The 54495-nt window shown below is 66.8% G+C and carries 58 protein-coding genes (2 of these 58 only partly in view); 15 read left to right on the forward strand and 43 right to left on the reverse strand.

What is annotated here, in order from left to right; translation table 11 throughout:
- Positions 1-442 carry the 3' portion of a monofunctional biosynthetic peptidoglycan transglycosylase gene (gene mtgA / locus ACSFA7_RS29505; protein ID WP_435502633.1) on the forward strand. The gene continues 302 nt to the left of window position 1, outside the view, so the window shows 442 of its 744 coding nt (coding positions 303-744); its start codon lies off the left edge, out of view; it ends in the stop codon at positions 440-442.
- Here mtgA and ACSFA7_RS29510 read toward each other — a convergent pair.
- Positions 408-830 (reverse strand): ribosomal maturation YjgA family protein, encoded by a 423-nt coding sequence (locus ACSFA7_RS29510; RefSeq protein ID WP_435502773.1) that lies wholly within the window; start codon positions 828-830, stop codon positions 408-410. The two genes, mtgA and ACSFA7_RS29510, sit on opposite strands and share 35 nt — an antisense overlap.
- A gap of 9 nt (positions 831-839) precedes the next feature.
- On the opposite strand from ACSFA7_RS29510, the gene ACSFA7_RS29515 reads away from it, so the two are divergent.
- Genes ACSFA7_RS29515 through ruvC form a run of 3 tightly spaced genes read left to right on the forward strand, consistent with a single transcriptional unit; the run spans position 840 to position 3251 of the window.
- A complete protein-coding gene (locus ACSFA7_RS29515; RefSeq protein ID WP_435502634.1) occupies positions 840-1703 on the forward strand; it encodes a lysophospholipid acyltransferase family protein in 864 nt (287 codons plus the stop codon).
- Positions 1704-1707: 4 nt separating this feature from the next.
- Entirely contained in the window at positions 1708-2697 is a 990-nt protein-coding gene (locus ACSFA7_RS29520; protein ID WP_435502635.1) for a phosphatidate cytidylyltransferase, read from the forward strand.
- Positions 2698-2702: 5 nt separating this feature from the next.
- Positions 2703-3251 (forward strand): crossover junction endodeoxyribonuclease RuvC, encoded by a 549-nt coding sequence (gene ruvC / locus ACSFA7_RS29525; protein ID WP_257862084.1) that lies wholly within the window; start codon positions 2703-2705, stop codon positions 3249-3251.
- Between the two features lie 4 nt (positions 3252-3255).
- Here the strand turns inward: ruvC and ACSFA7_RS29530 are convergent, their stop codons facing one another.
- From ACSFA7_RS29530 to dksA, 22 genes are all read right to left on the reverse strand, one after another.
- Positions 3256-3738 carry a hypothetical protein gene (locus tag ACSFA7_RS29530; RefSeq protein WP_435502636.1) on the reverse strand — a complete coding sequence of 161 codons (483 nt, stop codon included), beginning with the start codon at positions 3736-3738 and terminating at the stop codon, positions 3256-3258.
- Positions 3739-3807: 69 nt separating this feature from the next.
- Complete coding sequence (locus ACSFA7_RS29535) at positions 3808-3984, reverse strand: hypothetical protein (protein WP_172672175.1); 177 nt, start codon at positions 3982-3984, stop codon at positions 3808-3810.
- Between the two features lie 27 nt (positions 3985-4011).
- A complete protein-coding gene (gene lpxC / locus ACSFA7_RS29540) occupies positions 4012-4935 on the reverse strand; it encodes a UDP-3-O-acyl-N-acetylglucosamine deacetylase (protein ID WP_435502637.1) in 924 nt (307 codons plus the stop codon).
- Between the two features lie 201 nt (positions 4936-5136).
- On the reverse strand, positions 5137-6357 hold the full coding sequence (gene ftsZ, locus ACSFA7_RS29545; RefSeq protein WP_280809426.1) for a cell division protein FtsZ: 1221 nt from the start codon (positions 6355-6357) through the stop codon (positions 5137-5139).
- Between the two features lie 170 nt (positions 6358-6527).
- Positions 6528-7757, reverse strand: coding sequence for a cell division protein FtsA (ftsA, locus tag ACSFA7_RS29550; RefSeq protein WP_013539446.1), 1230 nt, complete (start codon positions 7755-7757; stop codon positions 6528-6530).
- A gap of 22 nt (positions 7758-7779) precedes the next feature.
- Positions 7780-8568 (reverse strand): cell division protein FtsQ/DivIB, encoded by a 789-nt coding sequence (locus tag ACSFA7_RS29555; RefSeq protein ID WP_206177277.1) that lies wholly within the window; start codon positions 8566-8568, stop codon positions 7780-7782.
- A gap of 2 nt (positions 8569-8570) precedes the next feature.
- Positions 8571-9542: a D-alanine--D-alanine ligase gene (locus ACSFA7_RS29560; protein ID WP_435502638.1), complete on the reverse strand. Its 972-nt coding sequence runs from the start codon at positions 9540-9542 to the stop codon at positions 8571-8573.
- Positions 9539-11011 carry a UDP-N-acetylmuramate--L-alanine ligase gene (gene murC, locus ACSFA7_RS29565; RefSeq protein ID WP_435502639.1) on the reverse strand — a complete coding sequence of 491 codons (1473 nt, stop codon included), beginning with the start codon at positions 11009-11011 and terminating at the stop codon, positions 9539-9541. The genes ACSFA7_RS29560 and murC overlap by 4 nt, the downstream gene beginning before the upstream one ends.
- Positions 11008-12072, reverse strand: coding sequence for an undecaprenyldiphospho-muramoylpentapeptide beta-N-acetylglucosaminyltransferase (gene murG, locus ACSFA7_RS29570; protein ID WP_435502640.1), 1065 nt, complete (start codon positions 12070-12072; stop codon positions 11008-11010). The genes murC and murG overlap by 4 nt, the downstream gene beginning before the upstream one ends.
- Entirely contained in the window at positions 12069-13370 is a 1302-nt protein-coding gene (gene ftsW / locus ACSFA7_RS29575; protein ID WP_435502641.1) for a putative lipid II flippase FtsW, read from the reverse strand. The genes murG and ftsW overlap by 4 nt, the downstream gene beginning before the upstream one ends.
- Positions 13367-15565, reverse strand: coding sequence for a UDP-N-acetylmuramoyl-L-alanine--D-glutamate ligase (murD, locus tag ACSFA7_RS29580; RefSeq protein ID WP_435502642.1), 2199 nt, complete (start codon positions 15563-15565; stop codon positions 13367-13369). The genes ftsW and murD overlap by 4 nt, the downstream gene beginning before the upstream one ends.
- A gap of 10 nt (positions 15566-15575) precedes the next feature.
- Entirely contained in the window at positions 15576-16754 is a 1179-nt protein-coding gene (gene mraY / locus ACSFA7_RS29585; protein WP_435502643.1) for a phospho-N-acetylmuramoyl-pentapeptide-transferase, read from the reverse strand.
- A gap of 22 nt (positions 16755-16776) precedes the next feature.
- On the reverse strand, positions 16777-18216 hold the full coding sequence (locus tag ACSFA7_RS29590; protein ID WP_435502644.1) for a UDP-N-acetylmuramoyl-tripeptide--D-alanyl-D-alanine ligase: 1440 nt from the start codon (positions 18214-18216) through the stop codon (positions 16777-16779).
- Positions 18213-19775 carry a UDP-N-acetylmuramoyl-L-alanyl-D-glutamate--2,6-diaminopimelate ligase gene (locus ACSFA7_RS29595; protein WP_435502645.1) on the reverse strand — a complete coding sequence of 521 codons (1563 nt, stop codon included), beginning with the start codon at positions 19773-19775 and terminating at the stop codon, positions 18213-18215. Before ACSFA7_RS29595 ends, ACSFA7_RS29590 begins: the two co-directional genes overlap by 4 nt.
- A 2-nt stretch (positions 19776-19777) precedes the next feature.
- On the reverse strand, positions 19778-21532 hold the full coding sequence (locus tag ACSFA7_RS29600) for a peptidoglycan D,D-transpeptidase FtsI family protein (RefSeq protein ID WP_435502646.1): 1755 nt from the start codon (positions 21530-21532) through the stop codon (positions 19778-19780).
- Positions 21529-21876 (reverse strand): cell division protein FtsL, encoded by a 348-nt coding sequence (ftsL, locus tag ACSFA7_RS29605; protein ID WP_093441368.1) that lies wholly within the window; start codon positions 21874-21876, stop codon positions 21529-21531. The genes ACSFA7_RS29600 and ftsL overlap by 4 nt, the downstream gene beginning before the upstream one ends.
- 94 nt (positions 21877-21970) lie before the next feature.
- Entirely contained in the window at positions 21971-22894 is a 924-nt protein-coding gene (gene rsmH, locus ACSFA7_RS29610; protein WP_435502647.1) for a 16S rRNA (cytosine(1402)-N(4))-methyltransferase RsmH, read from the reverse strand.
- Between the two features lie 8 nt (positions 22895-22902).
- Positions 22903-23331: a division/cell wall cluster transcriptional repressor MraZ gene (gene mraZ, locus ACSFA7_RS29615; protein WP_013539433.1), complete on the reverse strand. Its 429-nt coding sequence runs from the start codon at positions 23329-23331 to the stop codon at positions 22903-22905.
- A 271-nt stretch (positions 23332-23602) separates the two neighbouring features.
- The gene (gene hslU / locus ACSFA7_RS29620; RefSeq protein WP_435502648.1) at positions 23603-24931 is read right to left on the reverse strand and encodes an ATP-dependent protease ATPase subunit HslU; all 1329 of its coding nucleotides are present in this window, start codon (positions 24929-24931) and stop codon (positions 23603-23605) included.
- Between the two features lie 2 nt (positions 24932-24933).
- Positions 24934-25479, reverse strand: coding sequence for an ATP-dependent protease subunit HslV (hslV, locus tag ACSFA7_RS29625; RefSeq protein ID WP_042578379.1), 546 nt, complete (start codon positions 25477-25479; stop codon positions 24934-24936).
- A gap of 53 nt (positions 25480-25532) precedes the next feature.
- Positions 25533-27194 (reverse strand): STAS domain-containing protein, encoded by a 1662-nt coding sequence (locus ACSFA7_RS29630; protein ID WP_435502649.1) that lies wholly within the window; start codon positions 27192-27194, stop codon positions 25533-25535.
- Positions 27195-27242: 48 nt separating this feature from the next.
- Positions 27243-28220, reverse strand: a complete 978-nt coding sequence (gene dksA / locus ACSFA7_RS29635; protein ID WP_435502774.1) for an RNA polymerase-binding protein DksA — start codon at positions 28218-28220, stop codon at positions 27243-27245.
- Between the two features lie 380 nt (positions 28221-28600).
- On the opposite strand from dksA, the gene ACSFA7_RS29640 reads away from it, so the two are divergent.
- A complete protein-coding gene (locus tag ACSFA7_RS29640; RefSeq protein WP_435502650.1) occupies positions 28601-30097 on the forward strand; it encodes a YdgA family protein in 1497 nt (498 codons plus the stop codon).
- Positions 30098-30178: 81 nt separating this feature from the next.
- Here the strand turns inward: ACSFA7_RS29640 and ACSFA7_RS29645 are convergent, their stop codons facing one another.
- From ACSFA7_RS29645 to ACSFA7_RS29700, 12 genes are all read right to left on the reverse strand, one after another.
- Positions 30179-31231, reverse strand: coding sequence for a CobW family GTP-binding protein (locus ACSFA7_RS29645; protein WP_435502651.1), 1053 nt, complete (start codon positions 31229-31231; stop codon positions 30179-30181).
- Positions 31232-31314: 83 nt separating this feature from the next.
- Positions 31315-32535: a class I SAM-dependent rRNA methyltransferase gene (locus ACSFA7_RS29650; RefSeq protein WP_435502652.1), complete on the reverse strand. Its 1221-nt coding sequence runs from the start codon at positions 32533-32535 to the stop codon at positions 31315-31317.
- 11 nt (positions 32536-32546) lie between these two features.
- Positions 32547-33485, reverse strand: coding sequence for a tyrosine recombinase XerC (locus tag ACSFA7_RS29655; RefSeq protein ID WP_435502653.1), 939 nt, complete (start codon positions 33483-33485; stop codon positions 32547-32549).
- The gene (locus tag ACSFA7_RS29660) at positions 33469-34104 is read right to left on the reverse strand and encodes a YdcF family protein (RefSeq protein ID WP_435502654.1); all 636 of its coding nucleotides are present in this window, start codon (positions 34102-34104) and stop codon (positions 33469-33471) included. The genes ACSFA7_RS29655 and ACSFA7_RS29660 overlap by 17 nt, the downstream gene beginning before the upstream one ends.
- Positions 34101-34796 (reverse strand): DUF484 family protein, encoded by a 696-nt coding sequence (locus ACSFA7_RS29665; RefSeq protein WP_206177259.1) that lies wholly within the window; start codon positions 34794-34796, stop codon positions 34101-34103. The genes ACSFA7_RS29660 and ACSFA7_RS29665 overlap by 4 nt, the downstream gene beginning before the upstream one ends.
- Positions 34793-35677: a diaminopimelate epimerase gene (gene dapF / locus ACSFA7_RS29670; RefSeq protein ID WP_435502655.1), complete on the reverse strand. Its 885-nt coding sequence runs from the start codon at positions 35675-35677 to the stop codon at positions 34793-34795. Before dapF ends, ACSFA7_RS29665 begins: the two co-directional genes overlap by 4 nt.
- A gap of 76 nt (positions 35678-35753) precedes the next feature.
- Complete coding sequence (locus ACSFA7_RS29675; protein WP_435502656.1) at positions 35754-36575, reverse strand: alpha/beta fold hydrolase; 822 nt, start codon at positions 36573-36575, stop codon at positions 35754-35756.
- Between the two features lie 45 nt (positions 36576-36620).
- Positions 36621-38201: an MFS transporter gene (locus ACSFA7_RS29680; protein ID WP_435502657.1), complete on the reverse strand. Its 1581-nt coding sequence runs from the start codon at positions 38199-38201 to the stop codon at positions 36621-36623.
- On the reverse strand, positions 38194-38601 hold the full coding sequence (locus tag ACSFA7_RS29685; RefSeq protein WP_435502658.1) for a DoxX family protein: 408 nt from the start codon (positions 38599-38601) through the stop codon (positions 38194-38196). The genes ACSFA7_RS29680 and ACSFA7_RS29685 overlap by 8 nt, the downstream gene beginning before the upstream one ends.
- Positions 38601-40499, reverse strand: coding sequence for an amidohydrolase (locus ACSFA7_RS29690; RefSeq protein WP_435502775.1), 1899 nt, complete (start codon positions 40497-40499; stop codon positions 38601-38603). Before ACSFA7_RS29690 ends, ACSFA7_RS29685 begins: the two co-directional genes overlap by 1 nt.
- An 80-nt stretch (positions 40500-40579) precedes the next feature.
- Entirely contained in the window at positions 40580-40870 is a 291-nt protein-coding gene (locus ACSFA7_RS29695) for a DUF1427 family protein (protein WP_435502659.1), read from the reverse strand.
- Between the two features lie 35 nt (positions 40871-40905).
- Entirely contained in the window at positions 40906-41559 is a 654-nt protein-coding gene (locus ACSFA7_RS29700) for a hydrolase (protein ID WP_435502660.1), read from the reverse strand.
- Positions 41560-41731: 172 nt separating this feature from the next.
- Here ACSFA7_RS29700 and ACSFA7_RS29705 point away from each other — a divergent pair, with 172 nt between their 5' ends.
- Positions 41732-42643, forward strand: a complete 912-nt coding sequence (locus ACSFA7_RS29705; protein ID WP_435502661.1) for a LysR family transcriptional regulator — start codon at positions 41732-41734, stop codon at positions 42641-42643.
- 18 nt (positions 42644-42661) lie between these two features.
- On the opposite strand, the gene ACSFA7_RS29710 is transcribed toward ACSFA7_RS29705, so the two are convergent.
- Entirely contained in the window at positions 42662-43291 is a 630-nt protein-coding gene (locus tag ACSFA7_RS29710; RefSeq protein ID WP_435502662.1) for a 2-hydroxychromene-2-carboxylate isomerase, read from the reverse strand.
- An 88-nt stretch (positions 43292-43379) separates the two neighbouring features.
- Here ACSFA7_RS29710 and ACSFA7_RS29715 point away from each other — a divergent pair, with 88 nt between their 5' ends.
- Positions 43380-44582 carry an MFS transporter gene (locus ACSFA7_RS29715; protein ID WP_435502663.1) on the forward strand — a complete coding sequence of 401 codons (1203 nt, stop codon included), beginning with the start codon at positions 43380-43382 and terminating at the stop codon, positions 44580-44582.
- Here ACSFA7_RS29715 and ACSFA7_RS29720 read toward each other — a convergent pair.
- The 5 genes from ACSFA7_RS29720 to ACSFA7_RS29740 all read right to left on the reverse strand — a co-directional run bounded on the left by ACSFA7_RS29720 (position 44569) and on the right by ACSFA7_RS29740 (position 47477).
- The gene (locus ACSFA7_RS29720) at positions 44569-45306 is read right to left on the reverse strand and encodes an anti-sigma factor (protein ID WP_435502664.1); all 738 of its coding nucleotides are present in this window, start codon (positions 45304-45306) and stop codon (positions 44569-44571) included. The genes ACSFA7_RS29715 and ACSFA7_RS29720 overlap by 14 nt on opposite strands.
- A complete protein-coding gene (locus tag ACSFA7_RS29725) occupies positions 45303-45827 on the reverse strand; it encodes a sigma-70 family RNA polymerase sigma factor (RefSeq protein WP_435502776.1) in 525 nt (174 codons plus the stop codon). Before ACSFA7_RS29725 ends, ACSFA7_RS29720 begins: the two co-directional genes overlap by 4 nt.
- Positions 45828-45961: 134 nt before the next feature.
- Positions 45962-46522 carry a DUF3455 domain-containing protein gene (locus ACSFA7_RS29730; protein WP_435502665.1) on the reverse strand — a complete coding sequence of 187 codons (561 nt, stop codon included), beginning with the start codon at positions 46520-46522 and terminating at the stop codon, positions 45962-45964.
- A gap of 170 nt (positions 46523-46692) precedes the next feature.
- On the reverse strand, positions 46693-47109 hold the full coding sequence (locus ACSFA7_RS29735) for a hypothetical protein (RefSeq protein WP_435502666.1): 417 nt from the start codon (positions 47107-47109) through the stop codon (positions 46693-46695).
- Between the two features lie 32 nt (positions 47110-47141).
- Entirely contained in the window at positions 47142-47477 is a 336-nt protein-coding gene (locus ACSFA7_RS29740; RefSeq protein ID WP_435502667.1) for a hypothetical protein, read from the reverse strand.
- A 223-nt stretch (positions 47478-47700) separates the two neighbouring features.
- Between ACSFA7_RS29740 and ACSFA7_RS29745 the strand changes: the two genes are divergently transcribed.
- The 6 genes from ACSFA7_RS29745 to ACSFA7_RS29770 all read left to right on the forward strand — a co-directional run bounded on the left by ACSFA7_RS29745 (position 47701) and on the right by ACSFA7_RS29770 (position 52981).
- Positions 47701-48657, forward strand: coding sequence for a hypothetical protein (locus ACSFA7_RS29745; protein WP_435502668.1), 957 nt, complete (start codon positions 47701-47703; stop codon positions 48655-48657).
- Positions 48654-49442, forward strand: a complete 789-nt coding sequence (locus ACSFA7_RS29750) for a nuclease-related domain-containing protein (RefSeq protein WP_435502669.1) — start codon at positions 48654-48656, stop codon at positions 49440-49442. The genes ACSFA7_RS29745 and ACSFA7_RS29750 overlap by 4 nt, the downstream gene beginning before the upstream one ends.
- Before the next feature lie 92 nt (positions 49443-49534).
- A complete protein-coding gene (locus ACSFA7_RS29755) occupies positions 49535-50737 on the forward strand; it encodes an MFS transporter (RefSeq protein ID WP_435502670.1) in 1203 nt (400 codons plus the stop codon).
- 54 nt (positions 50738-50791) lie between these two features.
- A complete protein-coding gene (gene dkgB / locus ACSFA7_RS29760) occupies positions 50792-51616 on the forward strand; it encodes a 2,5-didehydrogluconate reductase DkgB (protein WP_435502671.1) in 825 nt (274 codons plus the stop codon).
- Positions 51617-51635: 19 nt separating this feature from the next.
- Positions 51636-51983 (forward strand): MoaF-related domain-containing protein, encoded by a 348-nt coding sequence (locus tag ACSFA7_RS29765; protein WP_435502672.1) that lies wholly within the window; start codon positions 51636-51638, stop codon positions 51981-51983.
- Positions 51980-52981: a TIGR03571 family LLM class oxidoreductase gene (locus ACSFA7_RS29770; RefSeq protein ID WP_435502673.1), complete on the forward strand. Its 1002-nt coding sequence runs from the start codon at positions 51980-51982 to the stop codon at positions 52979-52981. Before ACSFA7_RS29765 ends, ACSFA7_RS29770 begins: the two co-directional genes overlap by 4 nt.
- Positions 52982-52984: 3 nt before the next feature.
- Here the strand turns inward: ACSFA7_RS29770 and ACSFA7_RS29775 are convergent, their stop codons facing one another.
- Positions 52985-53362: a hypothetical protein gene (locus ACSFA7_RS29775; RefSeq protein ID WP_435502674.1), complete on the reverse strand. Its 378-nt coding sequence runs from the start codon at positions 53360-53362 to the stop codon at positions 52985-52987.
- Positions 53363-53510: 148 nt separating this feature from the next.
- Here ACSFA7_RS29775 and ACSFA7_RS29780 point away from each other — a divergent pair, with 148 nt between their 5' ends.
- Both ACSFA7_RS29780 and ACSFA7_RS29785 read left to right on the forward strand, forming a co-directional pair.
- Complete coding sequence (locus ACSFA7_RS29780) at positions 53511-54206, forward strand: DUF5701 family protein (RefSeq protein ID WP_435502675.1); 696 nt, start codon at positions 53511-53513, stop codon at positions 54204-54206.
- Positions 54207-54211: 5 nt separating this feature from the next.
- Entirely contained in the window at positions 54212-54376 is a 165-nt protein-coding gene (locus ACSFA7_RS29785; RefSeq protein ID WP_435502676.1) for a hypothetical protein, read from the forward strand.
- Here the strand turns inward: ACSFA7_RS29785 and ACSFA7_RS29790 are convergent.
- A protein-coding gene (locus tag ACSFA7_RS29790) for a hypothetical protein (RefSeq protein WP_435502677.1) crosses the window boundary here: on the reverse strand, positions 54360-54495 show its 3' portion. 143 nt of this gene lie beyond the right edge of the window; 136 of the gene's 279 nt are visible here — the last part of the coding sequence; the start codon falls outside the window, past its right edge; its stop codon occupies positions 54360-54362. The two genes, ACSFA7_RS29785 and ACSFA7_RS29790, sit on opposite strands and share 17 nt — an antisense overlap.

The following is a 54495-nucleotide window of genomic DNA, read 5'->3' on the forward strand; positions in this document are numbered from 1 at the left end:
TGCCAAGGCCGAAGAGCTGGCCGCCAAGCGCGCAGCACGGGCCGTGGCACGCGGCAAGCCAATGCAGCCGGTGCGCCTGCGCGGCGGCTCCACCATCACGCAGCAGCTGGCAAAGAACCTGCTGCTTTCGGGCGAACGCACGATGCTGCGCAAGGGCCAGGAACTGGTGCTCGCGACCCTGCTCGAGGTGTTTCTCGACAAGCGCCGCATCCTGGAGATCTACCTGAACAACGTCGAGTGGGGCGAAGGCGTGTTCGGTGCCGAGGCTGCCTCGCAGTACTACTTCCGCAAGCCCGCTTCGCGCCTGAGCGCGAACGAGGCCGCGCGGCTCGCGGTGATGCTGCCGAGCCCCAAGTTCTTCGAGCGCCGGCCCGGCTCGCCGTACCTCAGCGGACGGGCGTCGACGGTCATGGCGCGGATGTCGTCGGCCGAGCTGCCCTGACCCCGAACTTCGCACGCAGCGCTTCGAGGGCCAGCACGGCCGCGAAGCCGATCGTGTAGGCCACCACATCCCACCAGTCGGCCGTGCTGCCGAGCACGATGCGCAGGGCCCGATTCGGAATATGCAGGTGCCAGGCGGACGCGAGGAACTGGCCCAGCTCCACCGCATAGCCCACGCCGAGCGCGGCCAGTGCCAGTGGCAGGACGCGCGCGGCAACGAAGGTCTTGAACACGAAGTAGACCCACACCACCGCCAGCACATCACCGAAGAAACTTCGCAGCCACCCCCAGCGCGCGCCGACGGTGGCCAGCAGCGCAAGAACAATGAACAGGGCCACCGCCCAAGCCAGTGAAAGAGGATCGAATCGCCATCGCATGGCCCGTATCATCGCGCCCATATGCTGGCAAAGCTCACAGGTTGGTTGTTGTTGGGAATCGTCCGGTTGCTCACCGGTGCGCAGGCGCGCTGGTACGGCTGTCCACCGAAGGCCGAGCAGCGCATCTATTTCGCCAACCACCAGAGCCACGCCGACCTCGTGATGATCTGGGCGGCCCTGCCCGAGGAACTGCGCAGCATCACACGGCCGATCGCGGCGCGCGACTACTGGGCCAACACGCCGGTCAAGCGCTGGATCACGACGGAGGTGTTCAACGCGGTGTATGTGGAGCGCGCTGCCACGACGCCGGCCGCAGCTGCCGTGCCCGAACCGGTACAGACTGAACCTGCTGTCGTTGCAGCGCCCATCGAGCGCATCGAGCCTTCGATGGAGCCGCTGCTGCCAGCCACATCGCCTGTCGCCGAAGCGCCGCGTGCCGAGCCCGTGAACGAACTGCAAGGCGAGCTCGATCTTCCGGCGCCCCCACCGCCCCCTCAGCCTGCTGCATCGCTACCGTTCGTTGCGGAACCGGCGCCACCGACCGAACCCGCACCGCCTCCCTCCGATCCTCTCGCGCCACTCGTCGAGGCCCTCCGCAGCGGCGACTCGATCATCATCTTTCCCGAAGGCACGCGCGGCCACACGGGCGAGCCGCAGAAGTTCAAGTCGGGCCTCTACACGCTCGCGACGATGTTCCCCGACGTGGTGCTCGTGCCGGCCTGGATCGACAACGTGCAGCGCGTCATGCCCAAGGGCGAGATCGTGCCGGTGCCCATTCTTTGCTCCGTCACCTTCGGCGCGCCGATCCGCGTCGAGGACGGCGAGGAGCGCCGCCCCTTCCTCGATCGCGCGCGTGCCGCGGTCATCGCCTTGCGCGACGTCTGACGACATGAACCAGTTCCTGCGCAGCCTCACCCCGACCCAACAGGTCGCGGCCCTGTTCCTAATCGTCTTCGGCCTGCTGGTGATCATCAGCACCACCGCCTTCTTCCTGAGCTTCAGGGAAAAGCGCAATCCGGTGCACGACGCCACCTGGCAAGCGGAGCTCGCGCACTTTCGCGCGCTGCTCGGCACCACCTGGTTCATGGTGCTGGTCTTCTGGATCGGCTGGGCGTTGGGCGAGACGGTGGCCACGGTGCTCTTTGCGCTGATCTCGTTCTTCGCGCTGCGCGAGTTCATCACGCTCTCGCCCACGCGGCGCGGCGACCACCGCAGCCTGATCCTCGCGTTCTTCGTGGTGCTGCCGATCCAGTTCTGGCTGGTGGCCACGGCGCGCTTCGATCTCTTCACGGTGTTCATTCCGGTCTACGTGTTCCTCGCGATCCCGGTGGCGAGCGCGCTGGCGAATGATCCGAGCCATTTCCTCGAGCGCAACGCCAAGCTGCAGTGGGGCATCATGGTCTGCGTCTACGGCATGAGCCATGTGCCGGCGCTGCTGCTGCTGAGCTTTCCGGGCTACGAAGGCAAGAGCGCGTTCCTCGTGTTCTTCCTGGTGTTCGTGGTGCAGACCTCGGTGCTGGTGCAGCACCTCATCTCGCGCCGCACGCAGCGTGCGCCCTTCGCACCGAACGTGAGCCGCAGCTTCAACTGGACCAGCTGGGGCATCGGCATCGCGGTCGCGAGCCTGGTGGGCGCGCTGTTCTCGTTCATCACGCCGTTCAAGTTCGGCCAGGCGCTCGCGGTGTCGGTCATCGCCTGCATCGCGGGGTCGATGGGGCACCTGGTGATGAAGGCGCTCAAGCGCGACCGCGGCATTCCGAACTGGGGCAAGAAGGGCGTGGGCGTGACCGGCGCGAACGGCCTGCTGGACCGCGTCGATGCGCTGTGCTTCGCGGCACCGATCTTCTTCCACTCCATTCGCTGGTACTTCAACGCCTGACAGACATGCGAATTCTTGGCATCGATCCTGGCTTGACGACCACCGGCTTCGGCGTGGTCGATGCGGACGGCCACGCACTGCGCTATGTGGCCAGCGGCACCATCAGCACCCGGCACCTGGGGAGCGGCAACCTGCCGGCGCGCCTGAAGGTGCTGTTCGACGGCATCGCGGAAATCGCGGCGCGCTACCAGCCCGATGCGTCGGCGGTGGAAATCATCTTCGTCAACGTCAATCCGCAGTCGACGCTGCTGCTGGGACAGGCGCGCGGCGCATGCGTGACCTCGCTGGTGAACAGCAACCTCACGGTGGCCGAGTACACCGCGCTGCAGATGAAGAAGGCAGTGGCGGGCCACGGCCAGGCTGCCAAGGCGCAGGTGCAGGAGATGGTGAAGCGGCTGCTCGACCTGCCCGGATTGCCCGGCGCCGACGCAGCCGACGCGCTGGGCATCGCGATCACGCATGCGCAGGTCGGCCGGTCGATGGCGCGGCTGGCCGAGGCCGCGGAGTTGTCGAAGACCCATGCCGGCACCTACCGGCAAGGGCGTTCACGCTGACCGACTACCTGCGGAAGTCCAGGCGTCCGTTCGTCCAGCGTCCGTCGATGCGCCGGTTGTCCACGATCAGCCCGACCCAGGGGCGCGTGATGTCGGGGCTGCTCAGGTTGATGTAGCGGCCCACCAGCGTGTCGGGTGCGATGTAGCGGACATCGAGCAAGGCATGGCGTTCGCCGTTGCCCCAGTCGAACATCAGGTAGAAGCGTCCGCCGGCTACCTTGACCATCGCCTTGCCTTGCTTCCAGGCCTCTGCGCTGTCGCCGGGGATGGTCGGGTCCGCGCCGCCGTTCCAACGACTGGACCACGCGCCCGCGATCGAATCCGGAACCTCATCGATCACCGCGCCCCATGCCTCTGCATTTGGATCGTCGGTGCCGCCGCCCAGCTCGACGCCGTCGGCAAATTCCTCCACATCGGGGCCGTCCGGGTCCGGGGCATCCTGGACGCCGAACGGATTCCTCGTGGGTTGTTCAGGCTGTGTGTTCATGGCGCCATCGTGCGCCCGCGCCTCTCGTCCCGCATGCCGTTTCCGGACACGCGAACGGAGAAGAAAAAACTAGGCCACGCGTTCGGCGATCAGCACCGCGAAGAAGCCGAAGGCCGCGAGCAGCGTCCACTTGAGCACGATCCAGCCGACGCGCCGGTACTTCGCCTGTCCGGTGCCCGCATAGAACGCGAATGACACGCCGGCCACCAGCAGAAGCAGCAAGATGGCCCAGCGAAAAAGAAGCATGGGGGGAGCGTACTGGCGAGAGCCCGCTTACCAGGCCCGCGCCACTTCGCCGAAGCCGCGCGGTGCGCGCTTCTCGTCGTCGAAGGTCACGACCTCGTACGCGTCGCTGTTCGCGAGCAGTTCGCGCAGCAGCTTGTTGTTGAGCGCATGGCCCGAACGGAACGCGGTGTAGGCTGCGAGCAGCGGCTTGCCGATGATGTACAGGTCGCCCATCGCATCGAGGATCTTGTGCTTCACGAACTCGTCGTCGTAGCGCAGGCCGCCCACATTGAGCACCTTGGTGTCGTCCATCACGATGGCGTTGTCCAGACCGCCTCCGCGCGCCAGGCCCTTGCTGAGCATGTACTCGAGTTCCTTCGTGAAGCCGAAGGTGCGCGCACGCGCGATGTCGCGGCTGTACGAATCGGTGCCCAGGTCGAACTCCACGCGCTGGCCGGTGGAGTTGACGACGCGGTGATCGAAGTCGATCTCGAAGCTCAGCTTGTAGCCGTGGTAGGGCTCCAGGCTCGCCCACTTCTCGTTGGCACCCTCGCCTTCGCGCACCTCGATCTTGCGGGTCACGCGGATGAAGCGGCGCGGCGCCTTCTGCAGCTCGATGCCCGCGCTTTGCAGAAGGAACACGAAGGACGAAGCCGATCCGTCGAGGATCGGCACTTCGTCAGCCGTGATGTCGATGTAGAGGTTGTCGATGCCAAGGCCCGCGCAGGCCGACATCAAATGCTCGACCGTCTGCACCTTCGCGCCGCCGGTCGAGACCGTGGAGGCGAGGCGCGTGTCGGTGACCGCTTCGGCGGTCATGCGGATTTCAGCCGGCTCGGGCAGATCAACGCGGCGGAACACGATGCCCGTATCGGCCGGAGCCGGTCGCAGGGTCAGTTCCACGCGTTGCCCGCTGTGGAGCCCCACGCCCACGGCGCGGCTGATCGACTTGAGGGTTCGTTGTTGCAGCACGCCGGGGATTTTAGGCGCGCCACGGCTGTGGCGGCCTATTCCCCTCGCTATGGCAGCGATAGACATCGGTTCTACGCAATCCAGACGATGGACGCAAAGGGCACGAAGTGAACGCAGCGCCTAGAGCCAGCGGAAGTCCCTTTCAGGTCTTCCCTGTACCCCTTGCGAACCTTCGTGCCCTGAGCGTTCGGTCGCCTTCCGTCAGTCGGCCTGACGGCGCAGGAATGCCGGGATCTCGAAATCGTCCATGCCGCCCGACGACAGCGCATCCACCTTGGCCGCAGCCATCGTGCGGTTGGTGCGCCACACGCTGGGAACGGCCATGCCGTCGTAGTTCGGCTGGTTGCCACCGCCGCCGTGACCGCTGGTGTGGCCGACGCCGCCCATGGTGGGCACGTTGAACGGAATGTTGTCGGTGCCGGTGCGGATGACTTCCAGCGTCGGCGCCTGGCGGCGTGCGTCCGCACGCGACAGGCCCGTGGCCACCACGGTCACGCGCATCTCGTCGCCCAGGGCTTCGTCGTAGGCGGCGCCATAGATCACGTGCGCATCGGGCGAGGCGTAGGCGCGGATGGTGTTCATCGCGAGCTTCGACTCGTTCAGCTTCAGCGAACCCTTCGATGCCGTCACCAGCACCAGCACACCCTTGGCGCCCGAGAGGTCGATGCCTTCGAGCAGCGGGCAGGCCACGGCCTGTTCGGCTGCGATGCGCGCGCGGTCCGGGCCTGCGGCCGCGGCCGTGCCCATCATGGCCTTGCCCGGCTCGCCCATCACGGTGCGCACGTCTTCGAAGTCGACGTTCACGCCGCCGTACTCGTTGATGATTTCCGAGATGCCGCCCACGGCGTTCTTGAGCACGTCGTTGGCGTGCGCGAAGGCTTCGTCCTGGGTGATGTCTTCACCGAGCACGTCGAGCAGCTTCTCGTTGAGCACCACGATCAGCGAATCGACATTGGCTTCGAGTTCGGCCAGGCCGTCGTCCGCGTTCTTCATGCGGCGGCCGCCTTCCCAGTCGAAGGGCTTGGTCACCACACCCACGGTGAGGATGCCCATTTCCTTGGCGATGCGCGCGATCACCGGCGCAGCGCCGGTGCCCGTGCCGCCCCCCATGCCGGCGGTGATGAACAGCATGTGCGCGCCGTCGATGGCCGCGCGGATCTCGTCCACCGCGAGCTCTGCGGCTTCACGGCCCTTGTCGGGCTTGCTGCCGGCGCCCAGGCCGCTGGTGCCCAGCTGGATGATCTTGTTCGCGTTGCTGCGGGTGAGCGCCTGCGCGTCGGTGTTGGCGCACACGAACTGCACGCCCTGCACACCACGCTCCATCATGTGCGCGACGGCATTGCCGCCACCGCCGCCCACACCGATCACCTTGATCTGCGTGCCTTGGTTGAATTCTTCGACTTCGATCATTTCGATGGTCATTTCTAACTCCTTGAATATTGCAGTTGCCGTTTTGTATCTATGAATAATTCTTTTGCCGTGACGTGTTCAACGAGAGCGTCGTCACGATGGTGGACCTGTTCGTCGCCATCGCTCGTTGAAATGCAACGGCGGACTGCCGCGTGCGAGCCAGAGTGGGGAGTGGTTCATGGTCAGAAGTTCCCCACGATGAAGTCCTTGAAACGTCCGAACGCAGTCTTTACCGACCCGTTCTTCTGCGCGACCTTGAAGCCGCGCATGCGTGCGAAGCGTGCTTCTTCGAGCAGGCCCATCACGGTTGCCGCGCGGGGCTGCGCCACCATGTCGGACAACGCACTCGAATACTTCGGAATGCCCCGGCGCACCGGCTTGAGGAAGATGTCTTCGCCAAGCTCGACCATACCGGGCATCACCGCACTGCCGCCGGTGAGCACCACGCCCGAAGAGAGCACCTCTTCGTAGCCCGATTCGCGCACCACCTGCTGCACGAGCGAGAAGATCTCCTCGATGCGCGGCTCGATCACGCCGGCCAGCGCCTGCTTGCTCAGCATGCGCGGACCGCGGTCGCCCAGGCCCGGCACTTCCACTTGCTGGTCGGGGTCGGCCAGCAGTTGCTTGGCGTAGCCGCTCTCGACCTTGATGTCTTCCGCGTCCTTGGTGGGCGTGCGCAGCGCCATCGCGATGTCGCTGGTGATGAGGTCGCCCGCGATCGGGATCACCGCCGTGTGGCGGATCGCGCCGTTGGTGAAGATCGCCACGTCGGTCGTGCCCGCGCCGATATCGACCAGCACCACGCCCAGCTCGCGCTCGTCTTCGGTCAGCACCGCCTGGCTGGAGGCCAGCGGGTTCAGCATCAGCTGGTCGACTTCGAGGCCGCAGCGGCGCACGCACTTGATGATGTTCTCGGCCGCGCTCTGCGCACCGGTCACGATGTGCACCTTCGCTTCGAGCCGCATGCCGCTCATGCCGATCGGCTCCTTCACGTCCTGGCCGTCGATCACGAACTCCTGCGGCTCCACCAGCAGGAGACGCTGGTCGCTCGAGATGTTGATCGCGCGCGCGGTCTCCACCACGCGGGCCACGTCGGCGGGCGTCACTTCCTTGTCCTTCACCGCCACCATGCCGCTCGAATTGATGCCGCGGATGTGGCTGCCGGTGATGCCGGTGTAGACGCGGCTGATCTTGCAGTCGGCCATCAGCTCGGCCTCTTTGAGCGCCTGCTGGATGCTCTGCACCGTGGCGTCGATGTTCACCACCACGCCGCGCTTCAGGCCATTGCTCGGCGCGATGCCGAGCCCGGCGAGCTTGAGCTCGCCGCCGGGCAGCACTTCGGCCACGACCACCATCACCTTGGCGGTGCCGATGTCCAGTCCTACGACCAGGTCTTTGTATTCTTTGGGCATTGAAATATGTCCTCGGTATTCGCTACTTGATTCTTCTTGGGGCCTCTGGCGAGACCGTGGTGACGCCGCGCAGCCGCAATGCATACGCGTCGTTGTGGCGCAGATCGGCGCCTTCGACGTCGGCCACCGTGCGGTGGTACTGGCCCGCGACCTGGGTCACGGTCTTCAGGAAGCGCTGCAGCCTGGCCGACACCTCTTCGCTCTGCCCGCGCCCCAGCTCGATCTGCGCACCGCTGTCCAGCACCACCTTCCAGCTGCCGCGGCTGGACAGCGTGAGCTCGTCGATGCCGAAGTCGTAAGGCTGGAACTGCGGCGCAAGCACGCGGTACATGCCGAGCACCTGCCCGGCCTGCTCGATCGGGCCGTCCAGGCGCGGCAGGTTCTCGTCCACCTCGGCGACGTTCGCCTCGAACACATCGCCGAAGCCGTTGATCAGCTTCGAGCCCGCCTCGTCGCCCCAGCTGGCCACGGGCACCTGCTCGGTCAGCGTCACGCGCAGCTTGTTCGGGAACTCGCGCCGCACCACCGCACTGCGCACCCACGGCACCGCCTCGAAGGCGGTGCGCGCACGCGCCAGGTCGATGGTGAAGAAGTTGCCCGACAGCTGCGGTGCCACGTTGGCGCGCAGCGTGACCGCGTTGTTGTGCGTGACCTCGCCGTCCACCTTGATCCCCGCGAGCGGGAAGAAAGGCTGGCGCAGCACCCACCACGCGCCCGCGGCAAGCAGCATGAGCGCCACCGCCACGAACGCGAGGTTCGCCACGATGTTCATGAGCTTGACGTCGAAGGGCACGGGGATGCTGTCGGCCATGGCTATTGCGCTCCTCCCTTGGCATCCAGCGAAGCGGAGGCCAGCACGCGCAGGCACAGCTCTTCGTAAGGAATGCCCGCCGCGCGCGCCGACATCGGCACCAGCGAATGGCTGGTCATACCGGGCGAGGTGTTCATCTCGAGCAGGAAGGGCTTGCGGTCGCTGGCGCGGATCATCACGTCGGCGCGGCCCCAGCCGCGGCAGCCGAGCGTGTGGTACGCGGCCAGCGTGATGCGCTGGATCTCGTGCTCCTCGTCGGCCGGCAGGCCGCTCGGGCACTTGTACTGCACGACGTCGGTGAAATACTTGTTCTGGTAGTCGTAGGCGCCTTCGGGCGCGGCGATGCGCACCACCGGCAGCGCGCGCGCGTCGAGCCCCTGGCCGAGCACGGCGCAGGTCACTTCCTCGCCATCGATGAACTCCTCGCAGAGCACGTCGGCGTCGTACTTGGCAGAGAGCGTGACCGCGTCCTGCATCTGCGAGTAGCCCTCGACCTTGGTCACGCCGATGGACGAGCCCTCGCGCGGCGGCTTCACGATCAGCGGCAGGCCGAGCACATCGGGCACCACCATGATCTGCTCGCGGCTTTGCTGGTCGAAGGCCAGGCGCACGTACTTGGGCGTCGGCAGGCCGTCGGCCTGCCAGATGCGCTTGGTCATGACCTTGTCCATCGCCACGCTCGAGGCCATGACGCCCGAGCCGGTGTAGGGAATGCCGAGCAGCTCGAGCGCGCCCTGCACCGTGCCGTCCTCGCCATGGCGGCCATGCAGCGCGACGAAGCAGCGCGCGAAGCCTTCGCGCTTGAGCTCGACCAGTTCGCGCTCGGACGGATCGAAGGCATGCGCATCGACGCCGCGCGAGCGCAGCGCCTCTAGCACGCCGTTGCCCGACATCAACGAGACCTCGCGTTCCGCGGAACTGCCGCCGAACAGCACGGCGACCTTGCCGAAGCGTTTTGGATCCTGAAGGCTCACGATGCCCTCCCCTTGCGCGAGACGCGCTCCGATGTTGTTGACGATGGCGCGGCCGCTGCTGCTGTCGCGGCGCCGCCGAGTTCGACCACCTTGCCCGGCACCGCGCCGATGGAACCAGCGCCCATGGACAGCACGACGTCGCCCGGGCGGGCGTTGTCCAGGACGGCCTGCGGCATGGCCGCGATGTCGTCGACGAACACCGGCTCGACCTTGCCGGCCACGCGCAGCGCGCGCGCCAGCGTGCGGCCGTCGGCCGCCACGATGGGCGCCTCGCCGGCGGCATAGACCTCGCCGAGCAGCACCGAATCGGCGGTACCGATGACCTTCACGAAATCCTCGAAGCAGTCGCGCGTGCGGGTGTAGCGATGCGGCTGGAAAGCCAGCACCAGCCGGCGGCCCGGAAACGCGCCGCGCGCCGCGGCGATCGTGGCCGCCATCTCGACCGGGTGGTGGCCGTAGTCGTCGATCACGGTGAAGCTGCCGGCATCGCCCGGCACGCGCACTTCGCCGTAGCTCTGGAAGCGGCGGCCCACGCCCTTGAAGCCTTCGAGCCCGCGCTGCACCGCCTCATCGGGAATGCCGAGCTCGACCGCCACCGCGATCACCGACAGCGCATTGCGCACGTTGTGCTCGCCCGGCAGGTTCAGCACGATGGGCAGGTCCGGCAGCGTCACGCCGTTGCGGCGCTGCGCGGTGAAGTGCATCTGGCCGCCGACGGCGCGCACGTCGATCGCGCGCACCTGCGCGTCCTCGCCGAAGCCGTAACTGGTGACCGGGCAGGTGACCTGGGCCACGATGTCGCGCACCGCGGGATCGTCGGTGCAGAGAATGGCCACGCCGTAGAACGGCATGCGGTGCAGGAAGTCGACGAAGGCCTTCTTGAGCTTCGCGAAGTCGTGCCCGTAGGTCTCCATGTGGTCGGCGTCGATGTTCGTGACCACCGCCATCACCGGCAGCAGGTTCAGGAACGAGGCGTCCGACTCGTCGGCCTCGACCACGATGTAGTCGCCGCTGCCAAGCTGTGCATTCGCGCCGGCGCTGTTCAGGCGTCCGCCGATCACGAAGGTCGGGTCGAGTCCGGCCGCTTCGAGCACGCTCGCCACGAGGCTCGTGGTCGTGGTCTTGCCGTGCGTGCCCGCGATCGCGATGCCTTGCTTGAGGCGCATCAACTCGGCCAGCATCAGCGCGCGCGGCACGACCGGAATGCGCTTATCGCGCGCGGCCAGAACCTCGGGGTTGTCCGACTGCACCGCGGTCGAGGTGACGACCGCGTCCGCGCCGTCGATGTGCGCGGCCGCATGGCCCACGAAGGTGCCGATGCCCAGGCCCGCGAGCCGGCGCAGCGTGGCGCTGTCGGACAGGTCGGAGCCGGTGATCTTGTAGCCCAGGTTCAGCAGCACCTCGGCGATGCCGCTCATGCCCGAACCGCCGACGCCGACGAAATGGATGTGACGAATCGCGTGCTTCATTTGGCAAGCTCCTCGCAGGCGCGGACGACGGCTTCCACAGCTTCGGTCTTCTGCATGGTCTTGGCCTTGGCGGCCTTCTCGATCAGCGCGGTGCGCTCGGTTTTCTGTAGCAAATCAGCCAGCAATTCAGGAGTGAGGTCGGCCTGCTGCACCAGCCAGCCGCCGCCCGCGTCCACGAGGAAGCGCGCGTTGGTGGTCTGGTGGTCGTCGACCGCCGAGGGGAAAGGCACGAACAGCGCTGCTGCGCCGACGGCCGCGATTTCTGTGACGGTGCTGGCACCGGCGCGCGCGACGATGATGTCGGCGTCGGCATACGCCTGCGCGGTGTCTTCGATGAATGGCGTGAGTTCGCCTTCGACGCCCGCGGCCGTGTAGTTGGCGCGCAGTTCGTCGATCTGCTTGGCGCCGCTCTGATGCAGCACCTGCGGGCGCGTGGCCGGCTCGATGCGGGCCAGCGCCTGCGGCACCACGGTGTTGAGGCCGCGTGCGCCGAGGCTGCCGCCCACCACGAGCAGCTTGAGCGGACCGGTGCGTCCTTCGAAGCGTGCGGCCGGATCGGGCTGCGAGGTGAACGCCGCGCGCAACGGGTTGCCCACCCACTGCGCCTTCTTCAGCACATTCGGGAAGGCGGTGAACACGCGGTCGGCCACGCCCGCCAGCACCTTGTTGGCCAGGCCCGCGACCGAGTTCTGCTCATGCAGCACCAGCGGCTTGTTGAGCAGCACGCCCATCATTCCGCCCGGAAAGGTGATGTAGCCGCCCAGGCCCACCAGCACGTCGGGCTTGACGCGGCGCACCACGCGAAAGCTCTGCCAGAAGGCGCGCAGCAACTTCAACGGCAGCAGGAACAGCGTGAGCGGGCCCTTGCCGCGCACGCCGCCGAACTGGACCGGCTCGAACGCGAAGCCGCGCGGCGGCACGAGCTTTTCTTCCATGCTGCCGGGCGCGCCCAGCCAGTGCACGCGCCAGCCGCGCTCGCGCAATGCCTCGGCCACGGCGAGGCCCGGGAAGATGTGGCCGCCAGTTCCGCCGGCCATGACGAGTGCGGTCCTGCCGGTCATACGCGGCCTCCGCGCATGAGGACGCGGTTCTCGTAATCGATGCGCAGCACGATCGCCAGCGCGATCATGTTCATCAGGATGGCCGAGCCGCCGAAGCTCATCAGCGGCAAGGTCAGACCCTTGGTCGGCAGTGCGCCGAGGTTCACACCCATGTTGATGAAGGCCTGGAAACCGATCCACACGCCGACGCCTTGAGCGACCAGGCCCGAGAACACGCGGTCCAGCGCAATGGCTTGGCGGCCGATGTGCATGACGCGACGCGTGAGCCAGAGGAAGAGGCCGATGATCAACAGCACGCCGACGAGGCCGAACTCCTCGCCAATCACGGCGAGCAGGAAGTCGGTGTGCGCCTCGGGCAGCCAGTGCAGCTTCTCGACGCTGCCGCCCAGGCCCACGCCGAAGATCTCGCCGCGCCCGATGGCGATCAGCGAGTGCGACAACTGATAGCCCTTGCCGAGCGCGTGCTCCTCGCTCCACGGATCGAGGTACGCGAAGATCCGCTCGCGGCGCCACGGACTGGTCGCGACGATGGTGCCGAAGGCCACCACCACCAGCGCGGCGATCACGAAGAACATGCGCGCGTTCACGCCGCCCAGGAAGAGGATGCCCATGGCGATCACCGCGATCACCATGAACGCGCCCATGTCGGGCTCGGCCATCACCAGCATCCCGACCACCACCACCGCAATGCCCATCGGCAGCACGGCGCGGAAGAAGCGCTCCTTGATCTCCATCTTGCGCACCATGTAGCTGGCGGCATAGAGCACCATCGCCACCTTCGCGAGCTCGGAGGGCTGGAAGCGCATGAAACCCATCGGCAGCCACCGCCGCGCACCGTTCACGCTGATGCCGATGTGCGGAATGAGCACCGCCACCAGCAACAGCAGCGAGGCCACGAAGAGCCAGGGCGCGGCGCGCTCCCAGGTCTTCATCGGGATCTGGAAGGCCAGCAGCGCCGCGATGAAGGCGAACACCACCGACGCCGCATGCCGCGTGAGGAAGAACGAGGCGTTGTAGCCGGCGCGCGCGAAGCGCGGGTTGTCGGGCAGTGCGATGGAAGCCGAATACACCATCACCAGGCCCCAGGTCAGGAGCGCGACGGTGACCCAGACCAGCGCCTGGTCGAAGCCCAGCACGCGCATCGGCGTGGCCTTGGTCTGCGCGATGCCGGCACCGCCCAGCCGCACCGGCAGGTGCACGGGCAGCGAATCGATGCCGCTGCGGGCGCGCCTGAACCAGCCACCGAAGCGGCTGGTGCGGGTGTCGGGCGTCGAGGCGCCTGCAGCAGCGGAGTTCACAGCGTTTCCTCCGGGGACGAACCGTCGATCGACATGCCGCGCGGGTTGTCCGCGAGCGTCTGCACGGCCTCGCGGAAAACTTCCGCGCGGTGCTCGTAGTCGTTGAACATGTCGAAGCTCGCACAGGCCGGTGACAGCAGCACGGCATCGCCGGGGTTGGCGCGCGCAGTGGCGAGCTTCACCGCCTCGTCCATCGAGGCGGCATGCATCAGCGAGACGCCGGTGTTGGCGAGCGCGGCCTCGATCAGCGGCGCATCGCGGCCGATCAGCACCACGGCGCGTGCGTGCTGGGCCACAGGCGCGGCGAGCGGCTCGAAGTCCTGGCCCTTGCCTTCGCCGCCGAGGATGACGACCACGCGGCGGTCTTCGCCCAGGCCGTTCAGCGCGGCAACCGTCGCGCCGACGTTGGTGCCCTTGCTGTCGTCGAAGTACTCGACGTCGTCGATCAGCGCGATCGGCTCCACGCGATGCGGCTCGCCGCGGTATTCACGCAGGCCATAGAGCATCGGGCCGAGCGGGCAGTCGGCGGCGGTGGCGAGCGCCAGCGCGGCCAGCGCGTTCATGGCGTTGTGGCGGCCGCGGATGCGCAGCGCGTCGGCGGGCATCAGGCGCTGGAAGAAGATTTCTTCTTCGACCACCGCGCCGCGCTTGCGCTTCTGCGTTTCGTCGGCTTCGAGCGCGCGCACCAGCCAGGCGACACCGTTGATGCGCTCGATGCCGTAGTCACCCGGGCGCAGCGGCATCGCGCTGCCGAAGGTGACGTGCGCGCGGATCTGCGGACGCTGCAGCTTCACCCGGATGGGCGGCGGCAGCATGGCCATCACGCCCGTGTCGTCGCGGTTGAGGATCATCAGGCCCTTCGCACCGAAGATGCGCGCCTTCGCCGCAGCGTAGGCCGACATGTCGCCGTGCCAGTCGAGGTGGTCCTGCGTGAGGTTGAGCACGGTGGCGGCGGTCGGCTCGAAGCCCTGCACGCCGTCGAGCTGAAAGCTGGAGAGCTCGAGCACCCAGACATCGGGCAGCGTTTCGGCGTCGATGTGTGCAGCGAGCGTATCGAGCAACGTGGGGCCGATGTTGCCGGCCACGGCCACGGTCTTGCCCGCGCGCTCCACCAGTTGGCCGGTGAGCGCGGTGACGGTGGTCTTGCCGTTGGTGCCGGTGACGGCGAGCACCGCGGGGGTATAGCCCTTGGGTGCCGGCGGTTCCTCGATCGGCACCAGGGGCAGTTGGGCCGTCGGCTCTTCTTCCACCGCGGCGGAGGCCGGGTTGGTGGCGGAGAGCTCGGCGATCTTGGCGACGAAGTCGGCGGCCTCGCGGGCGGCCGTGGGGACGTAGGGCTTGCCGGTGGCAGGCAGGCGGGAGCCGGTGGCGGGCGCCGGTACGGCTGTCGTCGCTTCGGGCGCGGCATCGGTGGCTGCTGCGGCTTCTGCAGCCGGTGCTGCTTCTTCCGCAGGCGGCGAAACCGGCACGCTCAGCGAAGGATCGCGCGGCATCGCCTCCGCCATCGCGGGGGTTGCGGGTTCGGGCGCGGCTTCGGTGGCTTCCGTGCTTTCGGTTGCGGCAACGGACTCGACGGTCTGCGCAGGCACTTCAGCCGTTTCGGCGGCTTCGGGCACTTCGGTCGCCTCGACAGCCGCAGCCGCTTCAACTGCGACCTGCTCTTCTGCCGCTGCAGGGACTTCCGGCGTGCCAGGGGTTTCGGTGGCTTCAGCGGGCGCAGCTTCTTCCGGCTCAACGCTCAAGGCCAACTCGGCCTGCGCTTCGGCAGGTTCCACAGGCGCTTCCACAACCGATTGCTCGGCCGCTGCCTCAGGCTCGGCCGCGGCTTCTTCCACCACCGGCACTTCGACCGTTCGCAGATCCAGCAGCGCGCGCGCAAAGAGATCGAGTTCACCGCCGACCGTGAGGCCCACAGCCCGCGCCGCGTCGACGACCGGCGCAATGGTCTCGGGCGACAGCCCCGGCGAGCGGTACACCGCACGGATCGGCGTGCCCTCGATCAGCGCGGCCGAGAACGGCCCACCGATGAAAGTCACCTCGGGCAACTCCGCCTGCAGCGTCGCGAGCGCGGCGGGCGCCTCGCGCGTGTCCGCCACGGTCACGACCGCACCGTGGCGCGCGCACCAGCGCGCCATCGCCAGCCCGGACGCACCGAGGCCGAGGACGAGGACGGGGAGGTCTTTCAGATGGCGCATCGGTTCTTTCTCACCGCAGCTTCAACGTCGAAAGACCCACGAGGCACAGGAGCATCGTGATGATCCAGAAGCGCACCACGACCTGCGTCTCGCGCCAGCCGCTCTTCTCGAAGTGGTGGTGCAGCGGCGCCATCTTGAGCACGCGGCGACCTTCGCCGTAGCGCTTCTTGGTGTACTTGAAGTACATGACCTGCGCCATCACCGAGATCGCCTCGACCACGAAGATGCCGCCCATGATGAAGAACACGATCTCCTGGCGCACGATCACCGCGATGGTGCCCAGCGCGCCGCCGAGCGCGAGCGCGCCCACGTCGCCCATGAAGACCTGCGCCGGATGCGTGTTGAACCAGAGGAACGCGAGACCCGCGCCGGCCATCGCCGAGCAGAACACCAGCAGTTCGCCCGAGCCCGGGATGTTGGGGAACAGCAGGTACTTGGAGTACACCGCGCTGCCCGTGACGTAGGCGAACACGCCCAGCGCCGAGCCCACCATCACCACCGGCATGATCGCCAGGCCGTCGAGCCCGTCGGTCAGGTTGACCGCGTTGCTCGCGCCCACGATCACGAGGTACGTGAGGATCACGAAGCCGATGCCGCCCAGCGGGTAGCTCACTTCCTTGAAGAAGGGCACCAGCAGGTTGATCTTGGGCGGGAAGTCCAGGTCGAAGCCCGACTGCACCCAGGCGAAGAACAGCTGCAGCACGCGCCAGTTGGAGCTCTCGGAAATGCTGAAGAGCAGGTAGAAGCCCGCGAGCAGGCCGACCACCGACTGCCAGAAATACTTCTCGCGCGAGCGCATGCCTTCGGGGTCCTTGCGCACCACCTTGCGCCAGTCGTCGACCCAGCCGATGGCGCCGAAGCCCATCGTCACCCACAGCACGATCCACACGAAGCGGTTCGAAATATCGAACCACAGCAGCGTGGCGAAGGCGATCGCGAACAGCACCAGCACGCCGCCCATGGTGGGCGTGCCGCTCTTGGTGAGGTGCGTCTCCATGCCGTAGCCGCGCACCGGCTGGCCGATCTTGAGCGCGGCGAGGCGGCGAATGACGTACGGGCCGGCCACCAGGCCGACGACCAGCGCCGTGAGCGCGGCCATCAGCGCGCGGAAAGTGAGGTACTGGAAAACGCGCAAGAACCCGAACTCGGGCGAAAGCGTCTGCAGCCATTGGGCCAGACTCATCAGCATGTGGTGTCGCGCGGCTCATGCGTCATGACCGGCCTCCTTTTGTTGTTTTGGGATGTGACTGCGCGAGATCGCCGATCGCCTGCACCACGCGCTCCATCTTCATGAAGCGCGAGCCTTTGACGAGCACGCTGCCGACCAGCGGCAGGCGCGCCAGCACGGCGGCGTGCAGTGCGTCGTAGTCGCCGAAATGACGGCCGTTTTCTGTGTCCCCGAAGGCCGCGACGGTGTGCGCGGTCTCGGTGCCGAGCGTGTAGACGGCCTCGATGCCGCGCTGCTTCGCCCAGGCGCCGACCTCGGCGTGGAACTCGGGCGCGCGGTTGCCGACCTCGCCCATGTCGCCGAGCACCAGCAGGTGCGGACCGGGCAGGCCCGCGAGCACGTCGATGGCGGCGATCACGGAATCGGGGTTGGCGTTGTAGCTGTCGTCGACCAGCGTGAGCGTGTGCTTGTTCGACAGCACGACCTCGCTGGCCTTGGAGCGGCCCTTGACCGGCTCGAAGGCCGTCAGGCCCTCGGCGATGCGCTCGATCGGCACGCCCGCCGCAAGCGCGCAGGCGGTGGCGGCCAGCGCGTTGCCCACGTTGTGGCGGCCGGCGATGTGCAGCTGCGCATCGAAGGCGCCCAGCGGCGTGCGGATGCGCACGGCCCAGGCACCCTGCTTCCATTCGGCGCTGTCCAGCGAGATGTCGGCGCCCTCGTCTTCGCCGAAGGTCATGCAGCGGCGCGAGCCGCCGTCATGCGCCATGTCGGTCCAGAGCGAGGTGAAGGTGTCGCCGTATGGAAAGACGGCCGTGCCGTCGTCGGGCAGCACCGCGAACACGGCGGCGTTCTCGATGGCGACCGCCTCGACGGTGGCCATGAATTCCTGGTGTTCGCGCTGGGCGTTGTTGACCAGCGCGATGGTCGGACGCGAGATGGCGGCCAGCCGCGCGATTTCGCCCGGGTGGTTCATGCCCAGTTCCAGCACCGCGTGCTGGTGGCGCGCCCGCAGGCGCAGCAGCGTGAGCGGCACGCCGATCTCGTTGTTGAAATTGCCGGCCGTGGCCAGCGCGCGGTCTGCGCGGAAGGCGACAAGGATCGCCGCGATCATCTGCGTGACGGTCGTCTTGCCGTTGCTGCCGGTGACCGCGATCAGCGGCAGCTCGAACTGCGCGCGCCAGCCCGCGCCGAGCGCGCCGAGCGCAACCAGAGAGTCGGGCACTTCGAGGCCCGCAAGGCCGGCGGCTTCGAGGCCGTGGTGGGCGATGGCGGCGACAGCGCCGTGCTCCTTGGCCTGGGCCAGGAAATCGTTGGCGTCGAAGCGCTCGCCCTTGAGCGCGACGAACAGGTCTCCATCGGCCAGCGTGCGGGTGTCGGTGTGCACGCGCGCGATCACCGTCGCCGGGTCGCCCACGAGGCGGGAGCCGGGAATCCATTGCTGCGCTTGCGCGAGCGTCATGTTCAGCGGCGTCATATCCGTCATGCCGCACCTCGCTTCGTCAGCGCGTCCAGCGCATGGGCCCTGTCGGAGAACGGAATGCGTTGGCCCGCGATCTCTTGCCAGGCCTCGTGGCCCTTGCCGGCGATCAGCACCACGTCCTGCGGCGCGGCCTGCGCGATCACGTCGGCAATGGCGGCCGCGCGGTCGGACTGCACCTGGGCAACTTCGGGGCGCGAGAAGCCGCGCAGCACCTGGCTGATGATCGCGTCGGGCTTTTCGCTGCGCGGGTTGTCGCTGGTCACGACGACGTGATCGGCCTGGCGCTCGGCCACGGCGGCCATCATCGGGCGCTTGATCGGATCGCGGTCGCCGCCGCAGCCGAACACGCACCAGAGCGCGCCGCCGCGCTGCTGCGCCAGCGGGCGCAGGCCGGCGAGCGCCTTGTCGAGGGCGTCGGGGGTGTGGGCATAGTCGACCACGGCGAGCGGTATGTTGCCGGCCACGCTCACACGCTCCATGCGGCCGGGCACGCTGGTGAGATTGCCGCAGGCCGCCACGGCTTGCGACAGCGAGAGCCCCAGCGCGCGCAGCGTGCCGAGCACGCCGAGCAGGTTGGCCACGTTGTACTGGCCGATGAGGCCGGTGGAAAGTCGCTCGACCGACGCGGTGCCGTGTTCGGCCACCGAAAACTGCAGCCCCTGCGCGTCGTAGCCGATGTCGCGCGCCGCGAGACGGGCGGCCTTGCCGCCGGCCGACACGGTCCAGACGTCGAGCGCGCCAATGCCGGCATCGACAAGGTTCGCGCACAGGCTCGCGCCGTGCATGTCGTCGATGTTGATCACCGCGGCACGCAGGCCCGGCCAACGGAACAGCTCGGCCTTGGCTTCCCAATAGGCATCCATGCTGCCGTGGTAGTCGAGGTGGTCCTGCGTGAAATTGGTGAAGACCGCGACCGCGATCCGCGCGCCGTCGAGCCGGCGTTCGGCGATGCCGATCGACGAGGCTTCGATGGCGCAGGCGCCGAAGCCGCGCTCGACCAGCACGCGCAATTCGCCCTGCATCATCACGGGGTCGGGCGTGGTGAGGCCGGTGTAGGTGAGATCGGGCGGCACGCCGATGCCCAGCGTGCCCATCACGGCGCAGGGCGACGGCGCGCTCCGCTCCATGGTGCCGTCGGGCCGCATCGCGCGAACGCCGCCGGCCGCGCGCAGCGTGGAAAGCGATTCGGCCAGCCACCACGCGGTGGAGGTCTTGCCGTTGGTTCCGGTCACGGCCAGCACGTCGAGCAGCGCCGAGGGGTTGTCGTGGAAGGCCGAGGCGATCGGGCCGGTGGCGGCCTTCAGGCCCGGGTAGGCCGCGATGCGATCGCTGTATTCACTTTGATCGAAGCCGAAGGCATCGACACCCTCGTACTCGACCAGGCAGGCCGCAGCGCCCTGCGCGAGCGCGGCCGCCACGTGCTTGCGCCCGTCGGTCGCGGCGCCGGGCCAGGCGATGAAGCCGTCGCCCGCGCCCACGGGCCGGCTGTCGGCATGCAGCGCGCCCTGCACACGCTCCTTGAGCCAGAGCGCGGCCAGTTGGGGGGATGTGAGTGTCAGCATGCTCAGAAGCTCTCGTCGACGCCCTGCGTCATCACAAGGGGTTTGACCGCCAGGTCGGGCGCGACGTTCATCATGCGCAGGGTCTGCTGCACGACTTCGCTGAACACGGGTGCCGCAGCCACGCCGCCGAAATACTGGCCGTCGCTGGGCTCGTCGATCATCACCGCGACGATGATGCGCGGCTTCTCGATGGGCGCCATGCCGGTGAACCAGGCGCGGTACTTGTTGCTCGCGTAGCCCTTGCCGACCTGCTTGTGGGCCGTGCCCGACTTGCCGCCGACCGAGTAGCCGACCGTCTGCGCGCGCGTGCCGGTGCCGCCGGGGCCGGCGGCCATCTGCAGCATCTTGCGCACGGCCAGCGCGTTGGAGGGCGAGAACACCCGCACGCCGACCGGCGCCTCGGTGGTCTTGAGGATCGTGACGGGGATGATCGAGCCGTCGTGCGCGAACGCGGTGTACGAATGCGCCATCTGGAACAGCGACGCCGACAGGCCGTAGCCGTAGGCCATGGTGGCCTGCTCGACCGGCTTCCATGTCTTCCACGGACGCAGGCGCCCGGTAACCGCGCCGGGGAACTGGATCTGCGGCTTCTGGCCGTAGCCGAGCGCGGTGTAGGTGTCCCACATTTCGTGGGGCGTCATCTTCTGCGCAATCTTGAGCGCGCCGACATTGCTCGACTTCTGGATCACGCCCTCGACCGTGAGCGTGCCGTAGTTGTGCGTGTCGCTGATGGTGAAGCCGCCCAGCTGGTAGCGGCCGGGGCTGGTTTCGATCAGCGTCGAAGGCTTCACGCGGCCGGCTTCCAGCGCCATGCCGGCGGTGATGGGCTTCATGGTCGAGCCGGGCTCGAAAGTGTCGGTGACGGCGCGGTTGCGCAGCTGTTCGCCGGTGAGGTTCTGGCGCTTGTCGGGCACGTAGCTCGGGTAGTTGGCCAGCGCCAGCACCTCGCCGGTGATGGAGTCGAGCACCACCACGCTGCCGGCCTTGGCCTTGCGGGCCGTCACCGCGTCGCGCAGCTTCTGGTAGGCGAAGAACTGCACCTTGCTGTCCACGCTCAGCTGGATGTCCTGGCCATCGAGCGGCGGCACGATGTCGCCGACGCCCTCGACCACGCGGCCCAGGCGGTCCTTGATGACGCGGCGCGAACCCGCCTTGCCGGCCAGTTCCTTGTTGAAGGCGAGCTCGATGCCTTCCTGGCCGCTGTCCTCCACGTTGGTGAAGCCGACCACGTGCGCGGCCGCCTCGCCTTCGGGGTACTGGCGCTTGTATTCCTTGCGCTGGTAGATGCCCTTGAGGTTCATCGCGGCGATCTGCTTGGCGATGGGCTCGTCGACCTGGCGCTTGATCCAGACGAAGGTCTTGTCCTCGTCCTGCAGCTTCTTGTCGAAGTCCTTCTGCGGCATCTCCAAGAGCTTGGCCACCTGCTTGAGCTTGGCGCGCACCTCGGGGTCGTCGCGCTCGATATCTTCGGGAATGGCCCAGATGCTGGGCGCCACCACGCTGGAAGCGAGGATGAGCCCATTGCGGTCGAGGATGCGGCCGCGGTTGGCCGGCAGCTCGAGCGTGCGCGCGAAGCGCACCTCGCCCTGCCGCTGGAAGAAGCTGTTGTTGAAGACCTGCACGTACGCCGCGCGCCCCGCCAGCATGACAAAGCCGAACGCGATGCCCGCGACGATGAACTTGCTGCGCCACACCGGCGTCTTGCTCGCGAGCAAGGGGCTGGTGGTGTAGCGAACGCTGCGGTCGCGGCGGCTCATCGTGCAGCCCCCCTGGCGGTGGTGGCGGCCGGCTTGGGCGGCGTCACGGGCGGCAGCGGCGCGACGGCCGGGATCACCGAGCCGTCCGGGCGCACGTACTGCGTGATGGCCGGCGTGGTGGTGCGCATCTGCAGCTGCTCCTTGGCGAGCTTCTCGACGCGCAGCGGCGTGGCCTGGGCACGCTTCTCGACCTGCAGGCGGTCGTGGTCGGTTTCCAGGCGGCGCGCCTCCTGCTGCACGCGGTCGAGCTCGGTGTAGAGCTGGCGCGAGCGGTACTGCGTATGGACGAGATAGAGCGACGTCGCGATGACGGCCATCAGCAGGAGCAGGTTCAGGCGGGCCATGACTAGAGAACCTCCCCCAGGCTGCGCCACTGCGTGGCTCCGCCAACCCCCTCGCAAGCGAGGGGGCGAGCGCCTTCGGGCGGCCGGGCGGCGCTCATAGGGCCTCCGTGCGTTCGGCCACACGCAAGATGGCACTGCGCGAGCGCGGGTTGCCGCGCACTTCGTCTTCGGACGGTTTGATGCGCTCGAGCGCGTTGAGCTTCATCACCTTGGGCGCAGCAAAAGGCGCTCGACGGTCGTAGACCTCCTTCGAGTGCTTGGCGATGAACTGCTTGACGATGCGGTCTTCCAGCGAGTGGAAGCTGATCACAGCGAGCCGGCCTCCGGGCTGCAACACGGACAGGCTCGCTTCTAGCGCCTGTTGCAGCTCTTCAAGCTCGGCGTTGATGAAAATCCGAAAAGCCTGAAATGTGCGCGTTGCAGGGTTCTGGCCCTGCTCGCGGGTTTTGACCGTGCCAGCCACGAGCTCGGCCAGTTCGGTGGTGGTTGAAATTGCGCCCCGTTCTTGTCGGCGAGCAACAATCGCCTTTGCAATCTGAACAGCAAACCGTTCTTCGCCATAGTCACGGATCACCTCTGCAATCTGCTGAAGTTCGGCCGTTGCCAGCCATTCGGCCACGCTCTCGCCGCGCGTGGTGTCCATGCGCATGTCGAGCGGGCCGTCGAATCGAAAACTGAAGCCGCGCACCGGGTTGTCGATTTGCGGCGAACTCACGCCCAAATCCATCAGCAAGCCGTTGACGCTCGCATCGGGCAGCTCCCCCAGCGAGCGGAATCCCTGGTGCCGGATGGAAAAACGCGCATCCGAGATGCGCGCTGCTTCGGCCACCGCTTCCGCATCCTTGTCGAATGCGATCAGCCTGCCTTCCGGCGCCAGCCTCGCGAGGATCGCCCGCGCGTGCCCTCCCCGACCGAAGGTGGCGTCCACGTAGGTGCCGGTGGCTGCCGTGCTGCCGGAAAGAAGGGCTTCCACCGCTTCGTTCAGCAAGACGGTCGTATGGGTCCATGGGGTGTTCACGTGGGTCCTCAGAACGCGAAGTCCTGAAACACATCCGGCATCTCGCCCTGGGTGGCCTCGGCCTCCTTGGCCTCGTAGGTGGCCTTGTCCCAGAGCTCGAAGTGGTTGCCCATGCCCAAGAGCAGCGTGTCGCGCGCGATGCCGGTGGCGGCACGCAACTCGGGCGAGACCAGGATGCGGCCGGTGCCGTCCATCTCGACGTCCATCGCGTTACCGAGGAAGACGCGCTTCCACCACTGCGCCGACATCGGCAGCGCGGCAATGCGCTCGCGGAATTTTTCCCATTCGGGACGGGGGAACACCATCAGGCATCCGTGCGGATGCTTGGTGATCGTGAGCTGGCCGCCTGCCGTCGCGCTCAGGACGTCACGGTGCCGGGTCGGCACGGAGAGCCGCCCCTTGGCATCCAGACTGAGCGATGAAGCGCCTTGAAACACGACCACAAACCCCTGTGTTGGGAGGTGCTGCAATGCCCGAAAGAGGCACTATCCGCACTTTTTCCCACTTAACTGCACTTTTTTGCACTGTAGCAGGAAACACTTGGGGCGCAACTGGCCGTTGGTGGTATTTTTTGTAATGGAATCAACGACTTAGCGCCGATTCCAAAACCTCGGAATCGGCGAATTTCGTTGAAAATGAAGTACTTAGCTCACGCAGTGAAAGTAATGCGTGAAGCATTCCCCCGTTACAGGGGGAGGAGAAGCGGCTTCAGAGGATGAAGCGCGAAAGGTCTTCGTCGTGACTTAGTGCCTTGAGGCGCTCGTCGACGTAAGCGGCATCGATACGAATCGTCTGACCCTCGATGCGGGCCGCGTCGAAGCTTACCTCATCGAGCAGGCGCTCCATCACGGTCGACAAACGGCGCGCGCCGATGTTCTCGGTGCGCTCGTTCACCTCGAACGCGATGCTCGCCAGGCGGGTCACGCCGTCGGGCTGGAAATCGAGCGTCACGCCCTCTGTCGCGAGCAGCGCCTGGTACTGCTTCACGAGCGATGCGCGGGTCTGCGTGAGGATGCTCTCGAAATCCGACACCGAGAGCGATTGCAGCTCCACGCGGATCGGAAAGCGCCCCTGCAGCTCGGGGATCAGGTCGCTCGGCTTGCTCAGGTGGAACGCACCGCTCGCGATGAACAGCATGTGGTCGGTGCGCACCACGCCGTACTTGGTGGTCACAGCCGTGCCTTCCACCAGCGGCAGCAGGTCGCGCTGCACGCCCTGGCGCGACACGTCGGAGCCCTGCGCTTCGCTGCGCGTGGCGACCTTGTCGATCTCGTCGATGAAGACGATGCCGTTCTGCTCGGCGTTGGTGATCGCCTGCGCGCGGATCTCGTCCTCGTTGACCAGCTTCGCAGCCTCCTCGTCGATCAAGAGGCGCAGCGCCTCGGCGATCTTGAGCTTGCGCGTCTTGCGCTTGCCGCCGCCCATCTGGCCGAACATGCCGCGCAATTGCTCGGTCATCTCCTCCATGCCGGCGGGGCCCATGATCTCCAGAGGCGCGCGCGTTTCGGCGAGGTCGAGTTCGATCTCCTTGTCGTCCAGCTGGTGCTCGCGCAGCTTCTTGCGGAACGCCTGGCGCGTGGGATTCGGGCCGTCGATCGCCGGGGTCGTGCCATCGGCGCCCCGCGCCGGGGGCAGCAGCACGTCGAGGATGCGGTCTTCGGCGGCGTCTTCGGCCCGCGCGCGCACCTTGGCGCTTTCCGATTCGCGGGTCTGCTTGACGGCGATTTCGGCGAGGTCGCGAATGATCGAATCGACGTCTTTCCCGACATAGCCCACCTCGGTGAACTTGGTCGCCTCGACTTTGATGAAGGGCGCATCCGCCAAGCGCGCGAGGCGGCGGGCGATCTCGGTCTTGCCCACGCCCGTCGGGCCGATCATGAGGATGTTCTTCGGGGTGATCTCGCTGCGCAGCTTCTCCTCGACCTGCTGGCGGCGCCAGCGGTTGCGCAGCGCAATGGCCACGGCGCGCTTGGCGGCCGGCTGGCCGACGATGTGGTTGTCCAGTTCGGAGACGATTTCCTGGGGGGTCATGGACATGGTCAGAGCGCTTCCACCGTGTGGTTCATGTTCGTGTAAATGCAGATTTCTCCGGCGATCGCCAGCGATTTGCGCACGATCTGCTCGGCCGAGAGGTCGGTGTTGTCGATCAGCGCCTTGGCCGCCGACTGCGCATACGCGCCGCCCGAACCGATGGCAATCACGCCGTCCTCGGGCTCCAGCACGTCGCCGTTGCCGGTGATGATGAGCGAGGTGGTGGCGTCCGCCACGGCCAGCATGGCCTCGAGCTTGCGCAGCACGCGGTCGGTGCGCCAGTCCTTGGTGAGCTCGACCGCCGCGCGGGTCAGGTGGCCCTGGTGCTTTTCGAGCTTGGCCTCGAAGCGCTCGAAGAGCGTGAAGGCGTCGGCGGTGGCGCCGGCAAAGCCGGCCAGCACCTTGCCGTGATAGAGGCGGCGCACTTTGCGCGCCGTGCCTTTGATGACGATATTGCCGAGAGTGACCTGCCCGTCCCCGCCAATGGCGACCTGGTCGCCTTGGGGGGTCTTGCGGCGCACGCTCACGATGGTGGTGCCGTGAAACTGTTCCATCGCAGCCATCTGGGGATGGCCGATGGCAATGCAACCCCGGAACAGGGGCGGTTTCAGTTCTTTCGAATGGCTACGGTTGCGTGGTCCGCAATGCCCACGAGGCCGAACAGCGCGGCGATCAGCCGGTGCGCATCGACGAACTGCACCCGTTCGCCATTGGCATCCCGCTCCCGCACCCAGCTCAGCAGCGTGCCGGCGGCGGCAAGGTCCATGCGCAGCAGTGCCGCGCACGAAATGACGGGCGCCGTGGTGTGCCGCAGATCGGAGTCCAGCCGCTGCCAGGCCGAGAGCGATTCACCCCGCAGATCGCCCGCCAGCGCGGCAAAGCCGGTGTCGTGGGTGGGAAAGCTCTCCGACTCGGCACTCGACAGCAGCGACCACACCGAGCTGCTGCGGCTGGGCGGCGGCGCGGCGAGCGCGGTGCATTCGCCGATCGGATCCTGCCAGGACGGCGGCGACACCTCGTAGGTGATGCAGTAGTTGAGCGCCACCAGTTCGAAATCGTCGGGCAGGTGCATCACCCGCAGCGCTGACAGGTGCAGCTGCCACCAGACATCGTCGGTGCCGCGTTCGTTGTTGGGCGCCGCTTCGGCCAGCACCGCCAGCAGTTGCGCAGTGCCGATGAAGCGCAGCTTGACCGGCGAATCGGCCCAATGGGTCAGCAGCACGCGCAGCGGCGCGGCCGCCTCAGGCTCGATGGCGGTCAGCGAGCGCCAGTCGAGCGTCCAGACCGAACCAGCCTGCGACAGCGCGCGCGTGAGGCTCATCAGCCCCTCGCGGGACAGGCGCGCGGGACTGCTCCAGTCGGCCTGGGCACCACCGCCCTCGCCGCCCTGCTCGGCCTCTTCGCTGGCGGTCACCGCCTTCACGCTGCGGGCCAGGTCTTCGAGCGACACCCAATCGGGGCCCATGCGCTTCATGCGCTGCGCATAGCGCATGCGGGCAGCCGCGAACTTGGCGGCGTCGCCGGTGGCGCGGTACAGGTCGAACAGGGTGCGCCAGCGGCTGTCGTCGCGCTCGGCCGCGGCGTCGTTCTCGCCGTCGGCCGCCGGGGTGCTTTCGGAGGCCAGCGCCTGCAGCAGGATCGCCTCGGCGCCGGCATCGTCGCCATGCGCGAAGCGGATCACCGCTTCTTCGAGCGCACCGTCGTGCGCGAGCCGGGAAGACAGCAGCGGCGGTGCGCCGCCGGCACTCGCCGCGCCAGCGGCTTCGACGGGCGCCACAGCCGCCACCGTGCGGTGCACCGGCGGCGGTTGAAGCAGATCGTCGACATGCACAGGCGGCAGCGTCTCGGCGCCGGCATCGGGTGGCGGGTTGACCAGCGTCTCGCCGTTCGGGCCCCGGCCCTTCCACCACTGCTGCGACATCTGCTCTTCGATCTCGTCGATCTTCTTGAGCGTGAGCGCGCGACCCTCGGACTTTTCCGAAGAGCTGTTGATGTTGAACGACGACGGCGTGACCGTCGCCTCGAAGGCGTGGGCGGCCGCCTCGCGCTGGCGAAGCTTGCGCAGCATGTCGAACTCGCGCCGGCGCACGAAATCGTTGCGCTGGCGCCGCTCGATCATCTCCTTGAGCATCTCCCGGCTGTAGGTCTGCTCGGGCAGCGAGGAGTCCGACGTGGAGGGAGTCGCATCCAGCTCCGACCAATCCTTGAGCGGATTGCGGACAAACTTGGCCACCTTCGAGAAAAGACGGCCCGATTCTTCCTTTGGCATTCGGTGAAGACTATCGAACGGGCTGGGTTTTATCTACCGCGAACCTGTTCAATCTCCGAACATTTTCTGCTTGAGCTCGCGGCGCTGTTGCGCCTCGAGCGACAGCGTGGCGGTCGGGCGGGCCAGCAGGCGGCCGACGCCGATGGGCTCGCCGGTCTCGTCGCAGTAGCCGTAGTCGCCGGCGTCGATGCGCTGGATCGACTGCTCGATCTTCTTGAGCAGCTTGCGTTCGCGATCGCGGGTGCGCAGTTCGAGGGCGTGTTCTTCCTCGATGGTGGCGCGGTCGGCCGGATCGGGCACGACCACCGTGTCTTCACGCAGATGCTCGGTGGTCTCGCCGGCGTTTTCCAGGATGCCGCGCTTGAGTTCGACGAGCTTCAGGCGGAAGAACGCCATCTGCTTTTCGTTCATGTACTCGGTGTCGGGCATCGCGATGACTTCGGCGTCGCTCAGCTCGGCGGGCGACTTGGTCTTCCAGTTGTTCGCGAGCTTGGGGTCTTTCTTGACGGCCAGCGGCGGCGGCGGCACCAGCGCGGTGGACGGTGCTTGCGAGAAGCTGGACTTGGCGGCGGTCGACGCCACGGACTGCGGCATCGAAGGGACGGTCAGTTGCGACAGCCGGGACACACGGCCCCCACGCGCGGCGGGTGCGGGCGTGGCGGTTTGAGCGGGTATCGAGGGTGTCGCCGGGGCGGAAGAGGAGGCGGCAGCCGTTTTTTTCATGGGGATCGGGGGAGCAGAAGGAACGGCAGCAGGGCGGCCGACGGGTTTGGATGACGATGGACCCGTGCCTGCGGTCTTGGTTGCTGTTGCAGGCTTGGCGGGCTTGACGGACTTCTTTGTCGCAGCAGTGGCAACGGCCTTGACCGGTGGTGCTGCGGGCTTTTTGGACGCGCTTTTCTCCTTCGTTGCAGGCGCTTTCGCGGTGGCGGAAACCTTTTTCGCCGCGGGTACAGCCTTCGCAGCCGGCGCCTTCTTTGCGGCGGGCTTGGATGCTGGCGTGGCCTTGGCGGCGGGTTTCTTCACGGTGACTGGCTCCTTGGACGAACTGGAACGCGCTTTCACTGGGTGTCTCCTCCCATGGGAGCCACTCGCGGCTTTCGTGCCGCGCGGGCTCCACGTTGTCGGGGTGCTCGCGGGTTGCGAACCCCGGGGTTATACCCCCGAAAGCCCTGCAGAAACCCGCGGCGCCCCGTGCCGGAAGTCACATCTTGTCCAACAGGACGGGACGTGGCTCCCGGAACAGGCGCGCGATTGTATAGAGAACTCGAAACCGCGGGCGATGTGTCTGCATGCCGCTCGCCTCCGGTAGCATCGCCCGGCGTTGCCGGAGGGGGTGACGCGCGGCCCGCCTTGCCCCCAGGCGCTGCGGGCCCATCCGATCATTCGATAAAAGAAAGCAAGCCTTGAGCAAGAAAGTAGTTTTGGGAGCCGTGGCCGCGGCCATCGTCGTCGCCTACGGAGGGAGCACCTGGTGGACCGGGTCGAAGGTCCGCTCGATCTACGACACCGCACTGGACGAGATGCCCAAGCAGACCGCGCTGCTGCGCGTGACCGAGCGCAAATACGAACGCGGCTTCTTCGGCGCCGTGAGCACCGTCACGCTGGAGATCGGCTGCGCGGCCGATGCCGCTGCCGTGGCGCAGGCGCCCGCGGCCAAGCCCGCGGAAGGCGAGGAGCCGGAGGAAGAAGGCGGCGACGAGGCCGACGCCAAGCCGCCCAAGCCCCTGCGCATCACCATCCGCGACACCATCCACCACGGCCCGATCGCCGGCGGCAAGTTCGCGGCGGCCACCATTGACAGCGAACTGGTGCTCGACATCAAGGGCCAGGCCCAGGCCGAGAAGCTGTTCGGCAAGGCCAAGCCGCTGACGGCCTTCACCAAGGTCAACTTCGACGGCAGCTACGCCATCGACATGGCGGTCGCGCCCGCCAAGCTGGCCGAGGAAGGCAAGGGCCAGCTCGCCTGGCAAGGCGCCCAGGCCCACATCGAGGTGAATGCCGCGCGCACCAAGGCGCGCTACGACATGACGATGCCCGGCCTGGACTTCAACGATGCGCCCAAGGGCCTGCAGATGAAGATGGGCAAGCTCACCGCCAAGGCCGACATGGACAACAGCGCGGGCTGGTTCCTGGCCACCGGCAAGACCGAAGGCCGCCTCGAGGCCTTCGAGTTCTCCGCCACCAAGGGCCTCTCGGGCAATGCCGATGCCGACACACCCGCCGGCACGCACAAGCCGGTCAAGGTGCTGCTGCAAAACATCGACCTCACCGGCGAAGCCAGCATCAAGGACGGTCTCTACGCCTCGGAAGGCGCCGTCAAGGGCCAGGGCAAGATCGGCGAGACGAGCATCGACAAGTTCGAGATGTCCAGCGGCGCCCGCCGCATCCACGCCGCCGGCTACAAGAAGCTGGCCGACGCCTACCTGCAGTCCAGCGTGGCGGCAGGCTGCGGCAAGAGCAGCAAGGCCACGCAGGCCGCGATGAAGGCGCTGGCCGACCAGCTCGCTCCGGATCTGAAGGCCATGGCCAAGTACAGCCCCGAATTCGGCCTGGACAAGTTGGTGGTCGAGATCGGCGGCAAGCGCGGCGAAGTCAGCTACACGGCCGGCATGGTCGGCGTGACCGACGAAGACCTGCAGGCCCCGGGCATGGCGCTGCTGCTCAAGCGCGGCGTGGTCAAGGCCAATGCGCGGCTGCCGGTGCAATGGCTCGAGCAGATCGCCGCCACCGGCGCCGAGAGCGGCCAGACGCCGCCGCCCGAAATGGTCGCGGGGCTGGTCGAGCAAGGCGAGGCCAGCGGCTTCGTCAAGCGCGACGGCGAACATGTCACCGGGCAGGTCGAGTTCAGCGAAGGCAGCCTGAAGGTCAACGGCAAGCCGCTGACCGAACTGGGCAAGTAAGCCACTGCGAGGCCATGAAAAAGGCGCTGTCCCTTCCGGGGCAGCGCCTTTTTCAATGGATGAATACGCAGCAGGCTGTCGTCAGACCAGGCACTGCTCCAGCCCCTGCTCGAGAATTTCGCGCGGCAGCTCGATGCCGATGAACACCATGCGGCTCTGGCGGTTCTCGTCCTTGCCCCACTCCGGGCCCAGGTCGCTGCCCATCAGCTGGTGCACGCCCTGGAAGATCACCTTGCGCTCGGTGCCCTTCATGTTCAGCACACCCTTGTAGCGCAGCATGCGCGGGCCGTAGATGTTGACGATCGCGCCCAAAAAGTCTTCCAGCTTGGCCGGGTCGAAGGCGCGGTCGGCCTTGTAGACGAAGCTCTTCACGTCGTCGTCCGTGTGGTGATGGTGGCCGTGGCCTTCGTGCTTGTGCGAGGGGTGGTCGCAATGCTCGCCATGCGCGTGGTCATGGTCGTGGTGATCGTGGTCGTCTTCCTTCAGGAAGTCGGGGTCGATGTCCAGCTTGGCGTTCAGGTTGAAGCCGCGCAGGTCGAAGATGTCCTTGAGCGGCACGTCGCCGAAATGCGCCTTCTGCTGCGGCGCGCGCGGGTTCATGTGCTTGAGGCGGTGGATCAGCGCCTCGGTTTCCTCGGCCGACACCAGCTCGCTCTTGCTGATGAAGATCTGGTCGGCAAAGCCCACCTGGCGGCGCGCTTCCTGGCGGTCGTTGAGTTGCTGCGGCGCGTGCTTGGCATCGACCAGCGTGAGGATCGAGTCGAGCAGGTAGCTCTCAGCGATCTCGTCGTCCATGAAGAAGGTCTGCGCCACCGGGCCGGGGTCGGCCAGGCCGGTGGTCTCGATCACCACACGGTCGAAATCGAGCAGGCCCTGGCGCTTCTTGGCGGCCAGCAGTTGCAGCGCTTCGCGCAGGTCTTCGCGGATGGTGCAGCAGACGCAGCCGTTGCTCATCTGGATGATCTGCTCCTTCGATTCGGTCACGAGGATGTCGCTGTCGATGTTCTCTTCGCCGAACTCGTTCTCGATGACCGCGATCTTCTGGCCGTGGGCCTCGGTCAGGATGCGCTTGAGCAGCGTGGTTTTGCCCGAGCCGAGGAAGCCGGTGAGGATGGTCGCGGGGATGAGGGCCATGAGGGGTGCTCCGAAGCGGAAAACTAAAAACGGGAGGTGGCGGGCAGTTTAGCCAATGCCACTGAGTTGCGTTGGCGAAGGGGTCAAGCGGGTTTTCTGACCACCACCAGGCCCTTCAAGTACTCCCCTTCCGGGAATTCGATGGTCATCGGGTGGTCCGGGGCCGCGCCCAGTCGTTCGCTGATGTAACCGTCCACGTTCGCGTCCAGCCCGGCCGAGGCCACGATCTTGTGGAACAGGTCGGCGCTGATGCCGCCCGAACACGAAAAAGTCAGCAGCACGCCGCCCGGCTCCAGGATCTTGAGCGCGAGGCGGTTGATGTCCTTGTAGGCCCGCGCCGCGCGCTCGGCATGCGCCGCCGTGGGCGCAAACTTCGGCGGGTCGAGCACGATCGCGTCGAAGGTCCGGCCCTGGTCGATGAACTCGCGCAGCACCGTGTTCACGTTGGCGTCGAGAAACTCGGTCTTCACGCCCGAACCTTCGCCGCCGAAACCGTTGATCGCGATGTTCGCGCGCGCGAAGTTCAGCGCCGGCTGCGACGAATCGACCGACACCAGCTCGGCCCCGTCGAGCGCGCCCGCAGCCTTGAGCCCCGCCAGCGCCGCGACGGTGAACCCGCCCGTGTAGCAGAAGCAGTTGAGCACGCGCCTGAAGCGCCGGTGCTTCGCGAGCTCGGCAAAGCGCTGGCGGCTGTCGCGCTGGTCGAGGTAGAAGCCGGTCTTGTGGCCGGTCGCGATGTCGAGCGAGAGCTTCCAGTCGTGCTCGCGGATCGTGATCTCGGTGGCGCCCTCCCCGCGCAGCCAGCCCGTGACGGGCTTCAGGCCTTCACGTTCGCGGCCGCTGGCGTCGGAGCGCTCGTAGAGCTTGGTGAGGCCCGTGGCCTTGAGCAGCGCATCGGCGATCACGTCTTTCCAGCGCTCGACGCCGGCCGAGAGGAACTGCGCGACCAAGGTGTCGCCGTAGCGGTCGACGATCAGCCCCGGCAGGCCATCGGCCTCGCCATGGATCAGTCGCACGCCGTCGCTTTGCAGATCGAACAGGCCGCGGGCCCGCACGGCGCGCTCGCACACCGATGCGAGGAACGCCGCGTCGATGCGCTGCGTTTCCACGAAGCTCCAGGCCCGCGCGCGGATCTTGGAGATCGGGCTGAACGCCGCCCACGCGAGGAACGCGCCGTCGTGCGATTCCACGCGCACCGTCTCGCCCGAGTCGGCACCGCCGCGCGCAATGGCGGATTCGAAGACCCAGGGGTGGCGGCGCTGCATCGAGCGCTCTTTGCCGGGTTTGAGGCGAAGGGTTTTCATTTTTTGCTTGCTTACTTGTCTTTGTCGGTCCGGGCCTTGGCGCGCGGATGCGCCGCGTCATAGACCTTCGCCAGATGCTGGAAATCCAGCCGCGTATAGACCTGCGTGGTCGCGATGTTCGCGTGGCCCAGCAGCTCCTGCACCGCACGCAGGTCGCTGCTGGACTGCAGCACATGGCTCGCGAACGAGTGCCGCAGCATGTGCGGATGCACGGGCGCTGCGAGGCCCGCCTTCAGGCTGCGCTCGCGCAGCAGCTTCCACACCGCCTGCGACGACATCCGCGCGCCCCTGGCGCTGACGAAAAGCGCCGGCACCACTCGGTCGCCGCGCACGTCGAGCCATTCCTGCAGCGCCTCGGCCGCCTTGCCGCCCACCGGCACGATGCGGCGCTTGCTGCCCTTGCCGAGCACGTTGGCTTCCTTCGCGTCGAGATCGACCCAGCCGAGCGCCGTGTTGCTCGCCTGCGCATCGAGCCCCGTGAGCTCGCTCACCCGCAGGCCGCAGCCGTAGAGCAGTTCGACGATGGCGCGGTCGCGCGCTTCGATCCACGGGTCAGCGTCTTCGTCGTGCAGCTCGGCGAGCCGTACGGCATCGTCCACGCCCAGCGCCTTGGGCAGCGGCCGGCCGGCCTTGGGCGCATGCACGTCCTGCACCGGGTTGAAACCGATCAGCCCTTCATGCCCGAGCCAGCGGTAGAAGCTGCGCCAGCACGACAGCACCAGCGCGATGCCGCGCGGCTCGCGCCCGGCGCTGTGCAGCTTGGCCATCCAGCGGCGGACGTGCGCGGTCTGCACGCGGTCGAGCGGCAGCTTGGCCTCGGCGGCGTTCTCCCGCAGCGCCTGCAGATGGAAGGCGTAGAGCTCGACCGTTCGCGCCGCGAGCCGGCGCTCCACGCGCACATGCTCCAGGTACTTCGCGATCCAGTCCGCCGGCTCAGAAGAGATAGCCATGGCCGGCATTGTTGATGATGGCTGCCGGCTCGCGCAATGCGCCCTTGAACAGCATGCCCCAACGGCGCCAGCATAAGGTCGGCGCGGCGGCGTACTGCACGTCGAAGGTCTGGTCGAAACCGCTCATGCGCACCAGCCGCTCGACGCGCCACAGGTGGTAGGGCTCCGACACGATCACCACGCTGCGCACCCCGGCTGCCTGCAGCAGGGGCCGCGAGAGCGAGAGATTCAGCCGCGTGGACGTGGACGCCGGCTCCTGCAGCATCGGCCCCGCAAAGCCCAGGCCCTGCGCGTGCTGCTGCATCACAGCGGCTTCGACGCGCCCGTCTTCCTTGTCCACACCGCCCGTGAACACCAGTTGCTTCACCCGACCGGCCTGCGCGAGCGCAATGCCCGTGTCGACGCGCCCCGTGAGGCAGGGATTCGGCTTGCCGTCCAGGTACGCCCGGCTTCCCAGGATCAGCGCCGCATCGGCAGCCCTTTGTGGCGGGTTGTCCAGCACCTCGTCGGCACGCTGCCAGATGACGACGCCGATCGCCGCATAGGCCAGCGCCAGAACCCCCAGCGCGCCGAAAAGCGCGACCTGCCAGGGCCGGCGCAGCCAGCGCGGCCGGTTCAAGGACGCAGCCGCGAGAGCCCGCCCGAGGCCAGCTCGGCGATGCGCTCGAGAAAGTCGGTGCCCATCTCGGCGTTGAAGCGCTGCGCGTCGGGCGACGCCAGCACCAGCAGGCCGAAGGCCGGCGATTCGGCGTCCGCGCGCAGCGGAATCAGCGCGATCGACAGCGCCGCCTGCGGTTCCGGCAGCCAGTTGGCGGCTTCGAAGCCCGAGTTCAGGCCGCAGTACGGCGAAGTGAGCGAGGTGGCCAGCGCCTTCACGTCGTCGCTCACCCACTGGGCATAGGCCTCGTTCAGGTATTCGCTGCTGCAGTCCCACACCTTGATGGCCGTCTGCGGCACCAGGAACAGCGACTGCAGATCGACCGCGATGCGGTACGGCAGGCTGCGCGGGTCGCGCGTGGTCAGCAGGCCGCTGGTCCAGCGCTGCAGCCGGTCGGCGATGACCACGTTTTCGGTGCCGTGGCGCACCATGTCCATCAGGCGGTGCTCGAGCGCCTTGATCTTCTCGCGCAGCATCTCGGCCTGGCGCTCCTGCAGGCTCACGGCGCGGTTGCCGTGGGGGCTGGTGAGCTGCACCTGCGCCAGCAACTGGGCATGGCGCTCGAAGAAGTCGGGCGTGTTCGCCAGGTAGTTGGCGATGTCGTCTTCGGTGATCGGGTTCATGGCGTCGTTGTCGTGAGTGAATGAGGTCATGGCTGCTCCGCGAGGTCGGGCACGTCGATGTCGCCCTCGAACACCGTCGTGGCCGGGCCCGTCATGAGCACCGGCTGGCCCTCGCCCTGCCATTCGATCGTGAGGATGCCGCCGTGCGTCTGCACGTCGACGCGTCGGTCCAGCAAGCCCAGGCGGATGCCCGCCACCACCGCCGCGCAGGCGCCCGTGCCGCAGGCGAGCGTTTCGCCGGCACCGCGCTCGAACACGCGCAGCCTGATGTGGGAGCGGTCGACCACCTGCATGAAGCCCGCGTTCACCCGCTGTGGAAAGCGCGGGTGGTGCTCGATCTGCGGGCCCTGCTCGGCGACCGGGGCGGTGTCGACGTCGTCGACCACCTGCACCGCGTGCGGGTTGCCCATCGAGAGCACCGCCACCGACACGATCGCGCTGCCGGCGCGGGTGCCCAGCGCGAGGTGCCACTTTTCCCAAGAACCATCGGGCTGCGCGTCGAGCCCGGCGGTGTCGAAGGGCACGCGCGCGGCCTCGAAGATGGGGGCGCCCATGTCGACCGTCACCCGGCCGTCGGCGCCCATGCGCGGCTCGATCACGCCGGCCAGCGTCTGCACGCGCACCTGGGTCTTGTCGGTGAGCTTGTGCTCTTTCACGAAGCGCATGAAGCAGCGCGCACCGTTGCCGCACTGCTCGACCTCGCCGCCGTCGGCGTTGTGGATCACGTACTGGAAGTCGATGCCTTCCGCGGGCGATGGCCGCACGGTGAGGATCTGGTCGGCGCCGACGCCGAAATGGCGGTCGGCCAGGAAGCGGTATTGCGCTGCGGTGAGGCCCAGCGTGCCGCGTGTTTCGTCCAGCACGACGAAATCGTTGCCGGCTCCCTGCATCTTGGTAAAGCGGATTCGCATCGGGGGATTATCGCCACCGGCGCCGCCCTTCGCGCTGAAAGGGCCGCAGGGCACGGCCCTTTCAGCGTGCCTTGCCTCAGCCCTGGATGAACGCCAGCAGGTCGGCGTTCACCTGCGCCGCATGCGTGGTGCAGGTGGCGTGCGGCGCGCCGGCATACACCTTGAGCTGGCTGCCTTCGATCATTTCGGCCGCCAGCTTGCCCGTGGCCTCGAACGGCACGACCTGGTCGTCGTCACCGTGAATCACGAGCGTGGGCACGTCGATCTTCGCCATGTCGGGGCGGAAGTCGGTCTCGGAGAACGCCGTCACGCAGTCGATGGTGGCCTTGATCGAGGCCTGCAGCGCGATCTGCAGCGTCTGCTTGAACACGCCCTGCGACACCTTCGCGCCAGGGCGGTTGGTGCCGTAGAAAAGCGTGCTGAAGTCGTCGAGGAACTGCGGCCGGTCGGCGGCCAGCCCGGCGCGGATGCCCGCGAACACCGGGGCGTCGGGGCCCACCGGGTGGTCGGCCGTCTTCATGAAGAGCGGCGTCACGGCGCTGATGAGCGCGAGCTTGGCCACCCGCGCGCTGCCCTTGCGCGCGATGTAGCGCGTCACGTCGCCGCCGCCCATCGAGAAGCCCGCGAGGACCACGTCCTTCAGGTCGAGCTTCTCGATCAGCTCGGCGATGTCGTCGGCGAAGGTGTCGTAGTCGTATCCGGTCCAGGGCTGACTCGAGCGGCCAAAGCCGCGGCGGTCGAACGCGATAACGCGGTAGCCGCGCTCGGCGAAGAACAGCATCTGGGCGTCCCACATGTCGGCGCTCAGCGGCCAGCCGTGGCTGAAGAGAATGGGCTGGCCGCTGCCCCAGTCCTTGTAGTAGAGCTCGGTGCCGTCGCGAAGGGTCAGTGTTGTCATGGTTTTTCCGTGTGGTTGATAAAAGGGTGAAAGGGTTCGCGCCGCTCAGAGCGCCAGGAAGTGATGCACCTCGGGCTTGTCCGGCCCGATGTGAAAGCGCAGCGCCTCGGCCTGCAGGTCGGCGTCGGCGTGCGACACGCGGTGGTGCTGGCGCAGGTGCTCGGCCCAGGATTCGACGAGGAACCACTCCATCACGCGCTCCGCATCCGCTGTGTGCTCGTGCACACCCCAGGCGTAGGCCCCGTCGCGGCGGCGCTCCAGCGACAGCCGCTTCATCGCCTCGAGGAACGCCGGCCGGTCTTCCTTGCGGATGCGGTACTCGACCTGGATCATCACCGGCCCACGGTCGTGCGCCACGGGCTCGGCCAGCAGCGGTTCGGGCCAATGGTTCGAGGCCTGCAGGTCGGCCTCGCCGGCGGGCAGGCGCACCCGATGGAAAACGAGCCCCGTCACCACCAGCCCCACCGCCCCCGCCACCAGCGTGAACGGCACGCCGATCTGCTGCGCGACCAATCCCCAGCCCAGGCTGCCCGCGGCCATCGCGCCGTTGAACACCGTGAGGTACACGGCCAGTCCGCGCCCCCGCACCCAGTTCGGCAGGATCGACTGCGCCACCCCGTTGAGCGTGGTCAGCGCAATGATCCAGCCCAGCCCCAGCACCAGCAGCAAAACCACCGCCAGCCACTGCGGCGGCGCGAACACCAGCCCGCCCATCACGCCCGCGGTCAGCAGCGCCGCCAGCAGCAGCATGCCGTCGGCATCGAGCCGGGCGCGCAGCCGCGGCATTACCAGCGCACCGCCGATGGCGCCCGCGCCCACCGCGCCCAGCAAGATGCCGTAGAAGCTCGCCGTGCCGCCCAGCATCTGGCGCGCCACCAGCGGCAGCAGCGCCCACACCGAGCTCGCGAACAGGAAGAACACCGCCGCGCGCAACAGCACCACATGCAGTTCCTTGCTGGCCCGCGTGTAGCGGATGCCCGCGCGGAAGGCGCCGAGAAAGTTCTCGGACAACCCGCTGTCCACCGCCGCCGGCCGCTTCCACCACAGCAGCGCCGCGATCACGAACACATAGCTCAGCACGTCCAGCCCGTAGGTGGCCGCAGCGCCGAAGCTCGCCAGGATCAACCCGCCCGCCGCCGGCCCGATGGAGCGCGCGATGTTGATGCCCAGCGAGTTCAGCGCCACCGCGCTCTTCAGGTCGCTGCGCGGCACCAGCTCCGGCACGATCGACTGCCAGGTCGGCCCCATCAGCGCCGCGCCGATGCCGCCCACGAAAGTCAGCGCGATCAGGTACTCGACCGTGAGCGAGCCCGTGTGCGACAGCACCAGCAGCGTGCCGCTCACCGCGGCCAGCAGCACCTGCACGAAGATCAGGAAGCGCCGCCGGTCCAGGATGTCCGAGAGCACCCCCGCCGGAATCGCCAGCAGGAAGATCGGCAGCGTGGCCGCCGTCTGGATCAGCGCCACCGCCGTCGGGCTCGCCGACAGGTCGGTCACCAGCCACGAGCTGGCCACGTCGCGCATGAAACTGCCGATGTTGCCGAGCACGGTGGCGGCCCACAGCACCGCAAAGACCGGCTGGCGCAGCGGCGCGAAGGCGCCGGCGGCTTTTTGGGGTTCAGACATGGGCACGCTCTTTCAGGTCGAGCCAGGCGACGAGCAGGAAGCCGCCGACCAGGCCCAGGTGTTCGAAGAAGGAGTTGGCCGCCATGAAGCGCTCCGGCCCCACCGGCAACTCCCAGAAACGCAGCGCGACGAATGTCGCCATCAGCGTGAAGCCCCCGAGCGCGAGCGCGCCGAGCCAGCGCCAGAAGCCGGTGAGTATGAGCGCCGCGGCGCCCAGCTCCAGCACGATCACCGCCACGGCCAGCGGGCCGGCCGGCGACAGGCCGAAGTGGTTCATCTCGCCGATGGCGGCGTTGAAGTCCATCGCCTTGTTCAGGCCGCCCTGCAGGTAGGCCGCGCAGAGCAGCAGCAAGGCAACCCAGCGCACGGCGGGTGAAAGGGTCCAGTGCATCGTCTTCATCACACCGCCCAGCAGGCGCAGCCCAGCGCGCCCCAGAAGCTCTTCAGGTCGGCAATGGGCAGCTTGCTGCTCCATGCCGTGGCGTGCTGGTGGCCGTGCACGTTGCAGTCGTTGGCGCAGGCGCAGGACATGGCAGCGTTGCGCATCACCTTCTGCAGAGGCGCCCCTTCGGCCGTGTCAGCCCAGCCGGCATAGCCACCGAAAGTGCGCGCGGGCGACCAGTCGGGCATGGCCGGCGGCAGCGTGCCTTCGTCATGCGCGGCGAACGGGCCGGCGCCGTAGACCACCTTGCCGCCCACCATGGTGAGCAGCGCGGTCGTGTCGGCGATTTCCGATTCGGCGCAGGCAAAGAAATCGCGGTCGGGCACCACCAGGTCGGCCAGCTGCCCGGCCTCGATGCGGCCCTTCTTGCCCTCTTCGTTCGAGAACCAGGTGACGTTCTCGGTCCACATGCGCAGCGCGCCTTCGCGGTCCAGGCAGTTGCGCTGCGGGTACAGCTGCATGCCGCCCACCGTCTTGCCCGTGACCAGCCACGAAAGCGACACCCACGGGTTGTACGAGGCCACGCGCGTTGCGTCGGTGCCGGCCGAGACCTTCATGCCGCGCTCGAGCATGCGCTTGACCGGCGGTGTGGCCTCGGCCGCGCCGGCGCCGTAGCGCTCCACGAAATACTCGCCCTGATAGGCCATGCGGTGCTGCACCGCCACCCCGCCGCCGAGCGCGGCGATGCGGTCCATCGACTTCTCGGAGATCGTCTCGGCGTGGTCGAAGAACCAGTTCAGGCCCGCGAGCGGTGTGTCCTTGTTCACCTTCTCGAACACGTCGAGCGAACGGCTGATGGTCTCGTCGTAGGTCGCGTGCATGCGCCACGGCCAGCGGTTCTGCGCCAGGATGCGCACCACGCCTTCGAGCTCGCCTTCCATCTCGGGCGCCATGTCGGGGCGCGGCTGGCGGAAGTCTTCGAAGTCGGCGGCAGAGAACACCAGCATCTCACCCGCGCCGTTGTGGCGGAAGTAGTCGTCGCCCTGCTTGTACGTCGAGTTCGCCGTCCAGTTCAGGAAGTCTTCCTTCTCGGCCTTGGGCTTCTGCGTGAACAGGTTGTAGGCCAGGCGGATCGTGAGCTGCCCGTCGTCGTGCAGCTTGCGGATCACTTCGTAGTCGTCGGGGAAGTTCTGGTTGCCGCCGCCCGCATCGATGGCGCCGGTCACGCCCAGGCGGTTGAGCTCGCGCATGAAGTGGCGCGTGGAATTGAGTTGGTAGTCGAACGGCAGCTTCGGCCCCTTGGCCAGCGTCGCGTAGAGGATGGCCGCGTTCGGCTTTGCGAGCAGCAGGCCCGTGGGGTTGCCGGCGCTGTCGCGCACGATCTCGCCGCCGGGCGGCGCGGGCGTGTCCTTGGTGTAGCCCACGGCGCGCAGCGCGGCGCCGTTGAGCAGCGCACGGTCGTACAGATGCAGTATGAACACCGGCGTATCGGGCGCCACCGCATTCAGCTCGGCGATGGTCGGCAGGCGCTTCTCGGCGAACTGGTGCTCGGTGAAGCCGCCCACCACGCGCACCCACTGCGGCGCCGGTGTGATCGCCACCTGCCGCCGCAGCATCGACATCGCATCGGCCAGGCTGCGCACGCCGTCCCAGCGCAGCTCCATGTTGTAGTTCAGCCCGCCGCGAATGATGTGCAGGTGGTTGTCGATCAGGCCCGGCAGCACGCGCTTGCCTTGCAGGTCGATCACGCGGGTGTTGCTGCCGGCCAGCGGCAGCACGTCTTCGGCGCGGCCCACGCGGGTGAAGCGGCCGTCCTTGATCGCCACCGCGTCGGCCGTGGGATTGGCGCGGTCCAGTGTGGTGAAGCGGCCGTTGCGCAGGATGAGGTCGGGGGTGGAGTTCAGGGTGTTGGCCATGGTCGATGCGGGTGCGAGGGAGGTTGCGGCGAGCGCGCCGAGGGCGCCAAGCAAATGGCGGCGTTGCGGGTCCGGGGCGCTCATGCGTCGCTCCGATCCGATGGGCGGCCGGCAGCGGTCTTCACCGCCTCGGGCTGCACGCACTTGGGCAGCTCGCCGAACACATGCGGCTTGACCTGGTGATGCAGCCACGAGGTGGCGGCCGGCCGGTCGAGCACCTGCCGCACCAGCGGCGGGAGCTGCTCGCCGAGCAGGATGCCCAGGAGCCCCACCAGGGCGATCACCGGCGGCGCCGGCGAACGCACCTGGAAGAGCGCGTAGATCACGCCGACCAGAAGGCCGAGGGCGAGGGAAACGACGTAGGTCTTCATGGCAGGCGCTTCTTTATTTGGTTGGCTGGTTGCGCTCAGCCTTCGTGTGCGCCGAACATCGTCTTGGCGTACGTCACGCCCAGGCCATAAGCGCCGCCCACCTTCTTCGCGATGCCCGTGGTCAGCTCGTACGTCTCGCCGCGGGCCCAGTCGCGTTGCAGCTCCAGCAGGTATTGCAGCGAGGTCATCGGCCGTGCGCCGGCCTGCACCATGCGGTCCATCGCGCGGTTGTGCGCCTCGGCCGACACGTCGCCGCAGGCATCGGCAATCACGTACACCTCGAAGCCCTGGTCGAGCGCCGAGAGCGCCGGGCCCACGATGCACACGCTGGTCCACAGGCCCGCCAGCACGATGCGCGGCTTGCCGATTTCATTCACGCGGTCGATCACGGCGGCGTCTTCCCAGGTGTTCATCGAGGTGCGGTCGAGCATCTTCTGGCCTGGGAAGGCGTCGGTGATCTCGCTGAACATCGGGCCGGAGAAGCTCTTCTCGGCCACCGTCGTGAGGATCGTCGAGACCTTGAAGCCGGCCGCGGCCTGCGCCACCAGCGCCGCGTTGTTGCGCAGGTTCACCGCATCGATCGAGTGCGTGGCAAAGGCCATCTGCGACTGGAAGTCGATCATCACGAGCGTGTGGTCGGCGGGGGTGAGCAGCTTGGAACCGGCGGTGGGGGTGGCTTGGATGGACATGGAAATACTCCTTTTGTTTGAACAGATGATCGATTGGATTCACAATTGCTTTCGGAGGTAATCTCCTTGGCATGGGCTGAATCATCCGGTTCCGAACCCCTGTCATCGACGAAACTTTTCATCGTCCATCATCGAAGTTTTCGATCATTCCTTTTTCACGGAGAACCGCCGCGTGCTCAAACTCAGCCTGGAAGCCATCGAGGTCGTCGATGCCATTGCGCGCCACGGCTCCTTTGCCGCCGCCGCCACGCGCCTGAACAAGGTGCCCTCCACCATCTCGTACGCAGTCGGCAAGCTCGAGGAGCAGCTCGGCATGCTGCTGTTCGAGCGCAACGGCCCGCGCGTCACCCTCACCGCCGTCGGCGAAGAAATGCTGAAAGAGGGGCGCTGGCTCATCAGCGCCGCGAGCGACCTCGAATCGCGCATGCGCCAGATCGCCACCGGCTACGAATCAGAACTGCGGCTGGTGCACGACTCGCTCATTCCCACCGAAGCGCTCATCGACGACATCCGCGCGTTCGAAGACCTGCGCTGCGGCACGCGGTTGCGTGTGGGCTGCGAAGCCCTCACCGGCAGCTGGGAGGCGCTGCGCGAGGGGCGCGCCGACATCGTCATCGCCGCGGGCGAAGGCCCGGCCGGCGGCGGCTACCAGGCCGTGACCGTGGGGAGCCTGGAGTTCGCGTTCTGCGTGGCGCCCACGCACCCGCTCACGCGGCTGGGCCGTCCGCTGGAGCGCGGCGACCTCTTGGACTGCAACGCCATCGTGGTGGGCGACAGCGCCCGCACGCTGTCGGACCGCACCGTCGGCCTGCTCGCCGGGCAGCCACGCATCACCGTGCCGTCGATGACCGCGAAGGTCGCCTGCCAGGTGGCCGGGCTCGGGCACGGTTTTCTGCCGCGTGCCTGCATCGCGAACGAGCTGGCGCGCGGCACGCTGGTCGAACTGCCGACCCAGGAGCCGCGCGCGCCCGAGGTGTTCTGGCTCGCCTGGAAGACCGGCGCGAAGGGACAAGCGCTGCGGTGGTGGCACGAGCGGATGAACCGCACGCTGGTGCCGGCGCTGTTGCCGCGGTCGTTTATTTGAAGGCGACGGCCCGGGCGTTCAGCGGCCGACGCGCAGCTTGTCCAGCGCCCGGTCGAGAAACGCCAGCCGGTCCTGCCCCCAGAACCGCTCGCCGTTCAGGATGAACGTCGGCGCGCCGAACACGCCCGCTTCCACCGCCTCCGCACTGTTCGCGCGGTACACCGCCAGCGTCTCGGCCGACTGCTCCAGCGCCTGCAACGAGGCGCCGTCGTAGCCGTTCTCGTCGGCCACCGCGATGCGCACCGCGGCCTGCGCGGTGTCGCGCTCCTCCGCCCACAGCGCGCGCAGCAGCGCATGCGAGAGCGGCTGCGCATCGAGCCCCTTGAGCTGCGCGGCGATCACCATCCAGCCCGGGTACTTGTTCCAGTTCGGATCGCTGGGCGCGCCCTTCGGGTAGTGCGCGGGTTCCAGGTTCATCGGCATGCCGAGGTAGTCGCTCCAGCGCGCCAGTTCGAGCGCGTGGTACGTGCGGCGCGGTTCGGGGCGCGTCTTCAGCGGAATGCCGCCGGTCTGCGGCACCACCGCCTGGAAGTCGTAGGGCTTGAGCGTGAGCCGCACATGGTGGCGGCGCACGATGTCCTGCAGTTGCGGGCCGCCCAGGTAGGCCCAGGGGGAGGAGAGGCTGTAGTAGCAGTCGAGCGCGATCATGTTTCGATTATCTTCAGCGCATGCCCGCCCACGCCGCGCCCCTCACCCTTTCGCCCTCGGGGTCGGCGCCTGCGCCGGCAGGGCGATGATGAAATTCCCCGCCTTCCTCTTCTCGCTCTTCGTCTCCCGGCTGGCCGACCAGATGCTGCTGTTCCTGGTGCCGCTCGTGGTGTTCCAGGTGACGCAGAGCGTGGCGTGGTCCGGCTACGCCTTCGCGGCCGAGACCTTTCCGCGCTTTCTGTCATTCCCCGTTTGCGGCGCGCTGTGCGACCGCATCTCGCCGCTCAAGCTCCTGCGCGGCAGCCAGATCTTTCGCGCGCTGGTGTGCCTGCTCGGCGTGCTGGGCAGCGAGGCCATGGGCGGCATCGGCTGGCTCGTGGGTCTCTCGGCCGTGTGCGGCGTGCTCACCACGCAGGGCGTGATGGCCCGCGAAGTGATGCTGCCGCAGATTGCCAACGGCCACCGCTTCGACCGCGTGCTGGCCCACGCGCAGACCGCCGAGCAGACCGGCATGGTGCTCGGCCCGCTGGTGGCGGCTGCGCTCTTCGCGCACTGGCCCTGGCAGGCCGTGGTCGGCGCGGCGGCGGCGCTGTTCCTGCTCGCCGATGCCGCCACCGCGTACTGGCGGCACGGCAACCCCGTGCAACTGAGCGAACCGCACGCCGAGCCCGGGCACTTTCTGCGCCCCATCCAGACCGCCCTCTTGCACGTGCTGCGCCTGCCCGGCCTGATGCGGCTCACCGTGGTGACGGCGGGCGTCAACCTCGTCATCGGGGTCACGCTCGCGTCTTCGGCGGCGCTGGTCACCGGGCTCTACCAGCGCTCGGCCAACTACTACGCGGGCCTGCAGATGCTGGGCGCGGTCGCCACCGTGGTCGTGCTGCTGGCCATTGCGCGCGGTGCGTTCGCGCTGCGCAAGATGGGCGTGGTGTCGTTCCTGTTGATCTTCGGCGGCGGCGTGCTCACCGCCATCAGCCCTAGCCATTGGGGCTACGCGCTGGGCTTTCTGCTGGTGACGGGGTTCGACAAGATGTTCAGCATCTACATCCGCGTGCACCGGCAGAAGATCATTCCCGCCAAGGACTACGGCAAGACCACCGGCGTGATCGTGCTGCTCAACAACCTGAGCCAGCCGGTGGCGGGCCTGCTGGTCGGCGCGCTGGCCGGCACGGCGCAGACCGGCTGGGTGATCCTCGCGCTGTGCTTGCTGATGGCCGCCCTCGGCATCGCCGCCGCGATCAGCCACCGGGCATCGGCCGCAGCCGCCGATGCCTCCGCTACATCACCTTGACCGCGCGCCCGATGAACTGGATCGGCCCCGTCGGCCGGTCGAGCGGTGAGCCGTTCTCCGGCTCCAGCGTCAGCTCGAAGAGCTGATTCGGCTCCAGCGGCGGCAGCTTGTCGATGGGAATCCGCAGCGTCTGGCCCTGCTGCTTGACGAGGCCCAGCGACACCGGCCCGCGCCACTGGTCGGCCTTGGTCCAGAACTGCAGCGTCTTCTGCGGCGGCACCTCGAAAGTGCCCAGCGGCACGAGGCTGAGCTGACGCGACGAGTTCGCCTGAATCACCCAGCCCGGCGACTTGTTCTCGGGTGCGACCAGCACCACCATGTACTGCGTGGCCGGCGGCGTCGCATCGCGCGTGACCACCACCGCCAGCAGCAGCGCCGCCGTGGCGAAGCCGCCCGCGGCCAGCCCGCGCCAGAGCTTGAGGTTGTTCCACCACCCGACGACGCCCGCAGCCTGCGCCTTCGATGCCTTGCCCAACCCATCGACGCTGCGCTCGATGCGCGTCCACAGCGAAGGCGACGGCTCTGCCGGCTCCGCCAGCGCGGTGAGCGGCTGCAGCCGCGCCTCCCACGCGCGCACCGCTTCGCGCAGCGCCGGCTCGCTCCGCATGCGCACCTCGACCGCCGCGCGCCCTGTGGCCGAGAGCGTGCCCAGCACGTACTCGCCCGCGAGCCCGTCGATGTCGTTGACGTCGCCGATGTCCTTGTTGTCTTCAGCGCTGCTCATCCCATGCACTCCCGCAGCGCGCGCATGCCGCGCTGGATCCAGGCCTTCACCGTGCCCAGCGGCGTCTGCAGCCGCTCGGCGATTTCGCCATGCGAGCAGCCTTCGACGTACGCATAGAGGATGCAATCGCGCCGCGCCGGCTCCAGCCCCGAGAGGCAGCCGTGCAGCCGGCCGAGATCGGCGCGCAGCTCGAGGGGATCGCCCGCCGCCGCATACGCCGCTAGCGATGCCTGGTCGTCGGCCGCAACGGCCGCGTCTTCGTCCAGGCTCACCTGCCGCGCGCCGCTGCGCACCATGTTCAGCGCCGCGTGGCGCACCACGCTGTACACCCAGCCCCGGCCTTCGCCGAGCGCGGGGTTGAAGCTCTCGGCGCGCTGCCAGATGCTGATGAAGGCATCGTGCAGCACGTCTTCGGCCTGCTGGCGCTGGCGCACGATGCGCAGCGCCACGCCCATCAGGTAGCGGCTCTCTCGCTGGTAGAGCTGCTGCAACGCCTGACGGTCGCCGCGGGCGCAGGCCATGAGCGCGGCGTCGTAGTCGAAGGGGGCGGTGGATGTGGGAGGCGACAATGTCTGCGGCGGGTGGTGGGCGGCCCCATCGTAGTGGAGCAGCCGCGCACCGCAGCAGATTCACCCCCGAACCATCAGGCCGCCTGTCAGGACGCCTTGTAGAAGATGTAGTCGGCCTGGTACTTCACGATCTGCTTCTGGCCCTTGGTGGCCGGCGTGCAGGGCATGGCCGTCGGTGCCACGCCGCCCTTGAGGGCCACGCGCTGGATGTAGGTCACGCCCGTCATCGCGCCCGAGCCCATCGCCGGGTTGGCCTTGACCAGCTGGTACGGCAGGCTGGTCGGGCCCGACGGTGCGACCGCCAGTTGCGTGGCCGTGAGCTTGGAGCCGTCGTTCGACTCCCAGGTGGCCGGCGGGCCATAGTACTTGCCGACCTGCTTGCCGCTGCGGTCGTTCAGCTTCGCGTCGGGGCCGACGAACACCCACTCGGTCGCGCCGGGGGTGTTGGCCTTGTCACGGCATTCGTACGTGATGTCGCCCACGCCGACGGTTTCCATGGCGACCTTGTTGCCGGCGGGCACCTGGATGGTCGGGGGCAGGCTGGACTGGTTGAACGTGGGGGCCATCGACATCGAGCCGCAGGCGGTGAGCACGGCTGCAGCGGCGGAGACGGCGCCGAGGACGGCGATCGAACGGGAGGTGTGCATGGAATTACTCCTGGGTTGTAGAAGGTCAGCAGCTCCTCGCTGCTGACAGGTACTACCCGCCGGATGCACGTTTGGATGCAGGGGATGCGAAATATTTTTCAGTTGCGGAGTCCGGGGACTTTCTGCGACAGGCTGTCGCAGAAAGTCGCTTGGAACCGCCCCTCCCGCCCTCACCCCGAGTGCGCCAGCCGCAACCCGCCCTTCCCATCGGGCAGCCAAACCTCTGCCCCATCCGAACTCGCATTGAAGAACCCAACCCCGTGCTTCGCGGCCAAAGCGAAAACAGCGTCATACGCGGGTTCGACCTTCGACCAGGCAAACGCCGCGTAGATGACTTCCCGCCCGACGCTGTAGTCGGTCACCGTCGAGTCATCCTCGGGAAGTTCCTCGGACGCAAACGGGCCGTTCATGGCGGGCCAGGACTGGATCATTTCCAGGAACCACGCCTTCAATGCAGGTGTGCTCACCTCCGGGTTGTCGTAGGAATGGTCTTCCTCCCACTCGGTGTGGCCTTCATACCAGTCGAGAAAGGCGGCCCGGTCCTTGGGGGCGGCCTCCACTGCAAACACCATCAAGTCGTAACTCATGCGACGGACTCCTCCTGTTTGGGAGGCCGACTTTAGCCGCCGTGAATGACAGAGGGCAACCCGCCTTGCAGCGCCCGGCGCATGTCGCCAGCGGCTGCATTGACGGCGTCGATGCGCGCCACGAGCGCTTCGTTGAGCAGGCCGAGCAAGGCGCTCAGTTCGCTGCGGGTGGGGGCGAGCACTTCGCTGTCGTTCGGGGCGCCGGTTTCGATGAGCTTTTCGAACGCGGTGTAGGCGCGAAGGATCTCGTTAAGGTTTTCGGCGTCGTCGCAGGCTTGGATTGCGAGGGTGTCGAGGTCGAGAAACGACGGCTCAGGGGGAGTGGAAGGATTGCCAGATTGCGCGGAGGCGCGTGCGGATTCAGCCATGAGATGGACTCCAAGTTGCGCAGAGGTTCATCAGGCTTCCAAACCCGGTCGCACCACCTAGCCCGACGCGGGCAGTATATCTACGGGAGCTTTAGACCCAAGACCACCGTATCCGTCAATCGATTTCATTATTCGCTTGACGTTCTACGCTAGTACTGGGACGCTCTGCGGCGCGATTCAAACCACGAACGATGCGAAATTTACCTAATTGGGATAAATTCCTATGGCAATAGTCAGCCTTTCATCCGCACATCTTGAAATCCTACGAAAACTAGAATCCGAATTAAAAATTGCTGTGGCAGCCGGCGAACCAGATACAGCAATAGAGGTAGCCGCAAAAATACAATCCCTATTGGATTTTGATCGAACGCATCACCGGCTTTTACGCGCAAAGCTTTGGGCCTTTGAAGCCTGCGTTGAAGCCAATAGGCTTTCTTATGCAGAGCGTGGCTTAATAGGGGTTCGCGAACTCGCAGGAACTACAACCCGGTTATCGCTGGAGGCAAGCGGCCTTTTAGCGGTCGTTTTTCTTCGTCAAAAGAAAACCGCAGAGGCAAAAAAGCTAATTCGAGACGTCATCAGCAACATAAACAACATCACCTCAGATCGAACTCGTCATCAGTTTCAAAAACGCCTTGTCTCACGAATCGAAGAGGAATGTATTTTGGCAGAACTTATTGGGACCGAAGAGGGCCCGATGGATGCGGAAGAGGTTCAAGCCAAAGCAGTCCTACTGCTTCAAAGGAGTAGCGATGACGAAATATTCAAACTCATCGGCAACTCGATTCCAGTAGCAAGCATTAATTTACTTAGCGATGTTCGAGCTTATTCAATTTTGCAATTATCAGGCCCGGATCAAAAGCTTTTGCCGCCTCCCGAGAAAGCTCGGGAGCCCAAGGCCATAGGAAAGACCACCTTCGCGGTGCTTAGAAGAATCGCCTGGAAAACATTTTGCAAGCCGAATAGTCCGATCTATAAATTGTGGTCAAAAAAGATTCCCGAAGTTTTTAATCAGGGATATTTTTCAGCTGCAGTACTATCAACATTTGGCGATTTCAGAATTGGCCTTCCCCTTCTGGCAAGCGGAGTGGTTGCATTGGCAATGAAGTATTCTGCTGAGGAGTTTTGTGAACTCGCAAAACCGAAGGGATTGATGATATCTGGCAGTGAAAAAGAATGAACTCAAAATCACGCTCTCCACTCAAGGATAAACCCCTGCGTGTCCCTGGACAATCTGTCGCCGAGGAGCGAGAAGAATTAATTGAAAACACGGTGGCACAACCGTTAATGCTGGCACTTTTCCTATCTCTTCTTGCAGGACTTGAATGGTCTCGTCATTATTTCAACACGAAGCCAAGCCCAATTATTTATTCAATAGCTGCAACAATTGGAATTGCATACGCCGTTTTCCGCATTTGGCGGAACATACCAAAGCTTCGAAATCTACGACAAGCAATGGAAGGTGAAAGGGTAGTGGGCCAATTTTTAGAACGTCTTCGCCAAAATGGCTTTCAAGTATTCCACGACATAGTCGGCGACGACTTCAATGTCGATCATGTATTGATCGGGCCACCCGGTGTTTTTACTGTCGAGACCAAGACTTGGAGCAAGCCAAATTCGGAGAATGCGCAGATCGTTTTTGACGGCGAGACGCTCAAGATTGGATCGTTCTCACCAAACCGCGATCCCATTGTTCAGGCGCGATCACAGGCAAGTTGGCTAAAACAGTTGCTTCTAGAAAGCACTGGCCGCAAGTTTGAGACGCGTCCCGTAATCGTTTTTCCTGGATGGTTCGTGGTGAACTCTGGTGGCTTTCACGATCTGTGGGTCTTAGAACCCAAAGCGCTTCTCTCCTTCTTGCAGCATGAACCAGTGCGCCTTTCCGCGGAAGACGTAAAGCTCGCCAGCTTCCACCTGTCGAGACTTATCCGATCTACCGAGCGTGAAAGAAGTACGCGCGGATAGTTGACTCAAAAGCAACTATCTTCTGCCCAAACCCCCATTTATCCGCAAAGGTATCCACAAGACACTCCTCCTAACCCATCCAGGAGTGCCTCATGCCAATTGCCTTACTCGCGCTGACCCTCAGCGCCTTCGCCATCGGGACGACCGAGTTCGTCATCGTTGGCCTCATCCCCACGGTCGCTGCTGACCTCGCCATCAGCCTGCCCTCGGCCGGCTTGCTGGTCAGCCTCTACGCGCTGGGCGTCGCCATCGGCGCGCCGGTGCTCACCGCCCTCACGGGCAAGCTGCCGCGCAAGGCGCTGCTGCTCGGGCTCATGGCGCTGTTCACGGTCGGCAATCTGCTGGCGTGGAAGGCACCGAGCTATGAATCGCTGGTGGCCGCGCGCATCCTCACGGGTCTGGCGCACGGGGTGTTCTTCTCGATCGGCTCGACCATCGCCACGGGCCTCGTGCCCAAGGAAAAGGCCGCCAGCGCCATCGCGATCATGTTCACCGGGCTCACGGTGGCGCTGGTCACGGGCGTGCCGCTGGGCACGTTCATCGGGCAGCACTTCGGCTGGCGCGAGACCTTCCTGGCCGTGTCGGCGCTGGGCGTGGTCGCCTTCATCGGCAGCTGGATCTTTGTGCCCAACAACATCCGCCACACGGCGCCGGCCTCGCTGGCGCAGCAGGCCAAGGTGCTGGCCGAGCCGCGATTGCTGCTGGTGTATGCCAAGACGGCCATCGGCTACGGCGGCTCGTTCATTCCGTTCACCTTTCTCGCGCCGATCCTCACCGACGTGTCGGGCTTCAGCGCCGGCGCGGTGGGCTGGGTGATGCTGGTCTACGGCATCTCGGTGGCGGTGGGCAACATCTGGGGCGGCAAGCTGGCCGACCGCATGGGGCCGATTCCGGCGCTCAAGATCATCTTCGCGCTGCTGGCCGCCGTGCTGCTGGTCTTCAACTTCGCGGCGCCGCACAAGTGGCTGGCGCTGGTGGCGGTGCTGATGTGGGGCGCGGTCGCCTTCGGCAACGTGCCGGGGCTGCAGGTGTATGTGGTGAAGCAAGCCGAACGCTTCACGCCGCAGGCGGTGGACGTGGCCTCGGGCCTGAACATCGCGGCCTTCAACCTGGGCATTGCCCTCGCAGCCTGGGCCGGCGGCCTGATCGTGACGCACCTGGGGCTGATGCACACGCCATGGATCGGCGCGCTGGTGGTGCTGGTGTCGCTGGCCCTCACGCAGTGGAGCGGCGCGCTGGACCGCCGTGCCGGGATTCCGGTGCGCGCTTCGGGGCCGGTGCCGGTCGGGCACTGAGCTGGTTTCTTTTTTTCTTTCTCCTCTCTCTTTATCAACGCATAGGACAACACCATGACAACGACGAGCAACAACGCATCCATCCCCGCCTTCGGCCTCGGCACCTTCCGCCTGAAGGGCCAGGTGGTCATCGACTCGGTGAAGAACGGCCTGGACGTGGGCTACCGCGTCATCGACACCGCGCAGATCTACGGCAACGAAGCCGAAGTGGGCCAGGCGATTGCCGAAAGCGGCGTGGCGCGCAGCGACCTCTTCATCACCACCAAGATCTGGACCGACAACTACGCCAAGGCCAAGCTGGTGCCGAGCCTGAAAGACAGCCTCGCCAAGCTGCGCACCGATCACGTCGACCTGACGCTGATCCACTGGCCCTCGCCCGGCAACGCAGTTTCTGTCGCCGAGTTCATGGGCGCGCTGGCCGAGGCCAAGGCGCTGGGGCTCACCCAGCGCATCGGCGTGTCGAACTTCAACATCGCGCTGATGAAGGAAGCGATTGCGGCCGTGGGCGCCGAGAACATCGCCACCAACCAGGTCGAACTGCACCCGTACCTGCAGAACCGCAAGGTGGCCGAATTCGCCAAGAGCCAGGGCATCCACATCACCTCGTACATGACGCTGGCCTACGGCAAGGTCATCACCGATCCGGTGATCGAGGCGATTGCCAAGGCGCACAACGCCACCACCGCGCAGGTCACGCTGGCCTGGGCGATGCAGCTGGGCTATGCGGTGATTCCGTCGTCCACGAAGCGCGCGAACCTCGAAGGCAACCTGAAGGCGCAGCAACTGAAGCTGACCGACGCCGAGATGGCGCAGATCGCAGCGCTCGACCGCAACGAGCGGCTGACCGACCCGGCTGGCCTGTCGCCGGCGTGGGACTGATCGATCGATGGGCCACGCCATGAACAACAACGACACGGCAACCGCCCTGCCCGCGTTCGTCGGCCGCACGTACGAAGTGCGCTACGGCGAAACGATGACCGCGCTGAACATCTACGCGGCCGACGGCCGGACGATGCGCTACGAGGTGACGGCCGGCCCCTTCAAGGGCGCGACGGCCGAGGTGCGCTACCAGGCCGAGCAGATCGGCCCCGGGCTCTATGCGCTCTCGTGGCAGGAGGCCGACAAGGGCACGGTGGTGCACGTCGACGACTTCGAAGGCGGCCACTCGCGCTCGTACTACACGACAGCCGGGCATGAGTTCGTGCGCATGGCGGGCACGCTGCGCGAAGTGACTGCTGCGCCATGACCACTTCGCTGCAACGCCTGGTCGCCACCAACGGCAGCGGCCCGAGCATCGGGCTCGAGCTGCCGCTGGACAACGACTGGTCACCCGCGGGCGACACCGCCCGCCGCGCCGCGGGCCGCCCCTTCGGTGTGCCCGACATCGCGCAGCACGCGCGCCTCGCGAAGCTGGCCGACAAACTGGGCTTTCGCGCGCTGTGGGCACGCGACGTGCCGCTGTACGACCCGGCCTTCGGCGATGCCGCGCAGGTGTTCGAGGTGTTCAGCTACCTCGGCTACCTGGCGGGCGTGACCGAGCGCATCTTGCTCGGCACCGCCGCCGTGGTGCTGCCGCTGCGCGAACCGGCGCTCACGCTGAAGTCGGCCGCCACGGTCGACCACTTGAGCAACGGCCGGCTGATGCTGGGCGTGGCCAGCGGCGACCGGCCGGTGGAGTACCCGATCTTCGATCGCGACTACGCCTCGCGCGGTGAACGCTTCCGCGAACAGGTGGCGATGGTGCGCGACTGGGGTGCAGCGTCGTTGCCCGAAGGCATCGAGCTGCTGCCGCGTCCACAGCAGAACCCGCTGCCGTTGCTGGTTGCCGGACTCGCACAGCAAACGCCCGACTGGATCGGCACGCACATGGACGGCTGCCTCGCCTACCCCGGCACGCCGGAAGACCATGCGCGGCGCTCCGCGCAATGGCGTGCGCTGGCGGGCGAACACAAGCCGTATGTGAGCTTCATCCACCTCGACCTGGCGGACGATGCCGATGCGCCGCTGGAGCGCCATCGCTTCGGTGGGCGCATGGGCCGCAATGCGCTCGTCGCGGAGCTGGCCGCGCTGCATGCGGCAGGTGTGCAGCATGTGGGGCTGCATTTGCGGCGCAACCGGCGGCCGCTGGCGGAAACGATGGAAGAGATTGCGCAGTTCGTGCTGCCGGTGTTTCATGCGGAGGCGGGCACGCTTCAGCGTGAAAAGAAAGACGACAACACGGCCGTCGCGGCCGTCTCGGTGTGACGCCTACTCGGCAGCCACCGGCCCGGTCTTCTTGTGCGCGGAGATCGTGGCAGGCTTGATGTGCAGTGCGTTCAGCGCATCGCACTCCGACTTCAACTCGGCCGCGACCTGCTCGGGCGCAGCGTACAGCTCGACGATGTCGCGCTCGCCGACGCAGTGGCCGTCGAGGCGCACGTAGATGCGCTTGAAGTCCCCGCCGAGCGCCCTGGCCACATCGCGCAGGCATTCGGCGAGCGTGGAAAAGCCACCATCCTTGTAGGAACTCGGGGGTATCACGCCCTTGGAGCGCGGCGCCCGCACGGAATAGGCAAACGTGGCGCCCTCGCCCCGCAGCTCCACGACGGGCTGCAGGATGCGTGGCGCGTCCCCGGTGCTTTTCATGGGTGCAGTTTAAGTGCGTCGGGTGCGGGGTGGAACCTCAGCGGCTGGTCGGTCTCTTGCGGGCCGGCGCGGCTGCTGTGTGTTTGCCGCGGGCTTGTCGCGGCGGGTCAGCGAGAGAAACCGTCCGCGGCGCACGGCCTTGTCGCGGATGCCGGCCTTCGATGCCACAGAATGGCGCCCCTTCAAAACAAGAGGAGACGCGTTGAAAGCCTTCGAAGACCAGGTCGAGCGTTTGGTGGCACTCGGGTATCCGGCGATGCTCGGCTGCTCACCCGGCGAATTCCGCGCGCGCCTCGATGCATTGAGCGCCCATGTTCCCGCAGAGGCGCCAGCATTGGATGTGGAGCAGGGAACCGTCGGTTGCCTGCTGGTCGTGCACTGCGCGGCCGCGCCGGCGGACAAGACCTTGCCGCTCGTCGTGCGCAATGGCCACGCGGCCATCGAGCGGCTCTTTCCTCGCAAGCCCGATTTCTTCAGACCGATCCCGTCGCTGACGATGCCGTCAGGGCACGCCTATCTGCTGCGCGATGTCGACCGAGGCAACAGCTCGCTCAATGCGGTGCCCAAGGAAGCCGAGGCACGGATCGCGACCGAAGGCCGGACCCCGCTCACGCTCGAAGAAGGCATCGCATTGCTGACCCAGTACCCCGAGTTCCTGCAGCCCAACCGCTGCTTCATGATGCTGGGCTCGCGCGGCGACGACAAGCGCGTGCCGGCGCTCTGGCTCAGCGGCAAGCAGCCAAAGCTCGGTTGGTGCTGGGAAGGCAACCCGCATACATGGCTCGGCTTCGCTACGTGCGGTGGCCGGTCGCCGGGAGTCGCTGTTCTGACTGTTTCCGAATAGGAACCTTGAACCTCGGGATCACGGGCGAGGAGAACGTGGGCAAGAGCATCCCGATGCGCACGGTGATTCGCATCGAGAACGAGAACCGGCATGTGTTCGAGATCTACTTCACGCCGCCGGGCGGCAGCGAAGTGCTGGCGGACCGGATGGTGTTCACGCGCGTGCCGTGATCGAAGGGCGCGTCATCGTCTCCAGGGCATGCCTCAGCGCGCCCTCCTCCGCCTTGGTGAGCGCCTGCGCCACGCGATGGAACTCGGCCCGATAGCAAGGCAGCATCCACGCCGCCGTG

The sequence above is a fragment of the Variovorax trehalosi genome (genome assembly GCF_051216415.1).
Taxonomy (GTDB): domain Bacteria; phylum Pseudomonadota; class Gammaproteobacteria; order Burkholderiales; family Burkholderiaceae_C; genus Variovorax.

Excerpts from the sequence above, each read along its gene's own strand:
- ACSFA7_RS29510 (WP_435502773.1), bottom strand. The coding sequence starts at position 830 with ATGATACGGGCCATGCGATGGCGATTCGATCCTCTTTCACTGGCTTGG.
- ACSFA7_RS29515 (WP_435502634.1), top strand. The coding sequence starts at position 840 with ATGCTGGCAAAGCTCACAGGTTGGTTGTTGTTGGGAATCGTCCGGTTG.
- ACSFA7_RS29520 (WP_435502635.1), top strand. The coding sequence starts at position 1,708 with ATGAACCAGTTCCTGCGCAGCCTCACCCCGACCCAACAGGTCGCGGCC.
- ruvC (WP_257862084.1), top strand. The coding sequence starts at position 2,703 with ATGCGAATTCTTGGCATCGATCCTGGCTTGACGACCACCGGCTTCGGC.
- ACSFA7_RS29530 (WP_435502636.1), bottom strand. The coding sequence starts at position 3,738 with ATGAACACACAGCCTGAACAACCCACGAGGAATCCGTTCGGCGTCCAG.
- ACSFA7_RS29535 (WP_172672175.1), bottom strand. The coding sequence starts at position 3,984 with ATGCTTCTTTTTCGCTGGGCCATCTTGCTGCTTCTGCTGGTGGCCGGC.
- ftsZ (WP_280809426.1), bottom strand. The coding sequence starts at position 6,357 with ATGACCATCGAAATGATCGAAGTCGAAGAATTCAACCAAGGCACGCAG.
- ftsA (WP_013539446.1), bottom strand. The coding sequence starts at position 7,757 with ATGCCCAAAGAATACAAAGACCTGGTCGTAGGACTGGACATCGGCACC.
- ACSFA7_RS29555 (WP_206177277.1), bottom strand. The coding sequence starts at position 8,568 with ATGGCCGACAGCATCCCCGTGCCCTTCGACGTCAAGCTCATGAACATC.
- murC (WP_435502639.1), bottom strand. The coding sequence starts at position 11,011 with ATGAAGCACGCGATTCGTCACATCCATTTCGTCGGCGTCGGCGGTTCG.
- murG (WP_435502640.1), bottom strand. The coding sequence starts at position 12,072 with ATGACCGGCAGGACCGCACTCGTCATGGCCGGCGGAACTGGCGGCCAC.
- murD (WP_435502642.1), bottom strand. The coding sequence starts at position 15,565 with ATGCGCCATCTGAAAGACCTCCCCGTCCTCGTCCTCGGCCTCGGTGCG.
- mraY (WP_435502643.1), bottom strand. The coding sequence starts at position 16,754 with ATGCTGATGAGTCTGGCCCAATGGCTGCAGACGCTTTCGCCCGAGTTC.
- ACSFA7_RS29590 (WP_435502644.1), bottom strand. The coding sequence starts at position 18,216 with ATGACGGATATGACGCCGCTGAACATGACGCTCGCGCAAGCGCAGCAA.
- ACSFA7_RS29595 (WP_435502645.1), bottom strand. The coding sequence starts at position 19,775 with ATGCTGACACTCACATCCCCCCAACTGGCCGCGCTCTGGCTCAAGGAG.
- ACSFA7_RS29600 (WP_435502646.1), bottom strand. The coding sequence starts at position 21,532 with ATGAGCCGCCGCGACCGCAGCGTTCGCTACACCACCAGCCCCTTGCTC.
- ftsL (WP_093441368.1), bottom strand. The coding sequence starts at position 21,876 with ATGGCCCGCCTGAACCTGCTCCTGCTGATGGCCGTCATCGCGACGTCG.
- hslU (WP_435502648.1), bottom strand. The coding sequence starts at position 24,931 with ATGTCCATGACCCCCCAGGAAATCGTCTCCGAACTGGACAACCACATC.
- hslV (WP_042578379.1), bottom strand. The coding sequence starts at position 25,479 with ATGGAACAGTTTCACGGCACCACCATCGTGAGCGTGCGCCGCAAGACC.
- ACSFA7_RS29630 (WP_435502649.1), bottom strand. The coding sequence starts at position 27,194 with ATGCCAAAGGAAGAATCGGGCCGTCTTTTCTCGAAGGTGGCCAAGTTT.
- ACSFA7_RS29645 (WP_435502651.1), bottom strand. The coding sequence starts at position 31,231 with ATGGCCCTCATCCCCGCGACCATCCTCACCGGCTTCCTCGGCTCGGGC.
- ACSFA7_RS29650 (WP_435502652.1), bottom strand. The coding sequence starts at position 32,535 with ATGAAAACCCTTCGCCTCAAACCCGGCAAAGAGCGCTCGATGCAGCGC.
- ACSFA7_RS29655 (WP_435502653.1), bottom strand. The coding sequence starts at position 33,485 with ATGGCTATCTCTTCTGAGCCGGCGGACTGGATCGCGAAGTACCTGGAG.
- ACSFA7_RS29665 (WP_206177259.1), bottom strand. The coding sequence starts at position 34,796 with ATGACCTCATTCACTCACGACAACGACGCCATGAACCCGATCACCGAA.
- dapF (WP_435502655.1), bottom strand. The coding sequence starts at position 35,677 with ATGCGAATCCGCTTTACCAAGATGCAGGGAGCCGGCAACGATTTCGTC.
- ACSFA7_RS29675 (WP_435502656.1), bottom strand. The coding sequence starts at position 36,575 with ATGACAACACTGACCCTTCGCGACGGCACCGAGCTCTACTACAAGGAC.
- ACSFA7_RS29680 (WP_435502657.1), bottom strand. The coding sequence starts at position 38,201 with ATGTCTGAACCCCAAAAAGCCGCCGGCGCCTTCGCGCCGCTGCGCCAG.
- ACSFA7_RS29685 (WP_435502658.1), bottom strand. The coding sequence starts at position 38,601 with ATGAAGACGATGCACTGGACCCTTTCACCCGCCGTGCGCTGGGTTGCC.
- ACSFA7_RS29690 (WP_435502775.1), bottom strand. The coding sequence starts at position 40,499 with ATGGCCAACACCCTGAACTCCACCCCCGACCTCATCCTGCGCAACGGC.
- ACSFA7_RS29695 (WP_435502659.1), bottom strand. The coding sequence starts at position 40,870 with ATGAAGACCTACGTCGTTTCCCTCGCCCTCGGCCTTCTGGTCGGCGTG.
- ACSFA7_RS29700 (WP_435502660.1), bottom strand. The coding sequence starts at position 41,559 with ATGTCCATCCAAGCCACCCCCACCGCCGGTTCCAAGCTGCTCACCCCC.
- ACSFA7_RS29710 (WP_435502662.1), bottom strand. The coding sequence starts at position 43,291 with ATGATCGCGCTCGACTGCTACTACAGCCTCTCCTCCCCCTGGGCCTAC.
- ACSFA7_RS29715 (WP_435502663.1), top strand. The coding sequence starts at position 43,380 with ATGAAATTCCCCGCCTTCCTCTTCTCGCTCTTCGTCTCCCGGCTGGCC.
- ACSFA7_RS29720 (WP_435502664.1), bottom strand. The coding sequence starts at position 45,306 with ATGAGCAGCGCTGAAGACAACAAGGACATCGGCGACGTCAACGACATC.
- ACSFA7_RS29725 (WP_435502776.1), bottom strand. The coding sequence starts at position 45,827 with ATGGCCTGCGCCCGCGGCGACCGTCAGGCGTTGCAGCAGCTCTACCAG.
- ACSFA7_RS29730 (WP_435502665.1), bottom strand. The coding sequence starts at position 46,522 with ATGCACACCTCCCGTTCGATCGCCGTCCTCGGCGCCGTCTCCGCCGCT.
- ACSFA7_RS29735 (WP_435502666.1), bottom strand. The coding sequence starts at position 47,109 with ATGAGTTACGACTTGATGGTGTTTGCAGTGGAGGCCGCCCCCAAGGAC.
- ACSFA7_RS29740 (WP_435502667.1), bottom strand. The coding sequence starts at position 47,477 with ATGGCTGAATCCGCACGCGCCTCCGCGCAATCTGGCAATCCTTCCACT.
- ACSFA7_RS29745 (WP_435502668.1), top strand. The coding sequence starts at position 47,701 with ATGGCAATAGTCAGCCTTTCATCCGCACATCTTGAAATCCTACGAAAA.
- ACSFA7_RS29750 (WP_435502669.1), top strand. The coding sequence starts at position 48,654 with ATGAACTCAAAATCACGCTCTCCACTCAAGGATAAACCCCTGCGTGTC.
- ACSFA7_RS29755 (WP_435502670.1), top strand. The coding sequence starts at position 49,535 with ATGCCAATTGCCTTACTCGCGCTGACCCTCAGCGCCTTCGCCATCGGG.
- dkgB (WP_435502671.1), top strand. The coding sequence starts at position 50,792 with ATGACAACGACGAGCAACAACGCATCCATCCCCGCCTTCGGCCTCGGC.
- ACSFA7_RS29765 (WP_435502672.1), top strand. The coding sequence starts at position 51,636 with ATGAACAACAACGACACGGCAACCGCCCTGCCCGCGTTCGTCGGCCGC.
- ACSFA7_RS29770 (WP_435502673.1), top strand. The coding sequence starts at position 51,980 with ATGACCACTTCGCTGCAACGCCTGGTCGCCACCAACGGCAGCGGCCCG.
- ACSFA7_RS29775 (WP_435502674.1), bottom strand. The coding sequence starts at position 53,362 with ATGAAAAGCACCGGGGACGCGCCACGCATCCTGCAGCCCGTCGTGGAG.
- ACSFA7_RS29780 (WP_435502675.1), top strand. The coding sequence starts at position 53,511 with ATGCCGGCCTTCGATGCCACAGAATGGCGCCCCTTCAAAACAAGAGGA.